The sequence below is a fragment of the Saccharopolyspora sp. NPDC000995 genome, assembly GCF_053599315.1.
Genome location: NZ_JBSFLZ010000015.1, coordinates 1 through 57,002, shown reverse-complemented (window position 1 = coordinate 57,002; position 57,002 = coordinate 1). Strand labels below are relative to the sequence as shown.

General features: G+C 66.3%; 53 protein-coding genes, 1 tRNA gene and 1 pseudogene. 14 read left to right on the top strand and 41 right to left on the bottom strand.

What is annotated here, in order from left to right; all coding sequences use genetic code 11:
* Positions 1-410 precede the first annotated feature (410 nt).
* Together ACWDKQ_RS08195 and ACWDKQ_RS08190 are read right to left on the bottom strand one after the other, a co-directional pair.
* Positions 411-1,820, bottom strand: a complete 1,410-nt coding sequence (locus ACWDKQ_RS08195) for an MFS transporter (RefSeq protein WP_450138050.1) — start codon at positions 1,818-1,820, stop codon at positions 411-413.
* A gap of 102 nt (positions 1,821-1,922) precedes the next feature.
* Positions 1,923-2,711: a glycerophosphodiester phosphodiesterase gene (locus ACWDKQ_RS08190; protein WP_450138049.1), complete on the bottom strand. Its 789-nt coding sequence runs from the start codon at positions 2,709-2,711 to the stop codon at positions 1,923-1,925.
* A gap of 68 nt (positions 2,712-2,779) precedes the next feature.
* Here ACWDKQ_RS08190 and ACWDKQ_RS08185 point away from each other — a divergent pair, with 68 nt between their 5' ends.
* The gene (locus tag ACWDKQ_RS08185) at positions 2,780-3,133 is read left to right on the top strand and encodes a hypothetical protein (protein WP_450138048.1); all 354 of its coding nucleotides are present in this window, start codon (positions 2,780-2,782) and stop codon (positions 3,131-3,133) included.
* A gap of 76 nt (positions 3,134-3,209) precedes the next feature.
* Positions 3,210-3,848 (top strand): VOC family protein, encoded by a 639-nt coding sequence (locus ACWDKQ_RS08180; RefSeq protein WP_450138047.1) that lies wholly within the window; start codon positions 3,210-3,212, stop codon positions 3,846-3,848.
* Between the two features lie 72 nt (positions 3,849-3,920).
* Here ACWDKQ_RS08180 and ACWDKQ_RS08175 read toward each other — a convergent pair whose 3' ends face one another.
* Entirely contained in the window at positions 3,921-4,886 is a 966-nt protein-coding gene (locus ACWDKQ_RS08175; protein WP_450138046.1) for a tyrosine-type recombinase/integrase, read from the bottom strand.
* Positions 4,887-4,947: 61 nt separating this feature from the next.
* Positions 4,948-6,303, bottom strand: coding sequence for a M20/M25/M40 family metallo-hydrolase (locus tag ACWDKQ_RS08170; RefSeq protein WP_450138045.1), 1,356 nt, complete (start codon positions 6,301-6,303; stop codon positions 4,948-4,950).
* Positions 6,304-6,425: 122 nt separating this feature from the next.
* On the opposite strand from ACWDKQ_RS08170, the gene ACWDKQ_RS08165 reads away from it, so the two are divergent.
* The 4 genes from ACWDKQ_RS08165 to ACWDKQ_RS08150 all read left to right on the top strand — a co-directional run bounded on the left by ACWDKQ_RS08165 (position 6,426) and on the right by ACWDKQ_RS08150 (position 10,823).
* Positions 6,426-6,511, top strand: a tRNA-Leu gene (locus ACWDKQ_RS08165).
* Positions 6,512-6,766: 255 nt separating this feature from the next.
* The gene (locus tag ACWDKQ_RS08160; protein WP_450138044.1) at positions 6,767-7,105 is read left to right on the top strand and encodes an AbrB/MazE/SpoVT family DNA-binding domain-containing protein; all 339 of its coding nucleotides are present in this window, start codon (positions 6,767-6,769) and stop codon (positions 7,103-7,105) included.
* Positions 7,102-8,130 (top strand): tyrosine-type recombinase/integrase, encoded by a 1,029-nt coding sequence (locus ACWDKQ_RS08155; protein ID WP_450138043.1) that lies wholly within the window; start codon positions 7,102-7,104, stop codon positions 8,128-8,130. Before ACWDKQ_RS08160 ends, ACWDKQ_RS08155 begins: the two co-directional genes overlap by 4 nt.
* Before the next feature lie 446 nt (positions 8,131-8,576).
* The gene (locus ACWDKQ_RS08150; protein WP_450138042.1) at positions 8,577-10,823 is read left to right on the top strand and encodes a LuxR C-terminal-related transcriptional regulator; all 2,247 of its coding nucleotides are present in this window, start codon (positions 8,577-8,579) and stop codon (positions 10,821-10,823) included.
* Between the two features lie 5 nt (positions 10,824-10,828).
* Here the strand turns inward: ACWDKQ_RS08150 and ACWDKQ_RS08145 are convergent, their stop codons facing one another.
* From ACWDKQ_RS08145 to ACWDKQ_RS08130, 4 genes are read right to left on the bottom strand one after another with little or no spacing between them, the layout of a single operon-like run.
* Positions 10,829-12,322 (bottom strand): aldehyde dehydrogenase family protein, encoded by a 1,494-nt coding sequence (locus tag ACWDKQ_RS08145; RefSeq protein WP_450138041.1) that lies wholly within the window; start codon positions 12,320-12,322, stop codon positions 10,829-10,831.
* Positions 12,323-12,351: 29 nt separating this feature from the next.
* A complete protein-coding gene (locus tag ACWDKQ_RS08140) occupies positions 12,352-13,269 on the bottom strand; it encodes a TIGR03621 family F420-dependent LLM class oxidoreductase (protein ID WP_450138071.1) in 918 nt (305 codons plus the stop codon).
* A 52-nt stretch (positions 13,270-13,321) separates the two neighbouring features.
* Positions 13,322-14,083 carry a glucose 1-dehydrogenase gene (locus ACWDKQ_RS08135; protein ID WP_450138040.1) on the bottom strand — a complete coding sequence of 254 codons (762 nt, stop codon included), beginning with the start codon at positions 14,081-14,083 and terminating at the stop codon, positions 13,322-13,324.
* 20 nt (positions 14,084-14,103) lie between these two features.
* Positions 14,104-15,288, bottom strand: a complete 1,185-nt coding sequence (locus tag ACWDKQ_RS08130) for an LLM class flavin-dependent oxidoreductase (protein WP_450138039.1) — start codon at positions 15,286-15,288, stop codon at positions 14,104-14,106.
* 170 nt (positions 15,289-15,458) lie between these two features.
* Here ACWDKQ_RS08130 and ACWDKQ_RS08125 point away from each other — a divergent pair, with 170 nt between their 5' ends.
* Positions 15,459-16,205, top strand: coding sequence for an SDR family NAD(P)-dependent oxidoreductase (locus tag ACWDKQ_RS08125; RefSeq protein WP_450138038.1), 747 nt, complete (start codon positions 15,459-15,461; stop codon positions 16,203-16,205).
* On the opposite strand, the gene ACWDKQ_RS08120 is transcribed toward ACWDKQ_RS08125, so the two are convergent.
* The 4 genes from ACWDKQ_RS08120 to ACWDKQ_RS08105 are packed head-to-tail and all read right to left on the bottom strand — an operon-like array spanning position 16,154 to position 20,283.
* The gene (locus ACWDKQ_RS08120; protein ID WP_450138037.1) at positions 16,154-17,302 is read right to left on the bottom strand and encodes an acyl-CoA dehydrogenase family protein; all 1,149 of its coding nucleotides are present in this window, start codon (positions 17,300-17,302) and stop codon (positions 16,154-16,156) included. The two genes, ACWDKQ_RS08125 and ACWDKQ_RS08120, sit on opposite strands and share 52 nt — an antisense overlap.
* A gap of 4 nt (positions 17,303-17,306) precedes the next feature.
* On the bottom strand, positions 17,307-18,308 hold the full coding sequence (locus ACWDKQ_RS08115) for an acyl-CoA dehydrogenase family protein (RefSeq protein ID WP_450138036.1): 1,002 nt from the start codon (positions 18,306-18,308) through the stop codon (positions 17,307-17,309).
* Positions 18,305-19,441, bottom strand: a complete 1,137-nt coding sequence (locus tag ACWDKQ_RS08110; RefSeq protein ID WP_450138035.1) for an acyl-CoA dehydrogenase family protein — start codon at positions 19,439-19,441, stop codon at positions 18,305-18,307. Before ACWDKQ_RS08110 ends, ACWDKQ_RS08115 begins: the two co-directional genes overlap by 4 nt.
* A complete protein-coding gene (locus tag ACWDKQ_RS08105) occupies positions 19,441-20,283 on the bottom strand; it encodes an enoyl-CoA hydratase (protein WP_450138034.1) in 843 nt (280 codons plus the stop codon). Before ACWDKQ_RS08105 ends, ACWDKQ_RS08110 begins: the two co-directional genes overlap by 1 nt.
* An 85-nt stretch (positions 20,284-20,368) precedes the next feature.
* Here ACWDKQ_RS08105 and ACWDKQ_RS08100 point away from each other — a divergent pair, with 85 nt between their 5' ends.
* Genes ACWDKQ_RS08100 through ACWDKQ_RS08090 form a run of 3 tightly spaced genes read left to right on the top strand, consistent with a single transcriptional unit; the run spans position 20,369 to position 23,466 of the window.
* Entirely contained in the window at positions 20,369-21,535 is a 1,167-nt protein-coding gene (locus tag ACWDKQ_RS08100; protein ID WP_450138033.1) for an acyl-CoA dehydrogenase family protein, read from the top strand.
* On the top strand, positions 21,535-22,305 hold the full coding sequence (locus ACWDKQ_RS08095; RefSeq protein ID WP_450138070.1) for an SDR family oxidoreductase: 771 nt from the start codon (positions 21,535-21,537) through the stop codon (positions 22,303-22,305). Before ACWDKQ_RS08100 ends, ACWDKQ_RS08095 begins: the two co-directional genes overlap by 1 nt.
* 9 nt (positions 22,306-22,314) lie before the next feature.
* On the top strand, positions 22,315-23,466 hold the full coding sequence (locus tag ACWDKQ_RS08090; RefSeq protein WP_450138032.1) for an acetyl-CoA C-acetyltransferase: 1,152 nt from the start codon (positions 22,315-22,317) through the stop codon (positions 23,464-23,466).
* Between the two features lie 67 nt (positions 23,467-23,533).
* Here ACWDKQ_RS08090 and ACWDKQ_RS08085 read toward each other — a convergent pair whose 3' ends face one another.
* The 14 genes and pseudogenes from ACWDKQ_RS08085 to ACWDKQ_RS08020 all read right to left on the bottom strand — a co-directional run bounded on the left by ACWDKQ_RS08085 (position 23,534) and on the right by ACWDKQ_RS08020 (position 34,447).
* Positions 23,534-24,265 (bottom strand): CoA-transferase subunit beta, encoded by a 732-nt coding sequence (locus tag ACWDKQ_RS08085; protein ID WP_450138031.1) that lies wholly within the window; start codon positions 24,263-24,265, stop codon positions 23,534-23,536.
* Positions 24,266-24,401: 136 nt separating this feature from the next.
* On the bottom strand, positions 24,402-25,265 hold the full coding sequence (locus tag ACWDKQ_RS08080; protein ID WP_450138030.1) for a CoA transferase subunit A: 864 nt from the start codon (positions 25,263-25,265) through the stop codon (positions 24,402-24,404).
* Complete coding sequence (locus ACWDKQ_RS08075) at positions 25,265-26,014, bottom strand: enoyl-CoA hydratase family protein (protein WP_450138029.1); 750 nt, start codon at positions 26,012-26,014, stop codon at positions 25,265-25,267. The genes ACWDKQ_RS08080 and ACWDKQ_RS08075 overlap by 1 nt, the downstream gene beginning before the upstream one ends.
* The gene (locus ACWDKQ_RS08070; RefSeq protein WP_450138028.1) at positions 26,014-26,922 is read right to left on the bottom strand and encodes an SDR family oxidoreductase; all 909 of its coding nucleotides are present in this window, start codon (positions 26,920-26,922) and stop codon (positions 26,014-26,016) included. The genes ACWDKQ_RS08075 and ACWDKQ_RS08070 overlap by 1 nt, the downstream gene beginning before the upstream one ends.
* Positions 26,919-27,695 carry an SDR family oxidoreductase gene (locus ACWDKQ_RS08065; protein WP_450138027.1) on the bottom strand — a complete coding sequence of 259 codons (777 nt, stop codon included), beginning with the start codon at positions 27,693-27,695 and terminating at the stop codon, positions 26,919-26,921. Before ACWDKQ_RS08065 ends, ACWDKQ_RS08070 begins: the two co-directional genes overlap by 4 nt.
* A gap of 50 nt (positions 27,696-27,745) precedes the next feature.
* Complete coding sequence (locus tag ACWDKQ_RS08060; protein ID WP_450138026.1) at positions 27,746-28,669, bottom strand: cyclase family protein; 924 nt, start codon at positions 28,667-28,669, stop codon at positions 27,746-27,748.
* Positions 28,670-28,680: 11 nt separating this feature from the next.
* Entirely contained in the window at positions 28,681-29,394 is a 714-nt protein-coding gene (locus tag ACWDKQ_RS08055) for an SDR family NAD(P)-dependent oxidoreductase (RefSeq protein WP_450138025.1), read from the bottom strand.
* A 28-nt stretch (positions 29,395-29,422) separates the two neighbouring features.
* Positions 29,423-29,686 (bottom strand): Zn-ribbon domain-containing OB-fold protein, encoded by a 264-nt coding sequence (locus ACWDKQ_RS08050; protein ID WP_450138069.1) that lies wholly within the window; start codon positions 29,684-29,686, stop codon positions 29,423-29,425.
* Positions 29,687-29,725: 39 nt separating this feature from the next.
* Positions 29,726-29,869 (bottom strand): annotated as a pseudogene (locus ACWDKQ_RS08045) (zinc ribbon domain-containing protein); the annotation flags it as partial.
* Entirely contained in the window at positions 29,859-31,052 is a 1,194-nt protein-coding gene (locus ACWDKQ_RS08040; protein ID WP_450138024.1) for an ABC transporter substrate-binding protein, read from the bottom strand. The pseudogene ACWDKQ_RS08045 and the gene ACWDKQ_RS08040, both read right to left, overlap by 11 nt.
* 18 nt (positions 31,053-31,070) lie before the next feature.
* Positions 31,071-31,799 carry an ABC transporter ATP-binding protein gene (locus ACWDKQ_RS08035; RefSeq protein WP_450138023.1) on the bottom strand — a complete coding sequence of 243 codons (729 nt, stop codon included), beginning with the start codon at positions 31,797-31,799 and terminating at the stop codon, positions 31,071-31,073.
* Positions 31,800-31,815: 16 nt separating this feature from the next.
* On the bottom strand, positions 31,816-32,592 hold the full coding sequence (locus ACWDKQ_RS08030) for an ABC transporter ATP-binding protein (protein ID WP_450138022.1): 777 nt from the start codon (positions 32,590-32,592) through the stop codon (positions 31,816-31,818).
* An 11-nt stretch (positions 32,593-32,603) separates the two neighbouring features.
* Entirely contained in the window at positions 32,604-33,578 is a 975-nt protein-coding gene (locus tag ACWDKQ_RS08025; RefSeq protein ID WP_450138021.1) for a branched-chain amino acid ABC transporter permease, read from the bottom strand.
* Positions 33,575-34,447 (bottom strand): branched-chain amino acid ABC transporter permease, encoded by an 873-nt coding sequence (locus ACWDKQ_RS08020; protein ID WP_450138020.1) that lies wholly within the window; start codon positions 34,445-34,447, stop codon positions 33,575-33,577. The genes ACWDKQ_RS08025 and ACWDKQ_RS08020 overlap by 4 nt, the downstream gene beginning before the upstream one ends.
* A 212-nt stretch (positions 34,448-34,659) precedes the next feature.
* Here ACWDKQ_RS08020 and ACWDKQ_RS08015 point away from each other — a divergent pair, with 212 nt between their 5' ends.
* The gene (locus ACWDKQ_RS08015; RefSeq protein ID WP_450138019.1) at positions 34,660-36,831 is read left to right on the top strand and encodes an acetate--CoA ligase family protein; all 2,172 of its coding nucleotides are present in this window, start codon (positions 34,660-34,662) and stop codon (positions 36,829-36,831) included.
* Positions 36,828-37,985, top strand: coding sequence for a thiolase C-terminal domain-containing protein (locus tag ACWDKQ_RS08010; protein ID WP_450138018.1), 1,158 nt, complete (start codon positions 36,828-36,830; stop codon positions 37,983-37,985). Before ACWDKQ_RS08015 ends, ACWDKQ_RS08010 begins: the two co-directional genes overlap by 4 nt.
* Before the next feature lie 20 nt (positions 37,986-38,005).
* Here ACWDKQ_RS08010 and ACWDKQ_RS08005 read toward each other — a convergent pair whose 3' ends face one another.
* From ACWDKQ_RS08005 to ACWDKQ_RS07985, 5 genes are all read right to left on the bottom strand, one after another.
* Complete coding sequence (locus tag ACWDKQ_RS08005) at positions 38,006-38,980, bottom strand: ABC transporter ATP-binding protein (RefSeq protein WP_450138017.1); 975 nt, start codon at positions 38,978-38,980, stop codon at positions 38,006-38,008.
* The gene (locus ACWDKQ_RS08000; RefSeq protein WP_450138016.1) at positions 38,980-39,981 is read right to left on the bottom strand and encodes an ABC transporter ATP-binding protein; all 1,002 of its coding nucleotides are present in this window, start codon (positions 39,979-39,981) and stop codon (positions 38,980-38,982) included. Before ACWDKQ_RS08000 ends, ACWDKQ_RS08005 begins: the two co-directional genes overlap by 1 nt.
* A gap of 29 nt (positions 39,982-40,010) precedes the next feature.
* A complete protein-coding gene (locus ACWDKQ_RS07995; protein WP_450138015.1) occupies positions 40,011-40,928 on the bottom strand; it encodes an ABC transporter permease in 918 nt (305 codons plus the stop codon).
* The gene (locus ACWDKQ_RS07990) at positions 40,915-41,997 is read right to left on the bottom strand and encodes an ABC transporter permease (RefSeq protein WP_450138014.1); all 1,083 of its coding nucleotides are present in this window, start codon (positions 41,995-41,997) and stop codon (positions 40,915-40,917) included. Before ACWDKQ_RS07990 ends, ACWDKQ_RS07995 begins: the two co-directional genes overlap by 14 nt.
* A gap of 219 nt (positions 41,998-42,216) precedes the next feature.
* Positions 42,217-43,812 (bottom strand): ABC transporter substrate-binding protein, encoded by a 1,596-nt coding sequence (locus ACWDKQ_RS07985; RefSeq protein WP_450138013.1) that lies wholly within the window; start codon positions 43,810-43,812, stop codon positions 42,217-42,219.
* A 208-nt stretch (positions 43,813-44,020) separates the two neighbouring features.
* On the opposite strand from ACWDKQ_RS07985, the gene ACWDKQ_RS07980 reads away from it, so the two are divergent.
* Both ACWDKQ_RS07980 and ACWDKQ_RS07975 read left to right on the top strand, forming a co-directional pair.
* Positions 44,021-45,628: an AMP-binding protein gene (locus ACWDKQ_RS07980; protein WP_450138012.1), complete on the top strand. Its 1,608-nt coding sequence runs from the start codon at positions 44,021-44,023 to the stop codon at positions 45,626-45,628.
* Positions 45,629-45,632: 4 nt separating this feature from the next.
* The gene (locus tag ACWDKQ_RS07975) at positions 45,633-46,157 is read left to right on the top strand and encodes a flavin reductase family protein (protein ID WP_450138011.1); all 525 of its coding nucleotides are present in this window, start codon (positions 45,633-45,635) and stop codon (positions 46,155-46,157) included.
* Between the two features lie 62 nt (positions 46,158-46,219).
* On the opposite strand, the gene npdG is transcribed toward ACWDKQ_RS07975, so the two are convergent.
* From npdG to ACWDKQ_RS07925, 10 genes are all read right to left on the bottom strand, one after another.
* Positions 46,220-46,897 (bottom strand): NADPH-dependent F420 reductase, encoded by a 678-nt coding sequence (gene npdG / locus ACWDKQ_RS07970; protein ID WP_450138010.1) that lies wholly within the window; start codon positions 46,895-46,897, stop codon positions 46,220-46,222.
* A gap of 24 nt (positions 46,898-46,921) precedes the next feature.
* A complete protein-coding gene (locus ACWDKQ_RS07965) occupies positions 46,922-47,851 on the bottom strand; it encodes an LLM class F420-dependent oxidoreductase (protein ID WP_450138009.1) in 930 nt (309 codons plus the stop codon).
* Between the two features lie 21 nt (positions 47,852-47,872).
* Positions 47,873-48,964: an NAD(P)H-dependent flavin oxidoreductase gene (locus ACWDKQ_RS07960; RefSeq protein WP_450138008.1), complete on the bottom strand. Its 1,092-nt coding sequence runs from the start codon at positions 48,962-48,964 to the stop codon at positions 47,873-47,875.
* Positions 48,965-49,011: 47 nt separating this feature from the next.
* A complete protein-coding gene (locus tag ACWDKQ_RS07955; RefSeq protein ID WP_450138007.1) occupies positions 49,012-49,815 on the bottom strand; it encodes a MaoC/PaaZ C-terminal domain-containing protein in 804 nt (267 codons plus the stop codon).
* 503 nt (positions 49,816-50,318) lie between these two features.
* Positions 50,319-50,660 (bottom strand): VOC family protein, encoded by a 342-nt coding sequence (locus ACWDKQ_RS07950; RefSeq protein WP_450138006.1) that lies wholly within the window; start codon positions 50,658-50,660, stop codon positions 50,319-50,321.
* Positions 50,661-50,671: 11 nt separating this feature from the next.
* Positions 50,672-51,646 carry a phosphotriesterase family protein gene (locus tag ACWDKQ_RS07945; RefSeq protein ID WP_450138005.1) on the bottom strand — a complete coding sequence of 325 codons (975 nt, stop codon included), beginning with the start codon at positions 51,644-51,646 and terminating at the stop codon, positions 50,672-50,674.
* An 11-nt stretch (positions 51,647-51,657) separates the two neighbouring features.
* A complete protein-coding gene (locus tag ACWDKQ_RS07940) occupies positions 51,658-52,461 on the bottom strand; it encodes an SDR family NAD(P)-dependent oxidoreductase (RefSeq protein ID WP_450138004.1) in 804 nt (267 codons plus the stop codon).
* A gap of 14 nt (positions 52,462-52,475) precedes the next feature.
* Positions 52,476-54,209, bottom strand: coding sequence for a hydantoinase B/oxoprolinase family protein (locus tag ACWDKQ_RS07935; RefSeq protein ID WP_450138003.1), 1,734 nt, complete (start codon positions 54,207-54,209; stop codon positions 52,476-52,478).
* Positions 54,206-56,320, bottom strand: coding sequence for a hydantoinase/oxoprolinase family protein (locus ACWDKQ_RS07930; RefSeq protein ID WP_450138002.1), 2,115 nt, complete (start codon positions 56,318-56,320; stop codon positions 54,206-54,208). The genes ACWDKQ_RS07935 and ACWDKQ_RS07930 overlap by 4 nt, the downstream gene beginning before the upstream one ends.
* A 33-nt stretch (positions 56,321-56,353) precedes the next feature.
* Positions 56,354-56,800 carry an SDR family NAD(P)-dependent oxidoreductase gene (locus ACWDKQ_RS07925; protein WP_450138001.1) on the bottom strand — a complete coding sequence of 149 codons (447 nt, stop codon included), beginning with the start codon at positions 56,798-56,800 and terminating at the stop codon, positions 56,354-56,356.
* Positions 56,801-57,002 lie beyond the last annotated feature (202 nt).

The following is a 57,002-nucleotide window of genomic DNA, read 5'->3' as shown; positions in this document are numbered from 1 at the left end:
TGTGGTGGTTCTGGTTGCCGTCGGTGACGTTGTTCACCCATCAACGACGGCTTATCTCCCTAGAGATGCAGTCGGTCTGCGTTTGTGACGCCTTATCCCACTCGCAATCTATAGGTGCGTTCGAACGGGTGATAGTGCCAGATGTTGAGTCACTGTGGCCAAGCCAGGTCCCGAGAAAGTAGCGATAGTGGGACGTAGATCACGACGCCGGTCGGGTGAAGTAGGACGAAAATCGGTAACTGAATGTAGCACCAAGTGGTTCCCTCTTGTCACAACACTGCGTACCGGCATATTCCAATCAGGCTGACAACGCCGGCAGCTCCCGTCACCAGCATGGAGCAACACGGCCGCCTTGGCGAGACGGGCGCAGATCGTCACGCACCGCGCACGCAGCGTCGCCGCAGATCGACTCAGAGGGTCTTCGGCGCGGGGTTACCGACGGCCTCGATCGCCCGCCGCACCGGCACCAGCGAGACCAGCACCAAACCAACCGCGAAGAACACCACCAATGAGATGATGGCCAGCCGGAACGACCCCGTCGCCTGCCCGACCGCGGCGAACACCAGCGGGCCCAGCCACGAGGTGGACCGCTCCCCCACCTCGTACAACGAGAAGTACTCGGCCTCCCGGCCGGGCGGCACCATCTGGCTGAACAGCGACCGCGACAGCGCGTTGGTGCCGCCGAGCACCAGACCGATGCCCACCGCCAAGCCGTAGAACTGCATGTCCTGCCCGGCCTGCACGAAGTACGCGGCGACGAGCACCACCAGCCAGGTGGCGAGGCTGATCAGGATCGTCTTCTTCGCGCCGATGCGCCGCGCCACCACCCCGTGCAGCATCCCGCCCACGAAGGCTATGAACTGCACGATCAGCAACGTGATGATCAATGAGTCCTGCGGCAGCTTGAGCTCCAGGCTGCCGTACTGCGCCGAAACCTGGGTGACCGTGGAGATGCCGTCGGTGTAGATCCAGTACGCGCCGAGGAACGCCAGCGTCAGCGGGAAGTGTTTCGCCTCCCGGAACGTCGTGACCAACTGCTTGAAGCCGGCGGTGACGGCGGACGCGCCGCGCTCGGTCCTCTCCGGATTCCGGTGCTGCCGCAGGGCCGCCAGCGGCAGCACCGTGAACACCGCCCACCAGACGCCCGAGGACAAGAAGATCAGCCGCACCGCGGCTTCCGTGCTCAGACCTACCGAGCCGTGCCCGAGGTAGATCACCAGGTGCATGGCCAGCGCGGCGCCGCTACCCAGGTAGCCGATTGCCCAGCCGCGGGTCGAGACGTCGTCCCGCTCATCGACGTCGGCGAGCTCCGGCAGGAACGAGTAGTAGACCACAACCGACGCGCCGAAACAGATGTTGGCGATGATGAACAGCACCACGCCGAGCTGCCAGTTCTGCCCGCCGACCAGCGCCAGCAGCGCCGTCATCACAGCGCCGCCGAAGGCGAAGATCGCCAGCATCAGCCGCTTGCTATCCGTGCGGTCCGCGATCGCACCCGTGAGCGGCAGCACGACCACCTGCACGACGGTGGCCACCGACAGCAAGTAGCCCCACAGCGAACCAGCCGGGAACACCAGCCCGAACGCCGAGATGTCGCATTGCACCAGCGCGTTGTCCTGCGGGCAGGCATTCGGCCCGTTGCGCGCCACGTCAGCCTTAGCAGCCTCCGTCGCCACCGAGGTCAGGTAGAGCGAGAGGAAGACCGTTGTCACCGATGTCGGGAACACCGAGTTGGCCCAGTCATACCAACACCAACCCCGCTGTTCCCGGCGCCGCCTCCGCGCGGCATCGGGCGCCAGGTCGCTGTCCATCACGCTCATCCGTTCGGTCCTCCGGCCAAGATCACTCAATTGGGGGTAACCGGACCTTACTGGCTCAAGGAATGCGGTGGAGGTCCGTGCGGGGACAATGCGTAGTTCTGCTCATCCACCCATTTCCGGCTGCGGCTCGCCGGACCTTTCTCGCAACACCTCCTGCAGCACGTCTGGCCGATCGGTGACCAGCCCGTCAACGCCGAGATCCAGCAGTTCCCGCATCTCCGCGGCGTCGTCGACGGTCCACACGTGGACCTCGATCCCCCAGCGATGAGCCTGGCTCACGAAGCGGGAGTCGATCAAGCGCAGCGGCCCGAAGTCGCGCGGAACCTGGGCCGCGCCACCGGCGACCGACGACCGCAGCGGCCAGCCACCCCACCGCGAGCCCAGCCACAGAAACCCGGCCGACCGGCGCCCCGCCGAGGTCATCAGCCGCGGCCCGGCAGCCCGGCGCAGCCCGGCCAACCGGTGCTCGGCGAACGACGCCAGACACACCCGGTCCCAGGCGTTGTGCGCGCGCAGCGTCCGCAACACAGGTCCGATCGCCGAGTCCACCTTGATGTCGATGTTGAAGAAGGTCTCCGGCAGCTCCTCCAGCGCGGCATCCAGGCTGCACACGGGTTCCCGACCGCCGATCAACGCCGATCCGACCACGGACCAGGGCAACCGCTCGATGGCGCCACGACCGTCCGTGGTCCGGTCCAGCGTCGCGTCGTGGTTCACCACCACGACCCCGTCAGCGGTCGCGTGGACATCGGTCTCGATGTAGCGGTAGCCCTCGTCAGCGGCTCGGCGGAACGCGGCCAGCGAGTTCTCCAGATCGTGCAGTTCCCCCAGGTGCCAACCGCGGTGGGCGAACGCGCGAGGCCGGGGTCCGAGCAGAAAAGGATGCGTCACGCGAGCAACTCTGCCTGATCGGCGTGCCTTCACCGCGCAGGCGGGGCCCTTGGCTAACGTGATCGATCGTGGAAACCTCCGTCCCACCGCCCCGCCGCCAACGTCAAACCCGGCACTGCGCCTGGTGCGGACGTCGCGTTCCGGAAGCGGGCCGGCAGGGACGTCCCCGCCTGTACTGCGCGCAGTCCTGCCGCCAACGCGCCTACGAACGCCGCACCGCGGTCCAGCGCGGCGGCCTCCCAGAGGACGCGGTGGTGCTCTCAGCCGCCGAACTGGCAGACTTGCAGGACCGGCTGTTCCAGCTGCGCTGCGCGGCCGAAGACGTGGTCAGCGCCGTCGACGACGCCGCCGACCAGGCCGAACTGCTCAAGCTCGCCAACCAGGTCGTCGCCGTGGCCGAGGAGCTCGAACGGCTGCGGTGAGGACGAACGGAGCATTGTGCCCACCGGTCGGGATGACCAAGATGGGTCGGTCCCCAGCGGTGGCGAGGAATCGACGGTGCCCGCACGTCCCGTAATCCGCGGCCTACGCCGCGCCGACCTGATCAGCCAGGACCCGATAGTTTCGGCAGGCTTCTACCAGGCCCTGCTCGACTGGACCCCGGCACCGACCGGCGTCGGCTTCGACTGCTGGGTGGGCAACCGGCGCTGCGCCGCGATGCGCACTCCCCGCGGCGGCGAACGACCCGGCTGGCGGCCGATGTTCGCCGGAACGACCCAAGACGGCTCGCTGACCGGTCCCGAGGACGCGGTCGCGTTGGTCGTCAAGGGACGGGCCCAGCACGGCCCCTGGGCGCCGAGCCCGCGCCCAGGCGAGCCCTGCTGGGTCGAGCTGAGCACGCAAGCGCTGGAGCGCGCTGACGCGTTCTGGGCCGACATCCTGGGCTGGTCGGTGCTTGCCGACCGGTACCTCGTCCGCGAGCGACCGCTGGCATCCCGCACGACGCGCCGACCGGCTGGCTGGGGTTGGCTGTGCTACTTCGCGGTCGAGGATGTCGACGCGATCAGCGCCCGCGCGCCGAAGCTGGGCGGCAAGACCATTGACCACAGCGATCACCCCTTGCTGGGCACCACGGCCGTGGTAGCCGACCCCACCGGTGCGGCAATCGGCCTGGCAGCCGTCGACACTTGGGGCTGAGGAGGGTTTCTCCCCGTATGCCCATCCACCACTGCTGGGGTTATCGCTGCGGGGCCGTTCCCGATCAGGGCCCTAACCGCCGGAGAGCTCGCCAAGCACCTGCAACGTCCGGTTCGCGCGCACCGACAACCGCTGTTCGCGAGCGGTCACGTCGATGTAGGTCTGGCTGGAATTGATCGAGGAGTGCCCGAGCAGCTTGGCGATCTCGGCGGCACTTGCCCCGTCCTCAGCAAGCCGCGTCGCGAAGGTGTGCCGCAAGGCGTGCACCATCGCACCCGGCTGCACCCGATCGGAAACGCCCGCAGCCCTCAAAGACTGCCGCACGAGGTACTGCAGGCCGCCCCGCCGCAGCGCATCACCGTGGTGATCGACGAACAACGGATCGCCACCGGGGAGCCGCTCACCGAACCGCGCCCGCCGGGACTGCAGGTAGCTCTGGATCAACGAGTCCAGGGTGTCCTCGATCGGGATGGACCGGTTCTTGCCGCCCTTGCCGTGCACGTGCAGCCGCCGATCTCCAGGCCGCCCCGCCAACGACGCGATGGTGAGCTCCAACAACTCGGCCGACCGCACCCCGGTGCACAACAACGTGGCGAGCACGGCCAGGTCGCGCTCCGGCCACGGATTCCGCGTACGACGCGCCCCGGCTGCCACCGTGCGCAGCAGCCGCTCGGGCGTGTCTTCGCCCTGCAACGGCTTCGGCGTCGAGGGGGCGTTGCGCGGCTTCGGAACCACCTGCATCGGGTTTCCAGGCACCGCGCCCTCGACCACCAGGAACCCGAAGAAACCGTTCCAGGTCGACCAGGCGCGGGTCACCGACGACGCCGACCGCGAAGCGGCGAACCGTGCGAACGCCGACCGCAGCACCGAAGCGTTGACCCGGTCCACGGCCAACCGGTCGGCGCCAGCGCCGGTGAGCTCGACCAGCTCACCGGCCACCGACTCCAGGTCGCGGCGATAAGCTCGCAGCGAGTTCGCCGCGAGCTTCCTGGCCTGCAGGTGCTCCAGATAGACCTCGATCAAGCGCGCCACGTCCACGCCGCACCTCCCCGATGATCATGATCAAACTCGGGTAGATGAAACCAGACGGCACCGACAATCAGCTGTTGCGGATGAACCGGTCGAGCACGCGGGTCCCGAACTTCAGCGACTCCACCGGCACCCGCTCGTCAACGCCGTGGAACAAAGCGGCGAAATCGAGGTCCGCAGGCAGCTTCAACGGCGCGAAGCCGTAGCAGTTCATGCCCAGCCGGCTGAACGACTTCGCGTCGGTCCCACCGGACATCATGTAAGGCAGCGCCTTCGCACCCGGATCCTCGGCGAGCAGCGCAGCGGTCATCGCATCGACGATGCGCCCCTCGAACTTGGTCTCCACCGGCGGCAACCCGACCCACTCCCTCTCCACGTCCGGCCCGAGGAGCTCGGCCAGCTCGCGGTCGAAAGCTTCCTCCCGCCCGGGCAGGATCCGGCAGTCCACGGCAGCCTCCGCCACCGACGGAATTACGTTGTGCTTGTACCCGGCGGTGAGCATCGTCGGGTTCGCGGTGTCCCGCAGCGTGGCGCCGACAATCCGCGACAGATTCCCGAGCTTGGCCACAGCGCCCTCGATGTCGTTCTCCGGGAAATCCCAACCGGTGATCTCGGTAACACCATCGAGGAACTCGCGCACCGAGTCGGTCAGCACCAGAGGGAAGCGGTGGTTGCCGAGCTTGGCCACAGCCTCGGAGAGCTTGGTCACAGCATTGTCGTCGTGCACCATCGAGCCGTGCCCGGCGCGAGCCCGCACCCGCAGCTTCAACCAGCGGATACCCTTCTCGGCGGACTGGATCAGGTAGGCGCGCACGCCGTCCTTGAGCGTCACCGAGAAGCCACCGACCTCGCTAATGGCCTCGGTGCAGCCCTCGAACAGCTCGGGCCGATGATCGGCCAGCCACTGCGCCCCGTGGAAGCTGCCAGCCTCCTCGTCGGCCAGGAAAGCGAAGACGACGTCCCGCGGCGGGGTGATGCCATCGCGCTTGAGCCGTCTCGCAACGGCGAGACTCATGGCCAGCATGTCCTTCATGTCGACGGCACCCCGACCCCACACGTAGCCGTCATGCACGGCCCCGGAGAAGGGATGAACGGACCACTCGGCAGGATCCGCAGGCACGACGTCGAGGTGCCCGTGAACCAGCAGCCCACCCCGCGCCGAGTCGGCGCCAGACAACCGGGCGATGACGTTGCCCCGCCCGGGATGGTCCCCGGACTCGACATAGGTGACGTCGTAGCCGACCTCGCTGAGCTTGGCGGCCACGAACTCGGCGGCGGCCCGCTCCCCCACGAGTGTCTCAGGGTCGCCGGTGTTGGTGGTGTCGATGCGGATCAGGTCGCTGGCCAAGCCGACGACCTCGTCCTCGGCCCGCAGCAACCCAGCGTCGTGATCAGTGCCGGAGATACCCTCGTTATGTACGCTCACCAGGCATTTCTATCACCCGACCACCAAAGTGGGGGGTGCCGTTTGAGCGTGTTTGACCATGGGCTAATCTATCGACACAACACAGCGGGACGGCCCGAATGAATGAGGGCCGAACCGAAGATGTCCGAGTGGCGGAATGGCAGACGCGCTAGCTTGAGGTGCTAGTGCCCTACTAATGGGCGTGGGGGTTCAAGTCCCCCCTCGGACACAAAAATGTGGCATCCCTGCTACATCTGACGTGCCAGTGTTTGAAGGCACTCCAACACGCTGATTCAGCGTTCTCATGGCTGCCCCGCCGCGTGTGGCGGGGGTGGTCAATGTGACCGGTCCCGTGATCAAGCCGGTGGTTCCCTCTACGACACCTGTCCGACAGGACAGTGCGTCGGCGGTAGGGCATCCCCGGAGCATCGGCACGCGTCGAGCGCTTCCCCTTCCCCTTGTCCCGGCACCCCGCGAGCGTGTCGTGGTGTATGGGCTGGCGGCTGTCGATGGCCGGGGCCGGGTCGCCGATCAGGCCGTGCTCCGCGCGCTCAGCTGGGCCCCAGGCACACGACTGGCGTTCCGCGAAACCGACCACCTCCTGATCATCCGCCGTGATGCCCATGGCGTGTTCAAGATCACGAAGCAGGGGCATCTGCGGCTTCCCGCGCCGATCCGGCATTGCTGCGGCCTACTGCCCGGCGACCGTGTCCTGCTCACCGCCGAGCCCGCCCGCGGCCTCCTTGTCGTCCACCCGCCCGCTGTGCTGGACGACATGATCGCCCACTGTCACGCCACGCGGCTGGACGGTGATCTCCGATGACGACACCCCAACACCAGCTCTCGGGCGCTAATCAGGCCGATCTGGACGCCGCACGGTTGCTCCTGGCCCGCCTGGGCGTGTCGGCCGAGGACCTTCTCTCCACTCCCGCGAACCGGGCGCCGGTGCCCACGTTCACCGAATACATCCCGATCGTCTCAGCCGCGGTCACCGACGGCACCCGCCGTGTCTACAGCTCCTACTGGAACCGCATCGAGAACCACTGGGGCCACCGCCGCCTCGACGAGCCCACCCCGTCGGAGATCAAGCAACTCGTCGAACACATCAAGACCCACGTCGTCGCACGCCGCAACGCCCGCGGCGGACGCAGCGCCGGCGAGCACCTCATCGCAGCCCTGCGCTGCCTCTACCGCCACGCCGAAGACGACGAACTCATCACCCCAGCCGACAACCCCGCCAGCAAAGTCGCCAAACCCCGTCGACTGCCCTCTACCCGGAGAGCCGTCGCCGACACCCGCCTGGCCGAGATCAACCACATTGCTGCCAGCACCGGCAACGACCCGGCACTCGACACCCTCATCCTCCGGCTACACACCGAAACCGCCTGCCGCCGCGGCGGCGCACTCGCCCTACGCCCCCAAGACCTCGACCCCACCCAATGCCTCATCCTCCTCCGAGAAAAAGGCGAAACGCATCGCTGGCAGCCCATCTCCCCCACCCTTATGACCCACCTCCAGCACCACGCCGAACAACGCGGGGCCCCGCGCACTGGGCAACTGCTGCGCTACACCAACGGCAGGCCGATCACCACCCGCCGCTACGACCACCTCTGGAACCGCATCGGCACCCACCTGCCCTGGGTCGCCACCCAACAGATCTCCACCCACTGGCTCCGCCACACCACCCTCACCTGGGTCGAACGCAACTACGGCTACGCCGTAACCCGCGCCTACGCCGGACACACCGACAGCGCAGGCGACGGCACAACCACCTACACCCGCGCCACCATCCAGGAGATCGCAGCCGCACTCGCAGCCCTCACCGGCGAACCCCACCCACTCGCCTGACGACCAAGGGCCAGCACACCACATAAAATTCGATCAAAACTGAAATATCGTTCGAATTGACCTGTGGGACCGGACGCTCTGACGAACAGCGCGCGGCCCGCCCTGTCAAGCTGACGGGGGTCTTCCTTCACGAGCCCGAGGAAGGCCCGCATCACCCCAACGACCCCAACGACCCCTTGACCCCTTGACCCCTTGACCCCTTGACCCCTTGACCCCCAGTGATCAACACGGGTACTGGGGGCAAGGGCGCCGTGGCTCGACGGGGGGCATGTGCGCCGGCGTGCTGGGCATGTGGTCCCCATTTGGTCCCCGCTTCTGCGCAGCTGGCCGGGTTTTGCCTGCGGTAGCCTGTGCTTGTCATGCCTGCATCGCCGTCGCGGGCAGCGAAGGGCAACCTGCCTGCTGATCTCAGTAGCTTCGTTGGCCGTCGCCGAGAACGCACCGACGTGAAGCGCGCGTTGTCGACGTCACGGCTGGTAACCCTGACCGGCGTAGGCGGCGTAGGTAAGACTCGGCTCGCCTTACAAGTAGCGGGCGACCTTCGCCGCACATTCCCAAGTGGCGCGTGGCTGGCGGAACTGGATGGGCTGGACGCGAGCGCACTGTTACCCAACCATGTGGCGGCTGCGCTGGGTCTGCGGGAGCATTCCGTCAACTCGCGGACCTCGGCTCTGGTCAATCACATCGGCTCTCAGCGACTGCTGCTCGTCCTGGACAACTGCGAACATCTTGTTGGCGCCTGCGCACAGCTCGCAAAAAATCTGCTCCAGACCTGTCCAGAGTTGCACATCTTAGCGACGAGTCGCCAACCACTGGGCCTATACAACGAAACTGTTTTCAACATATCTCCCCTATCTTTTCCTGAATCGGATATACCACAGGAAGGAACTTACTACGAAGCCATCGACCTCTTCATCGACCGCGCGAAATCAAACCTCGGACAACCCGATTTCGCAGAACGGAACAGCCTGGACATCGCAGACATATGTCGCCAATTGGAAGGAATTCCACTAGCCATAGAAATGGCTGCCGCATGGCTCCGGGCACTGCCACCCAGGAAAATCCGCAGCCTATTGGAAGAGAAGTTTCAGATACTTACCAAAGGAAGCCGTTGCGCGACCGACCGGCAGCGAACCTTGCGGGCGTGTATCGATTGGAGTTACCATCTCTGCTCCGCCGAAGAGAGAAAGCTTTGGGCACGAATATCGGTATTTTCCGGCGGGTTCGAACTCGACGCAGCCAATGAGATCTGCATGAAATCCTTGACCCGCCATCAGACACTGGACCTGATCGCCTCACTTGTGGATCAGTCGATACTCACACGCGAGACGAACGGTGGCAGTGCTCGTTATCGACTACTGGACACCTTCCGGCAATACGGACGCGAAAAGCTTCAGGAACAGGGTGAATGGACGGCCCTCCGGAGAAGTCACCGGGACTGGTTCAGCAGACTGGTCGAGCGGGCCGATGCCGAGTGGATCAGCGACCAGCAGGTGACGTGGCTGAACCGGCTTCGACGAGAACATCACAACCTCGAAACGGCGCTAGAATTCTGCTTGACAGCGACAGGTGAGGCAGAAGCAGCCCTTCCGATCGCGGCAGATCTCCACTATTACTGGAATGCGTGCGGTCGCCTCAGCGAGGCACGTTACTGGCTGAATCGCGCGCTGAGATCCACCAACCGCCCGACCACCGATCGTGCTCGCGCGATCATCTCAGACAGTTGGCTAGCCACTCTTCAGGCTGACAAGGAGACCTCCGCAGCCCGACTCAACGAGGGGCGCGCACTCGTGCGACAACTTGATGACAGGTCGACACGTGCGCTGATCGCGCAGGCATCTGGCCTTAGGGCGATGGCCGAGGGCGAACTTGCGCGGGCGGCCATGTGGTACCGGGAGGCACTGAGTGGCTTTCGCTCGCTGAATGACCTGAATCACGAGCTTGAGACAATCCTCATGCTCGCCATTGCATGCAGCTTCGGAGGAGACTCGAATCAAGCCGCGTCTTGGCATGAGGAATGTATAGCGATCACTGAATGCCACGGGGAGTCCTGGTTCCGATCTTACGCCCTGTGGGCTTTGGGGATTTCGACATGGCGTCAAGGAGATGTTCGCCGAGCCGCCAGAATAGAAAAGAGCAGTCTTTCGCTGAAGGTCGACTTGGATGACCAGGTCGGTATTGCTTTTTGCCTCGAATCGCTGGCCTGGATCGCGGCGACGAGTGATGCGCCTCGCCGCGCCGCTACCCTGTTCGGAACGGCCGATTCACTCTGGCAAATGACGGGAGCATCGACAACGGCGTACCAGGGTATGTCTGCGTTCCATCACGAGTGCGAAGCACGAGCCCACCGCGCCCTAGGAGATGACGAGTTCAAACTCAACAGACAGATCGGGCAAGAAAAGACGTTCCAGGAAGCATTGGGCTTCGCCATGGAAACGTCCAAGAGAGCTCCGAACAAGCCAGCCGAGAAGGAAGAGCGTGAACCGGCCATACTCACCAGACGCGAGCGGGAAATCGCAACACTCGTAACCGAAGGTTTAAGCAATAACGAAATCGCTAACAGGCTTGTGATCTCCCGACGCACGACAGAAGCCCACCTTGGCCATATTTACAACAAGCTTGGTATCAGTTCCCGGATACAGCTCGTCACCTGGTTAGGAGAAACCATCCGCGGCGAGAGACATGAACAATGAGTTCTTCAACGCCCCGGCTTCGGTGCCGGATTACCGACGTTCATCCACACCGATTTGGAGTCCATCCACTCGCGGAGTGCGGTGGAGCCACCTGCAGAGCCGTTTCCGCTGTGCTTGTGTCCTCCGAAGGGCAGTGCCCAGTGCATGGCCTTGTAGGTGTTCACCCAGACGATCCCTGCTCGTAGCTGGCGCGTGAGTCGGTGCGCGCGACGGAGGTCCTCGGTCCACAGTCCCGCCGCGAGGCCGTACGGGGTGTCGTTGGCTATCTCGATGGCCTCCTGCTCGGAGTCGAACGGCAATGCTGTCGCGATCGGGCCGAAGATCTCCTCCTGGCAGATTCGCATGCGGTTGTCCTTGCTGGTGAACAGGGTCGGCTCGATGAAGTAGCCGCCGCTCAGTCGGGAGCTACTCGGCATGAGTTCACCGGTGCAGCGTCCGCCGAAAGCGAGGCCCGCGCCCTCCTCACGCCCGGTCCGCAGGTACGACCGGATGGTGTCGTACTGGGTGTCGTTGGCGATCGGCCCCATGCCCGTAGCCAGGTCCATCGGGTCGCCGACGGAGAGTTTCTCCGTCTGCTTCGCGAGCAGACCGACGAACTCGTCGTACACAGCGGACTCGATGAGAATTCGGGAGCCCGCCACGCAGGCTTGTCCCGCGTTGGGCGTGAAGATACCCGCCGCGGCTCCCGCGGCGGCGGCCTCGAGATCGGCGTCGGCGAACACGATGTTGGGCGACTTCCCACCGAGCTCAAGGAGCAGGTTCTTGATGTTCACCGTGGCCCGCTGCATGATCCGCCGCCCGGTCTCGGTGGAGCCGGTAAAACTGATCTTGCCGATGCCGGGGTGTCTCGCGATGGCGTCACCAACGGTCGACCCCTTGCCGGCGACCACGTTGACCAGCCCCGGCGGAATGTCAAGGTCGGCAAAGAGCCGGGTGGCTTCGAGGATCGATGCGGACGCCTGCTGTGCGGGTTTGACGATGACCGCGTTGCCTGCGGCAGTCGCGGCGGCGACCTTGGCGAAGAAGACCGGCAGCGGACCATTCCACGGGATGATCACTGCTGCGACGCCGACCGGCTCCCACAGGGTGTAGGCGAAGGTGTCGGGGCGGATATCGACGGTCGAGCCCTCGATGTCCTCGGCCAACCCGGCGAGATAGCGCACCTGCATCGCTGCACCGGGAAGCTGGGCGAACCGAGTCTCCCGTAGCGGCCGTCCGTTGTCCCGCGTTTCCACTTCGGACAAACGCTCGGCATTCGCTTCGATGGCATCCGCCCAAGCACGCAGGCGTGCGGCGCGCTCGGCGGCGGGGACACGCCCCCAGTCGCTGTTCTCGAAAGCGTCTTGGGCCGCCGCGACCGCGTCGTCGACATCCTCGCTCGTTCCGTCGGGGATCTGCGCCCACACTTCGCCGGTCGCTGGGTCGATCGAGTCCAGCCACCGTCCAGAGCGCGCCTGCCGGTTCCGGCCGCCGATGTAGTTGAGGAACTGTGCCGTCACGATGTTCTTCCTCTCTGTCCAGCCGCAGCTCACTGGCCTGCGAGCTTGGACACGACCGGAAGGAAATCCTCTAGGTCGGTTTCGTTGTGCAGCACGAAGTAGCTGAGGCCCGTCTCAGCGCGCCATTGCTGGAGCTTCTCGACCATCTGCGCCACGTCACCGGTGAGAACCTGTGGTGTCTCATCGGCTTTCGACAGGTCGACCTCGCTCCACGAAGCGACCGCACGCGTGCCGCCGACCTTCTGGATACTCGTCCCGAGCTCGATCTGATTGAAGCGTTCACCCGCGGCATCGCGAATGATGTCGATCTTGCGCAGGAAGTTCTGCAAGCCGCCGTCGGCCGGATCGGGAGCGCTGCCGTCCGGCAAGACCCGCTGCGCCAGGTTGACGACATCTGCCTCTCGTGCGGCGAGACGCAGCATTCCCGGACCGCCACCTCCCAGGAGGATCCGCGGGAAAGGTTTTTGCACAGGCTTCGGCTCCTGCACGAGATCGTTGATCGTGTAGTGCTCGCCCTGGAAGGAAAACGAACCTTCGCTCCAGCATCCCTTCATCACCTGGAGCGACTCCTTCAGGCGAGCAAAACGCGCCTTGGGCGAATCGAACTGGATGCCGGTGGCGTCGTATTCCTTGCGCATCCACCCCGTGCCGATTCCGAGTTCGAGCCGGCCACCGGAGAGCACGTCGATCGTCGCGGCCTCCTTCGCGAGGACGACCGGGTGGCGATAGTCGTTGGAGAACACCATCGTTCCGATCCGCAGCCGGGTCGTGGCGTCCGCAGCAGCCATCATCGCGGCGACCGGAGCGAATCGCGGACCGACGAAGTGGTCTGGCACGAGAACAACGTCGAACCCGGCATCCTCCAGCCTGCGGGCTTTGTCCGCCCATTCCCTGCGGGAGGACGCGAGACGGACGACGGCACCGAAGCGGAACGAACATACGGGCATGACGATTTTCTCCCTCGCGGTGCGGATTTCTGTTGTGATGCGCGTCGTTCTCTCAGTCATAAACCGGGCCAGCCAGGGACCCGCCGTCCACGACGAACTCGGCACCGGTGCAGTACGACGACTCATTGCCGGTCAGGAACAGCACTGCGGCGGCGATCTCCTCGGGCCGACCGATCCGGCCCAGCGGCAGACGAGCGAAGGCAGCATGTGCGTCGGGGTTCATCGCCTCCACTCCCTGCGGGGCGATCATCGCGGTCGCGACACTGCCCGGCGCAACGGTGTTGACCCGGATGCCCTGACCACCCAGCTCCAGCGCCGCCGTGCGGGTCATACCGCGAACGGCCCATTTGGAACCTGAGTAGGCGATGGTCCCCGAAACCCCGACGAACCCGTTGATCGATGCGGTGTTGACGATGGTGCCGCCGCCCGCCTCGGCGATCGCTGGAGCCGCCGTCTTCATACCGAGGAAAACGCCGACCTGGTTGACCTCGACGACCTGGCGGAACCGCTCGGCCGTCGTCTCTTCGATCGGTGCGAAGTGGAGGACGCCCGCGTTGTTGACCAAAGCATCGAGTTTGCCGAACCGGCGCACGGTGAGGTCGACGGCATGCAGCCAGTCGTTCTCATCGGTCACGTCGAGGTGGACGTACTGTGCCGCGTCACCGAGGTCCGCGGCGAGATTCTCGCCCGGCTCGTCGAGCACGTCGCCGACGACCACCTGTGCGCCCTCGTTGACGAACAACCGGGCGACCGCCTCTCCTTGGCCGCGCGCACCGCCGGTGACCAGCGCGACCCTACCGTCCAACCGTCCCATGAATGCCCTCTCGTGGATCTTCAGCCCCGGGTCCGCTCGTACTTCTCGCGTGCGCGGCGAGCCGCCTCGTTCGCAACGCTGATGGCGCGCTCGGAGTTGGCTTGGAAGCTCGCCCAGTTCTCCTCGCGTCGGCCGGTCGCGTCCTGGAAGTGCGGGATGACGTACTCCGCGAACAGTTCCAGCGATCGCAGGGTGTCCGTGTGGTCGGCCCAGTCCTGCAGCATGATCAGGTAGGTGCCGAAGCCACCGGAGCTTTCTTGGAGCCCTTCGATGTGCTCGATGGCATCGGCGGGAGTGCCGATGACGCCCATCCCTGTTTGCCGAAACACGTCCACCTTGGACGCATCCGTCGGCAGTCCGGCGGATTCGATGAGGTTGCGGAGTATGCCTGCGTCGCGGAAGAAGTACGCGCCGGATTCCTCGATGCCGTAGCTGACCTGGTCTTCGGCCTTTGCTCTGGTGGTCGCGATGTGCATCGGCGTGACCAGGCGCCAGGACGAGCGGTCCGGCGCGGGTTGTCCGGCACTGGCCGATTCCTGCTCCGCGATCCGCCAGTGCTCCGCGAGCGCCTCTTTGCCCGCCGGGGTGGACACGGTCAACGCCAGCATGGGCAGGCCCATGCGACCCGCCAGGCGCGGTCCGGACGGGGATGCCACGGCGGTGACGAGGATTTCGGGTCGCGGCCGGGTGTACGGCTTCATCTGCAGCTGCGCCCGGCACAGCTCGAACCACTCGGTCTTCCGGTCAATGTGGCCTTCCTGGTCCAGCAGAGCGAGGATCGCCTCCAGGGACTCCTCCATGCGCTCGCGCGCAGAGGTGTAGTCGATACCCAGCATGGCCGCGTCCGACGGGAGGGCGCCGGGGCCCACGCCCGCGATCAACCTGCCCCGCGTGAGGTGGTCGAGGAGGACGATGCGGTCGGCGACGTTGAACGGGTGGTGGTACGGCAGGGAGATCACCCCGGTGCCGAGCTTGATCCGCTTCGTGCGCTGAGCGGCGGCGGCGATCATGATCTCGGGGCTGCCGAAGATCTCCCACCCGCTGGAGTGGTGTTCGCCGAAGTACACCTCGTCGAAGCCAAGGACGTCGAGCTTCTCGGTGACCTGGAGGCTGCGTTCGAGGTCCCAGCTCGGGTTGCCGCTCGGGCGGTACTGCGGTGGCAGGAAGACCCCGAACCGCATCCGCTTCCGACACTCGTCGACCATCGTGCCTCAGCTCCGTCCGTCCACGTTGACGCATTCGACTCACCGGAGAGCGGTGACCCACCAAACCTTGACCAAGCGCCTGCTTGGTGTCAAGCTTCTTCGCGGCGCACGCGTTTTGTCAAGCGCCCACTGGGAAACATCCCGCCTCGAACATGCGGAGGTCAGGCGCCGTGAACGATTTCGAGGGGCGCGTCGGCCTGGTCACCGGCGCGGGATCCGGCATGGGCCGCGCGGTCGCGCTGGACCTGGCGGCACGAGGCGCGCGCGTCGCTGTGCTCGAAATCCGCGAGACCGCGGCCCACGACGTGCTCGCGGATTTACCCGGTCGACCAGGACGCCACCTGGCCGCGACGGCCGACGTCACCTCGCCTGACGAGGTCGAGGAAACCGTAGGCGCTGTGATCGAGACGTTCGGCGGCGTGGACCTCCTCTGCAACACGGCAGGGATTCCCGACGATGCGACGCCGTGCCACGAGATGTCTCTTGAGCAGTGGCATCGAGTTCTGTCCGTCGACCTGACGGGCCCGTTCGTCGTGAGCCGAGCGGTGCTGCCGTCCATGCTCTCGCGTGGGAGTGGGGCGATCGTCAACGTCGCCTCGATGGCCGGCTTGGTCGCCAGCGGTGGTGGCGTCGCCTACACAGCGGCGAAACACGGACTGCTGGGCCTGACGAAGCGGCTCGCGCTGGAGTACGGACCACGCGGAATCCGCACGAACGCCGTTTGTCCCGGCTACATCGCGACGCCGATGAACCTGCCCTACCGCGACATGTTGAAAGAGACCGTGGAGGCGACTCCTGCTGGGCGTTGGGCCGAGCCAGAAGAAGTCGCCCGCCTAGTGTCATACCTGCTCGGGGACGACGCCCGCTACATCCTTGGAGCGGTTTTCACCATCGATGGCGGAGCCACTGTCGTCTGACCCACCAGACCATCTGCGATGACGTCGATGAACTCGGCGGGCTGACCGAAGAGCTGGGCACTGCCGTGTGCGCGTTTGAAGTACAGGTGAGCGTCGTGCTCCCAAGTGATGGCAACGCCGCCGTGCAGTTGAATCATCTCAGCGGTCACGTGTTGAAAGGCTTCCGAGCAAACGGCTTTGGCTACCGCGGCGTCCAGCGCCAGCTCGGCATCGGCGTCAAGTGCCGATCGCAGGGCGGCGTAGGACGCCGAACGAGCAGCCTCGGCGAACACGTAAGCGTCGGCCATCCGATGCTTGAGGGCCTGGAAACCACCGATGGGCCGGCCGAACTGCTGCCGCTGTTTGCTGTACTCGACCGTCAATTCCAGGGCTCGCTCGGTCGCGCCGACCTGCTCTGCCGTCAGCGCCACCAGGGTCAGATCGCGCACCCGCTGGAAGGCATGGGCGTATACGCCAGTGTCCAAGCGCTGCGCCGAGGCGCCAGCCAGTTCGACAATCGCGAGCCGACGGGTTTGATCCATCGTCGGCGTGTGCTCTACGCGGACACCCGCTGCACCTGGGTCGACCTCGAAGAGACCGACGCCGTCCGACGTGTGTGCAACGACGAGAAGGACGTCCGCGATGTCTCCGTCGAGCACGTAATGCGCCACACCATCCACCGAGGATTGCGAAGCCGTGACCACCGGCGAGTTCGTCGGCCAGTGACCATCCTCGCCCGCCCACGCCATCGCTGCGATGCTGCTGCCGTCGGCGATGGCTGGCAGCAGGCGCCGGCACGCCGAGTCGTTCCCCGTGGCGAGCAGGGCTTGTCCGCACAGCACGACGGACCCGAGCATCGGATTCGGCGTCAGCTTTCGGCCGAGTTCTTCCAACACCACGTGGGTTTCGGCAAAGGTCGCACCGATCCCGCCGTAGTCCTCCGGTATGGCCAGCGCTGCCACGCCGATCTGCTCGCAAAGGGTCGACCAGAGCTTGTCATCGCGGCCGCGTGGGCTGTCGATCGCGGCACGCACGGCAGCTGAATCGGAGCGCTTGGCCAGCAGCGCCCGCACTGATTCGCGCAGCGCGCGGGCTTCGTCGGTTTCTGTCGGATTCATCGTCCTATCCCCGGTTCTGAAGTTCGTCCAGCACCCGCTTGCGATGGAACGACGCACCACCCCAGGAACCAGTGAGCGCCCGGATCTTCGTCAGCCAGAGCCCGAGGTTGTGTTCTGCGGTGTAGCCGATCGCGCCATGCACCTGCAGCGCGGTTCGGGCCGCCAAATAGGCTGCCTCGCCGGCCGCGGCCTTCGCGGCCGAAACATCTCTGCTCACTGTGCCGCTGCTCGCTTGCACCGCGACCGCCGCGCCGTAGAGCAGTGGCCTGGCCAGCTCCAGTTTCGTGACGACGTCGGCGAGCAGGTGTTTGATCGCCTGGTACTGTCCGATGGGCTTGCCATATTGGAAGCGCTGCTGCGCATAGCTGTTCGCTGCGTCCAGCAGCCATCGCCCGGCACCGAGCAGTTGTGCGGCGACCGCGAGCACGCCGAGGTCGAACGCCCGTTTCGCGACCGTCACGTCCTCGGCCAGCGGCAAGGCGTCGCCGCGCGTACGGAACAGACGTCGCGCTGCGTCGACCGACCGGATCACGTCTGTTTCGACGCCAGGCGACTCCTCGATCACCGCCCCACGCAGGCAGAGGAGGAAATCGGCAACGTCAGCGTCGAGTGCCAGTGGCACGTGCGGAGGCGCCAGCACGGTGGCGAAGCTCTGCCCCGCTGCGATCCGAGGCAGCCACCGCTCGGCTGCGCCGTCATCCACGAGCGCACTCAGGACCGCCGGGACGACGACGGCCGTTTCCACGATGGGTCCAGGCACGCAGTGGTAGCCGAGCGCCTCGAAGGCAACCACCGCATCAGCGGCGTCGGCCTCAAGACCGTCGAACCGCTCGGGTACGAGTAGCCCGGCCACCCCGAGATCACTTAACCCGCGCCACAGCTTCACGCCGGGTTCGTGCCTGCCATCCGCCCACGCGCGGATGGCCGCCGGCGTATCCGCTTCGGAAAGCAGGTCGCGCAAGCTAGTGGCGAACTGTCGCTGTTCGTTCGAGACTGCGAATTTCATCGTCCCCGGTCCCTCGGCAGCTTCAACAGCCGCTCGGCGATGGTGTTGCGCTGAATCTGGTCGGTACCGCCGTAAATAGGTCCCGCCAGCGAGAACAGATATCCGTCGATCCACGACCCGCTGAGCTCGCCTGCCGGGCCGAGGATGTCGAGAGCGGTCTCGTGCAGAGAAACGTCCAAGTGCGACCAGAACAACTTGTTCACACTGGATTCCGGGCCCAGAGAACCGCCTTCCGCCAGGCGGGTCACCGTGTCGAAGGTGTAGAGCTGGTAGGCACGTGTGCCGATCCACGCGTCCGCCACGCGATCCGCGGCAGCCTCCGGCTCACCGGTTTCTCGCCACAGGTCGACAAGCCGATCAGCCGCGGCGAGAAAGCGGCCGGGACTGCGCAGCGAGAGTCCACGTTCGTTGTTGGCGGTGGTCATCGCCACCGACCAGCCGTTGCCCACCTCACCGATGACATCGGCGTCGGGCACGAACACCTCTTCGAGAAAGATTTCGGCGAATCCGGTTTCGCCGTCGAGCTGTGGGATCGGGCGCACGGTCACGCCATCGGACCGCAGGTCGAACATGAAGTACGTGAGCCCACGATGGCGCTGCGACTCGGGATCGGTGCGAAACATACCGAATGCGCGGTCGGCGAACGCCGCGCGCGAGCTCCACGTCTTCTGGCCGGACAGCAGCCAGCCGCCGTCGGTGCGCACCGCGTGGCTGCGCAACGCCGCGATGTCACTTCCGGCCTCCGGCTCCGACCAGGCCTGAGCCCAGATCTGATCACCTCGGGCCATCGGCGGAAGGATCCGGTCCCGCTGCTCTTCCGTACCGTGGGCGAACAGCGTCGGCGCGAGCATGAAGATGCCATTCTGGCTCACCCGGCCTGGGGCACCTGCCGCGTAGTACTCCTCCTCGAAGAGCACCCACTGCAGGAGAGACACGTCCCGACCGTGATAGGCCTGCGGCCAGGACACCACCGAAAGCCGAGCATCGGCGAGCTTGGCCTCCCATTCGCGGTGTGCGGCGAATCCCTCCGCGGTGTCCATTGACGGCAGTCCCGGCCGAGGCACGTTCGCTTCGAGCCAGTTCCGCACCTCGGTGCGGAAGGCGGCCGACTCGGAGGTGATGTCGAGGTCCATTAGCGTGCTCCCGAATCCCGCATGGAACGGGCGGTTTGGCCGCCGAGCGAGTCGGAAGCCGTCTCCGCGTTGTGGGCGTGGGCGAAGTGGTGCAGTCCGAACACCGAGTCCATGCCGGAGCGCATGCCCATGAGATCTTCTGCCTGGTTGACCGCCTTCTTGGCCAGGGCGAGGCCGAACGTCGGCATTTCCGAGATCCGTTCGGCCAGTTCGAGAGCGCGTTGTTCGAGCTCGTCGACGGGCACGATGCGGTTGACCATGCCCCATTCTTTGGCCTGCTGGGCGGTGAAGCGGTCCCCGGTGAAGAGGACATCCTTCGCTGCCCGAGGACCCAGTACCCAAGGATGCGCGAAGTACTCCACTCCGGGAATCCCCATCCGCACCACGGGATCGGCGAAGAACGCGTTCTCGGCGGCCACAATGAGATCGCACGTCCACGCAAGCATCAGACCGCCCGCGATGCACGCCCCCTGCACCGAGGCGATCAAGGGCTTGGGAATCTCACGCCACCTCCGGCACATGCCGAGATAGACCTCGGATTCCCGGGCGAACCGCCGATCCCCGCCGTCCTTGTCGGTGTGGTCCCACCACAGCACGGCCCTGCGATCGAAGGCCTGGTCCGCGTCCCGCCCCGGGCTGCCGATGTCATGCCCTGCCGAGAAGTGCCGGCCCTCACCGGCAAGCACGATCACCTTCACCGCGGAATCGTTCACCGCGCGAGCGAAGGCATCGTCGAGTGCGTAGGTCATCGCCGAGTTCTGCGCGTTGCGGTACTCGGGCCGGTTCATCGTGACCAGCGCGACCGGACCTCGACGTTCGTAACGGACGACGTCATCAGTCATGCGTTCTCCAGCCTTCCCGAAACAAGCAAGCGCTTGGTATGCTACCGCCTCGGCGTTGGCTCGCCAAGTAGCAACGGAGGTGCGGGTGAAAAAGGAGAGCCGCGATCTGGAGACATTCCGCAGCGCGGTCGCCGACTGGCTGGCGGACAACCTCTCCGGCGACTTCGCAGAATTGCGCGGACTCGGCGGCCCTGGTCGTGAGCACGAGGCTTTCGAACTCAGACTCGTCTGGGAAAGGCACCTGGCTTCCGCCGGCTGGACGTGCGTCGGCTGGCCCGCAGAATTCGGCGGACGGGGCCTGAGCATTGCCGAGCAAGTGGTCTTCCACGAGGAGTACGCCGCCTCCGGCGCTCCTGCGCGGGTCAACCACCTGGGCGAGCAGTTGCTGGGTCCCACCCTGATCGCATTCGGCACCCCGCAGCAGCAGGAGCGGTTCCTGCCGAAGATCGTCGCGGTGGAAGAGCTGTGGTGCCAGGGCTACTCCGAGCCCGGCGCGGGTTCGGACCTGGCCGCGGTGTCGACCTCAGCGGTGCGCGACGGGGATGACTGGGCGATCAACGGCCAGAAGGTGTGGACGTCCCTCGCCCACGTCGCCGACTGGTGCTTCGTGCTCGCTCGCACCGAACCGGGATCCCAGCGGCACCACGGGTTGTCCTACCTGCTCGTGCCCATGCACCAGGAGGGCGTGACGGTGCGCCCCATCCAACAGCTGACCGGGACGTCGGAGTTCAACGAAGTCTTCTTCGACGGCGCTCGTACCGCTGCGGACATGGTGGTCGGAAAACCCGGCCAGGGGTGGCCGGTCGCGATGGCCACCCTCGGGTTCGAGCGCGGGGTGTCGACGCTGGGCCAGCAGATCGGGTTCCGGCAAGAGCTGGAAAGCATCATCGACGACGCGAACCGGACAGGTGCCCTTGCCGACCCCGTACTGCGGGCGGATCTGGCCAGGGCATGGATCGGGCTGCGGCTGTTGCGGGCGCACGCGCTTCGCACGCTGGGCACCGAGCCGGGGCCCGAGGTGGCCGTCGGGAAGCTGCTGTGGGCGCAATGGCATCGCGGGCTGGGCGAGCTAGCCATGCGAGTGCGCGGAGCACGCTCGCTCGTCGCCGAGGCCGCGCCGTACGAACTGGACGAGTGGCAGCGGCTGTTCCTCTTCTCCCGCGCCGACACCATCTACGGCGGCTCGGACGAGATCGAACGCAACATCATCGCCGAGCGGGTGCTCGGCCTGCCGAGAGAGGCGCGACCGTGATCATTCCCGAATACCCGGCTGGACACGACCTGCTCAAAGGCAAGACCGTGGTCGTCACGGCCGCCGCGGGAACCGGGATCGGTGCTGCCGCGGCGAAACGCGCCCTCGAAGAGGGAGCGAGCGTGGTCGTCAGCGACTGGCACGAACGTCGGCTGGCCGAGAAAGCGGCGGAACTGGCCGAACTCGGCGAGGTTCATGCGATCCGTTGCGACGTCACCGACGAGGACCAGGTGCAAGCGCTGATCAACGGCGCGGCCGAGCACTTCGGCCGCATCGACGTGCTGATCAACAATGCGGGGCTCGGCGGAACCAAATCGGTGCTGGAGATGACCGACGAGGAATGGTCCCGCGTCCTCGACATCACGCTCAACGGGACGTTCCGCTGCACCCGGGCGGCGCTGCGGCAGTTCGTCGCGCAGGGTGGAGGTGGCTCGATCGTCAACAACGCCTCCGTGATCGGATGGCGTGCGCAGCCGGGCCAGGCCCACTACGCAGCGGCGAAAGCCGGCGTGATGGCGCTGACCCGCTGCTCTGCGCTGGACGCCGCCGAGCACGGCACAAGGATCAACGCGGTTGCCCCGAGCCTCGCGATGCATCCGTTCCTGGCCAAGGTCACCACCGATGACTTACTCCGCGATCTGGAGAAACGCGAGGCATTCGGCCGGTCGGCGCAGCCGTGGGAGATCGCCAACGTGATGGTGTTCCTCGCCAGTGACTACGCGAGCTACCTCACCGGGGAAGTCGTGTCCGTCAGCAGCCAACACCCCTGAGGAGAAGCAGTGCCCGAGGCATACCTGATCGACGCGGTGCGCACGCCCGTGGGCAAGCGCGGCGGCGCGCTGAGTTCGATGCACTCCGCCGACCTTGGCGCGCATGTTCTCAAGGCCATCGTCGACCGCAACGGCGTCAATCCGGCACTCGTCGAGGACGTGATCTTCGGCTGCACGGACACGCTGGGTTCGCAGGCAGGCAACATCGCGCGCACCGCGTGGCTGGTCGCAGGGTTCCCCGACCACGTACCCGGCGTAACCGTGGACCGGCAGTGCGGTTCCAGCCAGCAGGCGGTGCAATTCGCCGCGCAAGCCGTCATGTCCGGAACCGCTGATCTGGTGGTGGCCGGTGGCGTGCAGAACATGAGCCAGATCCCGATCAGTGCGGCCATGCTCGCCGGGCGGGAATTCGGCTTCGACGACCCCTTCTCCGGCTCCAAGGGCTGGCAGGAACGCTACGGCAGCGTTGAAGTGTCGCAGTTCAACAGCGCCGACATGATCGCCAGGCATTGGGATATCAGCCGGAAAGCCATGGAGGAGTTCGCCTACACCAGCCACCAGCGGGCGATCACCGCGATCGACACCGGTCGCTTCGACCGGGAGACGGTCCCGGTCGACGGCGTCCTGCATGACGAGGGGCCACGCCGGGACACCAGCCTGGAGCGGATGGCCGGGCTGCAACCGCTGAGCGAGGGCTCGCGGATCACCGCAGCAGTGGCCAGCCAGATCTCCGACGGCGCCAGCGCGGCCTTGGTGGCGTCCGAAGCGTTCGTGCGGGAACACGGGATCAAACCCCGCGCCCGCGTCCACCACCTGTCGGTGCGCGCGGCTGATCCGGTGTGGATGCTCACCGGCCCCATTCCGGCCACCGCGCACGCCTTGCGCAAGTCGGGGCTCGCAGTCGAGGACATCGATCTGTTCGAGGTCAACGAAGCGTTCGCCAGTGTCGTACTGGCTTGGCTGGCCGAAACCGGTGCCGATCCCGAGCGGGTCAACGTCAACGGCGGCGGCATCGCACTGGGCCATCCGATTGGCGCCACCGGCACGAAACTGCTCGCCACCCTGCTGCACGAACTCGAACGCCGTGGTGGCCGCTACGGCTTGCAGACGATGTGCGAAGGCGGCGGCACCGCGAACGTCACCATCATCGAGCGCCTCTGAGGCCCGCAGGACGATGGCCGCTGGAGGTGATCTCCAGCGGCCATCGGTCCCCGGCGAAGCCGGACCATCATGCCGGAACTTCCTTGTCACGCAGCGACTTAGGGTCGATGACTTCCCGGATGAGGCGCAGCTCCTCCGATGTGGGTTCCCTCGTGACGCCGGCCGAGGTGAGGTCGAGCTCGAAAGAGGTCGCCGCTTGCACCTGTGCCGGCTCGACCCCGGGGTGCAGGCTGACCGCGCGCATCGAGTGGTCGGGGCCGGCGAAGTCGAACACGCCGAGGTTGGTGACCACGCGGTGCACGTCGTGGAACCGCTGGGCTGATGGGCCGGCCTTTGCGGCGTTGTCGTACCCGACCCCGGACACGACGTCCACTGAGTTCACGAACACACGCTTGTTGTGCCTGGGCACCCAGTAGCTCGTGCGGTGGTTGACGGTGTTGCCCGGCGCACCACGGACCCCGAGCAGCTGCTTGGCCGGACGGGCATGCTTTCCAATCACGGAGATGTTCTGGTTGCCGAACCGGTCGAGCTGGCTGGCGCCCATCACCACGTGGCGCCGGCCGTGCGGGACGATCGTGTCCAGCATCTTGCGGAACGGCTGCCACCCTTCGATTCCGCCACCGCTGGTGAGCAGATACGCCTCGCCGTCGGACATCAGCAGATCCGGTTCGAAGGTCAGGCGTGCGAGTTTCGCGCCGATCGAAGGAATCAATCCCATCGGGCTGGCCAGGATTTCCCCGTCACCCCGGAACAACTCGGCGACCGCCACGACCGCGATCTCCGCCCTCGTCGCGCTCATGACTGGTCCGCCTCTCCGCGATTCACAGTGGTGGTTGCGTCCAGCCCAATCTCGCGTTTCGCGGTTTCTTGTGGCTGGCTTACGTCACGGTCCCCTGGGGTACGGTTGAGGAGGACTGGGGTTGACACAGGGCTACTCACGCCACCTCCTCGTCAAATCTGTCCACCTCAGACAGATAGGTTTCCTCATCCCCGGTCAGGAACCGATCGACGAAGGAAGGCCATCGGTCCAGGTCCTTCGCGCACTCCACGTAGTGCCGCTGGAAACTCTCATCCCGGCCGTAGTCCGGGACCGCCGTCGTGAAATGTGCACCGCGCGGTGCTTCCACCACGCCATCGACGTTGCTCCGGTTGAGCAGCAGCGACTGCACATGACCGGCGGCGGCCAGCTCCGTGGTGTCGACGACCTGCTCCGCCGATACGAACCGTTTTCTCGCCGCCATGCAGAATAGATCGTCGAAGTAGGGGTCCGGGCCGAGATACTGCGCATTCCCTCGCGCGTCTGCACGATTGAGGTGGACCAGGGCCACGTCGAGGTGCTGCGCCGGCACGGCGATCAGCTCCTCACCATCGTCATAAGGCGAACGCACGGTCTTCAGTCCGGGGTTCACGTGCACCACGTCGGAGCCCAGGCCCGCGCGGGTGGGCAGGAATGGCAACCGCTGCGCGGCGGCGGACAGCGCCGCGCAGAACATCCCCTCGTCGTACTCGGTGACCGCGACCTGTCCGGTCTCGCGTGCCCGGCCGAACCAGGGGTCCAAGGAGATCGAGTCGAGCGTCACGAAACCGAAGACGACCCGGCGGACCTTGCCCGCGGCGCACAGCAACCCCACGTCCGGGCCGCCGTAAGAAACCACCGTCAGGTCCTTCACCTGCGATCGGAGGATCGCGCGCACCAAGGCCATCGGTTTGCGCCGCGACCCCCACCCGCCGATCCCGATCGTCATCCCGTCCGAGAGCTCGGACACCACCTCATCGGCGGTCATCCTCTTGTCAGCCATCACTTCGCCTTGTCCTTGAGAAATGCGTCTCTGGCCTCATCAGCCGCGCCCAGCAGGTTGAGTTCGAAGGTGAAGCCCTGCTCGAACCGGTAGCTGCGGTGCACGTTCTGGATGTCGATGCCGTTGAGGGCTTCTTTGGCTGCTCGGATCACACGAGGATCCTTCTGCGCGATGTCCCGGGCCACGGCCATTGCCGCTTCGTCGAGCTCGTCGCGTGGAACCACTTGGTACACCGAGCCGCAGGCGTGCAGTTCGCCGGCGCTGATGGTGCGAGCGGTGAAGTACAGCGTGCGCATCAAGTGCTGCGGGACGAGACGCGCCAAGTGCGTGGCGGCACCCAGCGCGCCGCGTTCCACCTCGGGCAGGCCGAATGTCGCATCCTCGGATGCCAGAACCGCATCCGCGTTGCCCACCAGTCCGATCCCGCCGCCCATGCAGAAGCCGTGCACTGCGGCGATAACCGGCACCGCGCAGTCGTACACCGCGGCGAACGCCGCGTAGCAACCGCGGTTCGCCCCCACCAGCGCCTCGTATCCGTTGCAGCGCTGGATTTCCTTGATGTCCACGCCGGCGTTGAAACCACGGCCCTCGGCGCGTAGTACCACGGCACGCACGCTGGGATCGTCTCCCGCGCGCTTGATCGCTTCGGCCAGGTCGAACCAGCCTTGCACCGGCAACGCGTTGACGGGCGGGTAGTCGACGGCGACGACCTCGATGGATTCCTCCCGCCTGGTGGTGATAATTGGCATCAGCTCGCTCCGTAAACGGGTTCGGGTGCAGGTCCCTCGGCGAGCAGTTTCGCGACCACCGGCCCGAGTTCGGCGGGCTGCCAGCGCTCGCCCTTGTATTCGGCAGGCCCGTGCCGCCACGACTGCGCCACCGAGACCTTGCCGCCCTCGACCTCGAACACCCGGCCTGTGACCTCGTCGGACTCCTCGCTGCCCAGCCAGACGACCAACGGCGAGACGTTCTCCGGTGCCATCACGTCGAACCCGTTCTCCGGCCGGGCCATCGTGTCGGCGAAGACCTCTTCGGTCATGCGAGTGCGGGCAGCAGGCGCGATCGCGTTGACCGTTACGCCGTAGCGCGCCAACTCGGCGGCGGCGACCACTGTCAGGCCGGCGATGCCTGCTTTGGCCGCCGAGTAGTTTGCTTGTCCGACGCTGCCCAGCAGGCGCGCGCCCGAGCTGGTGTTGATCACTCTCGCCCGGCGCGCCCGCCCCGCTTTCGCCTCCGCGCGCCAGTAATCCGCAGCGTGCCGCAGCGGCGCGAAATGGCCCTTGAGATGCACGCGGATCACCGCGTCCCATTCGTCTTCGCCGAGGTTGACCAGCATTCGGTCGCGGACGAAACCCGCGTTGTTGACCAGCACGTCGAGACGGCCGAAGTGCTCCAGCGCGGTGTTGATCAACTCTCGCGCGCCCGTGAAATCCGCGACGTCGTCGTTGTTGGCGACGGCTTTGCCTCCCGCCGCTTCGATCTCCGCGACCACCTGCGCAGCGGGTCCCTCGCCGCTGTCGGATCCGTCCAGCGCGACGCCGACGTCGTTAACGACGACCAACGCGCCCTCGGCCGCGAATGCGAGGGCGTGCGCGCGACCGATCCCGCGGCCGGCTCCCGTGACGATCACGACCCTGTCTCGGCACAACTTGCTCAATGCCCCTCCTTTTGGTTGACGTCGGCGGCGGCTAGGAACGCGGGCCTCTCGCCCCCGCCGTGGACGAGCAGCGTTGCTCCGGTGACGTAGGAAGCGCTCGCCGAAGCCAGGAACACCGCGCATGCGCCCACTTCATCGGGCTCGGCGAGGCGTCCGAGCGGCACGGTCTTGCCCACGGCCTCGACTCCCTCGGCACTGCCGTAGTGCAGTTCGGCCTGCTCGGTACGGACCATGCCGACGTTCAGGGCGTTGACGCGTACTTTCGGCGCCCACTCGACCGCGAGAGTCGCCGTCAGGTTGTCGAGCCCGGCTTTCGCCGCCCCGTACGCCGCCGTGCCAGGCGACGGTCGGGTACCGCTGACACTGCTGACCATCACGATCGAGCCACCGCTGTCTTGCCGTTGCATCACGGCGTTGGCATGCCGGGCCACCAGCAGCGGGGCCAGCAGGTTCAGCTGCACGATCTTGTCGTGAAAGCGCGGCGGCGCCTCGGCGGCCAACGCGTACGGGCTTCCGCCCGCGTTGTTGACCAGCACGTCGAGGCGACCATGCAGGCTGACAATCCTGTCCACGAGTTCGCGCACCTGCTCGGGGACCCGCACGTCGCACGGCAGGAAACCCGCCCGGCGGTCACCCGAGGACACCAGCGCGTCCGGCTCGTTCCTCGCACAGGCCACCACGGTGGCGCCCGAATCGAGGAAAGCGCGGACGATTCCGGCTCCCACCCCACGCACGCCACCGGTGACCAGCACCACCTTGCCTGACCAGCTCATCAGTTCACGATACCAAGCAATCGCTTGGTTTAGGAAGGCCGATGTGCAGGCTACAGCACGGCCAAAGGGTTCAGGGGGCTGGCGGTACCACCGTCGATCGGCAGTGGGGCCGCGATGAAAAGGAACTCGCTCCGCCCGGTCGACGCCAGCTCGTCCAGGAACATCATTTCCATCAGGTAGACCCCGTGCTGCCACAGGGTGAGCAAGTGGATGTCCTCGTCCACGGTTCCCGCGAAGAGGCCGTCGTCGCCGATGGCACCGACCGCCACGTTGTCACAACCGATCGCCACGACGTCGCTCTCCACCAGCCAGCGTCCTGCCGAGTAGGCAATACCGGGCTGGGCGCCTTGGTAACACCGCGGGTCGGCCTCGAACACCCGTGGCCAACCAGTACGCACCAGCACGACATCACCGCTGCGCGGTCGCACGCCCGCCGCTTCCGCACAGGCGGCGAGCAGCTCGTCGTCGATCACAGTCGTAGGATCGACGTGGTCCACCTGCAAATAGCCCGCCACGTCGAGCAGCACGCCGCGAGTCACGATCACGCCGAGCTTGTCGATCCCGCACCGTGTCGCACCGTAGCTGCGAACGCGGTCTGCCGACTGTCCGTTGAAAAGCTGGTCGTTGCGCCACATGTGTGCCAGCGCGTCGATGTGGGTCGTCGTCCCATGTGGAGAGATGAGGAGCGCATCGTCCGCGACGGACATTTCGCCCTTGATCTTGCGTGCTCCCGCCGCATAGTCGCCACCGTCGACGGACATGTAATGCTGCGGGAGCGGACGCCCGGCCAAGTGCGGCACCCGCTGGGCCCCGCCGTTGGAAGTCGCGCCCCGAATGGGCATCGCCAGTGCCAGTACCCGGCCTTCCCGAACGACGGACGCGGCTCGAAGCACCACCTCCGGAGTCAGCAGGTTTGCCGCGCCCCGCTCGTCGTGCGTACCCCAGCGGCCCCAGTTCCCGAACGGCTCGGTCATCGCATCCTCGCTCAATTCATCGTCACCCCACCGGAAACGCTCAGCGTCTGCCCGGTGATGTAGCCCGCCCTGGGACCGGCTAGGAACCCGACGTAAGCGGCTACCTCATCCGCCGTGCCCGTTCGCCGCAGGGGAATGCTCTTCAGCAACGTGTCCATCATCTTGGGGTTGCGCTCGGCATGGTTGCGCAGCATGGGCGTGTCGACCAGGCCGGGACAGACGACATTGCTGGTGATCCCGTACCGTGCCGTTTCCCTCGCCAAGGTCTTGGCCAGCCCGAACAACCCCGCCTTGCACGCGGCATAGATGCTCTCGCCGCCGGCCCCGGCTCTGGCCCCATCGGTCGAGATGAACAGCAGCCGCCCCCATTCGTTCTCGATCATCCCGGGGATCAACGCCTGCGCGAGCCGCATGGGCGCACGCAGGTTGATCCGCCACATGCGGTCCCAGCCTCCTGGATCGCTGTCTAGGAAGCGCTCGACCAAGCTGAGCCCGGCGTTGTTCACCAGGATGTCGATGCCGGCATGGTCGGTCAGCACCGTCTGGATACAAGCCTCGATGCTGTCGGCGTCGTCGAGATTCACCCTGACAGCACTGCCCTTCGGCAATTCAGTGGCGACAGCACGGGCGCCCTCGGTATCGATGTCGGCGATCACGACCGAGGCTCCCAACACGGACAACTCCGCGGCGATCGCCGCGCCGATCCCACTCGCGCCGCCGGTCACCAGCGCCCGCTTTCCTTTGAGCACGTCCTCACTCGGCACGGCGCACCCCGAATCGTTCCTCGCGGGCAGGCCGGAAGTTGGGCACCGGCCCGAATCCCTCGATCTCCTCGAACATCACCTCTACCCGCAGGCCGATTCTCACGTCGTCGACGGGTATGTCGAGCACATTGCCGAACACCCGCAGGGCTGGCTGCTCGTCGAGAGCGATCCACGCGATCACGTACGGCACGCGCTGGGCGAAGCCCGGCGCGAACGTCCGGTGCGCGACGCTGAAGGTTTCAACCAAGCCCAAGCCTGACACCGCCTCGAACGCACGTCGTCCGCTGCCGCAGAAACGGCACTCCTCTGCCGGAAGATGCGTGAACGCGCGGCAGTCGAAGCATCGCTGCAACACCAGCTCGCCACGACGCGCCGCGGTCCAGTACGGCTCGGTCAATGCAGTTGGAACGGGGGCAACCCTGAGATCACCGCCCACCACTCGCCTCCAATGCGGGCACCTCGTAGGTCTCGACGATCGATCCGCCGCCGTTGAAGGCCTCCGCCACCATCTGGTGGCCAAGGAACTGCGCGCCGTCGGAGCGGTAGGCGGCGGCGCAGGCTCCGTCATTCCACTCCTGCTCCCGCAGCGCCTGGCCGATCTTGGCGTGGTCGCTTACCGTGCCTGCGCGCTGCATGGCGGCGGCGAGGACGCGCACTGCGTCGTACGCCTGAGTCGCCGACGCTGTAGGCGTTTTCCCGTACTTGGTCTGGTATGCGGCGGCGAAATCCCGGCCCTTTTGAGATGTCCCGACGGCCGGCGCGCATGGAGTCACGGCATACAGGTTCTGCACCGCAGGTCCGACCGCGAGGTTGTTGGCCGCTACCAGAGGTCCCGAGTTACCGCTGATGACCGGCGTGCTCAGTCCGTTCTGCATCATCTGGTTGAGCTGCAGGGCCAAGACGTTCGGGAACGTCCACGACAGAATCGCGTCCGAGTCGCGCAAATCGAGCAGCGCCCCCGTCAGGTCAGTCGCTGTCGGCGGAACGTAGCGCACGGTGCCCAATTCCAGTCCGGCGGCTTTGACGGCGGCTACGGAGTTCTCTGTGGACACTCGACCGAAGGTCTCGTCGGTGGCCAGGATTCCGATCCGCTTGGCACCCAACTTCTTCGCGAGCGCAACGGCGTTCGCGGCGCGTGCCGTGTCGTCGGGATTGACCGAGAACAACCATTCGCTGCCTGCCTCGGCGCCGCGCGCGATCTTGCCGTCGCTGCTGAGGTGCACCAGCGGTATCCCGGCGCCATCAACGTCCCGGGTCAACGCCTCCAGGGAGCCGCCACCGGGAAATCCCACGATCGCGCTGGGGCTGAGATCCGCCGCACGGAGAAACGCGGAGCGCGCAGCCTGCGGGTCGGTCACCGAGGCCGGGATGCGGGTGTACTTCAGCGGCTTGCCCAGTACCCCGCCGGCGCCGTTGATCTCGTCGACGGCAAGCTGCACCCCGTTGTTGTAGTCGTCCAGCGCAACGGGCGAGTCGCCACGAACCTCGATCAGACCGGCGATGTGCGCCTGCTCCACATCGCCCGTCTGCCCCGACTGCGCACCGCAGGCTGCGGTCAGCACCAGGCCGGCGCTGCTCACCACTGCGACGACCGCACGGCGGACACGGTATGCCACCATCGTCTGCTCCTTTGCAGGCTAGGAACTTCGCTGAGATCTGGCCGCGGCCGTGCGGACTTCGTCCGGCTGCGCGTCCCGCTGGCCGAGATAGCTGGCCAGCATCGCCTGCCGGTCGGCGAGTTGGCCGGAGTCGACCTGCATGACCTCCTGCCCCGCCACGAGCACGAGACCGCGACCGGCCAAGTCGAGGGCGTCGATCGCCTTCTGCTCCACGAGCAGAACACGGATGTCCGCAGTGATCGCCTTTAAGGCTTCGTAGACCACGCGGTTCACCGACGGTGCGAGCCCCAGCGATGGTTCGTCGAGCAGCAACAGCCGCGGTGATGCGATCAATGCTCGGCCTAGTGCGACCATCTGCTGCTCACCGCCCGAGAGAGCGAAACCGCTGCGCCGCCGCAGCGGGCGCAGGGCGGGCAACAGGTCGTAGACGTCGTCGAAGCCGTAGCGCGCGGGTCGCCCGGCCCGCGCGACCTCACCCATCTGCAGGTTCTCGTGAACGGACAGCGTCGGGAACACGTGCCGACCCTCCGGAACGTGGATCAGCCCGGCCCGCGCCAGCCGCGCCGGTCCCCACCCACGCACATCGTTGCCGTCGAACCGGATCGTGCCTTCGTAAGGCACCAGTCCCGATACGGCGCGCAGGACGGAGGTCTTGCCCGCCCCGTTCGGCCCGAGCAGGCACACGACCTCGCCGGCAGCGATGGTGAGGTCCAGGCCGCGCACGGCATGGGTGGTTCCGTAACTCACATACAGGTCCCGCAGCTCAAGCAGCACCGCGCACCCCCAGGTAGGCGTCCCGCACCCGCTTGTTGGACCAAACCTCACCCGGTGTGCCCAGTGCGATATCCTTGCCCAGTTCGAGCACCAGCACCTGGTCGCAGAGCGAGTCGATAAAGTCGATCTTGTGATCCACGACGAGCAAGGCCGTCCCGGCTTCGCGGACCTCTTCGAGCACGCTGGCCAGACGCTGCGTCTCCGCGTCGTTGAGGCCGGCGCTCGGTTCGTCGAGCATCAGTACGACCGGTTCGGCAGCCAATGCCCTGGCGAGTTCGACCAGCCGCTGATCGCCGTAAGCCAGCCCGGCGGCCATATCCAGAGCTCGGTCACCGAGCCCGACTCGGGCGAGCTGCCGCAGGGCTGCGTCGAGCCGTTCGCGTTCGTGCCGCCACATCAGTGGCCTGCCTAGCCATGCCGCAATAGGCCCGCGGGCGCGCCGGTCCGACGCCCCTAGCAGCACGTTCTCCACGCACGTGAGCTCGGCAACCAGTTGCGGCGCTTGGTAGACCCGGGCAAGGCCCGCCCGCCGAGGCGGTTCTGGGCTGCCCAGCGCCACCGCTCGGTCGCCGATCCGCACGGTCCCCCCAGCCCGCACGACGCCAGTCAGCGCGTTCAGGAGAGTGGTCTTTCCGCTGCCATTGGGGCCGACGAGCCCGAGGATTTCCCCGTAGCGCAACGTGAAAGACACGCCTTCGACCGCGTGCACCCCGCCGAAGGTGACCTTGATGCCGTCGACTTCGAGCAGGTTCCGCCCTGCAGCCACGGGCGCCACGTTCATGATCTCGCCCTCCGAAGTTCGGTCAACTGCCTTCCGATGCCGGCCAGCCCGTCGGGGAAGGCCAGGATGATCACCAGCAGCAAGGCGCCGTACACGATCGGCATGTACTGCCGCGCTCCGGCTAGCAGTTCGGGAACGACAACGTAGAAGCCCGCCCCGATCAGGACGCCCCAATGCGAGGTGACTCCGCCGAGGATGACCATCAGGAACAGTCCGATTCCCAGTTCGAGGCCGAACGAATCGACCCCGATGAAGCCCTGCCAGTGCGTAATCAGCGCACCGGATAGGCCGCCGGTCGCGGAGCCGAGCACGAACATGGCCAGCCGCAGCCGACCGACCGCGACACCTGCGCTGCGGGCGACCATCGGCAGTTCCCGCGCAGCCGCCAGGTCGCGGCTGACCGGAGAACGGTTGAGGAACACGGCCAACAAAAGCAACACCGCCAGTACCGCGGCGAGCAGCCAGAACACTTCGGCGTCGGTTCGCAGCCGAACTCCGAGGAACTCCGGGTAGCCGATCCCGGTCACGTTGCCGTTGGTTCCCGTGAAGGCGTTGGTGCGACCGAACAGGACGAGGCCGACCTCGGTGACGGCAAGCGTGCCAAGCGCGAAATACAGATGCTCGGCACGCCACAGCATGATGCCGAGCAACGCGGCGACCGCGGCCGTGGCAGCCACCGCGCCCAACACCGCGAGCGCGAAGGGAACCTCGTGGCGATCCAGCCACGCGGTGGTGTATCCGCCGAAGGCCATCATGAAGGTCTGGCAGAAGGCAAACCTGCCGCCCAGCGCGAAGATCCAGTAGAAGCCCAACGCGGCGATCGAATAGGCAATCCACAGGTTGAGCAGGTTCAGCGCACTGCTCGACGAAATGGTCAGGCAAAGCAGGACAACCACGCCCGACACGCCCAACAGCCACCAGTACTGACCGCGTCCGTACAGCAGTGCGGGCTTGATCCGCTCGGAGCTCACAGCCGAGTCACCACCCTGCCGAGCAGCCCCCGAGGCCGCAGTGCGAGGACCGCGAGCATCGCGACGTACGGCAGGGCGATGGCGTAGTCCTGCAGCACATATCCGCCGACGACGTGCTGGATCACCCCGACCAGCAGTCCGCCGAGAGCGGCTCCCCACAGGCTGCCGAAGCCGCCCAGCACCGCCGCCGCAAAGGCGGCCAGCATCACGCCGAAGCCGAAGTTGACGTCCAATGTGGACAAAGGGGCGACGAGGATTCCCGCCAACGCGGCCAGTGCCGCGGAGACCCCCCACGCGATGACGCTGATCCTGCCGGCGTTGACGCCATAGAGTTCGGCAGCCATCCGATCCGAGGCCAAGGCCCGCAATTGCCTGCCGAAGCTAGTGCGACCGAACAACAGCGCGACGCCGATGATGCACAGACCGGCTACGACGACGATGCCGATCCGCTGCACCGCGATCGGCGCACCGAAGACGGTGAGAACGGCATCACCGGCCGGAGACGGCAGCCGCTGCGGAGTACTTCCCTGCCACAGCGAGATCGCCGCGCGCAGCACGAGCGCCGCAGCGAGCGTCGCGATCAGGACGGTCAGGTGAGGTCGCCGTCGCAGCGGGGCGAAGGCCACGCGCTCCAGCACGACTCCGATGCCGAACATCAACGCGATGGCGGCCAGGTACCCCACCAGTGGCGCAGCATGCAGGTCCGCGATGAACCACAGGGCGAGGTAGCCGCCGAGCGTGATGAGGTCGCCGTGGGCGAAGTTGATGACACCGGTTGCCTTGTAGAGAACAAGGAAGCCGAGAGCCGCGAGAGCGAGCACGGCTCCGTACGCGAGCGCGCTGGCCATCAGCGCGACAAAGGTGCTCACAGTTCACTCCGGACCGAACACCCCGGTTGGGCATGCGTCATTGGCTCTCCCAATCCGACCATTATCAAGCAAGTGCTTGGTTGCATCGGCAAGCTAGCATCACAGGAAGAGCCGGTCAAGACCGCCTACAGCCCCTGCAACCGACCACTTGATGCCCGGCCTCCGGTGGGCGTAGCTTTCAAGCAATCGCTTGGTTCAGAACGGAGTGGTTCATGCCTGCCGACCAACGGACAGCCGCCCTGCTCGAGGAGCACGGCATCGAGCTCGACGCGCAAGGCACCAGGCGGTTCGCCCTACCCGAGCACGTCGTCAAGAGCCTGCTGGCCGAGTACGCCGTCGACACCCCCACCCGGCGGACCTTCACCGGGCCGGCGGACGCCGAGCGAGCCGCCGCCGAGCTACAGAACCGGTTGGTCCTCAAGGCTTGGGGCCCCGGCCTGCTGCACAAGAGCGACGTGGGTGCGGTCGAACTCGGGGTGCTACCCAGCGAACTCAGGAGAGCCGTCACGAACATGGCGGCTAGGCTCGACGATCAAGGCATCAACCCTCGCGGGTACCTCGCCGAGGAGCAGCACCCGGGCGGCGTGGAATTGATCGTGGGCGTCGTTCGCGACGCCACCTTCGGACATGTTGTGCTGCTGGGCCTGGGCGGAATCGCGACCGAGCTGCTCGACCTGACCGCGCTGCTCCCCTGCCCACTCAGTCGAGCCGATGCCGAGGAACTCGTCGAGCGATTTCCCGGTGCGGCACTTCTCGACGGCGCGCGGGGCAACGCACCGGCCGACCGTACCGCCCTGGTGAACCTGCTACTCGCAGTCGCCGGCGAGGGTGGCCTGGGGAGCAGATTCGGGGATTCCTTGGCCGAATTCGAGTGCAACCCCGTGGTGGCGACCGCCGACGGCGCCGTAGCGCTCGATGCCCGGCTCATCCTCGAACCGGAGGCAACGCAGCAAGCATCGCCAACATCGAGTACCGACTTCACCCCCCTGTTCGCGCCGCGACAGATCGCAGTGGCCGGGGCGTCGGCAGGAAAATCAGGATTCGGCAATCGTTTCCTCGCCGCCTACCGGGCGGCCGGGTGGACCGACGGACTGTACGCCATCCACCCTGCGGCATCCGAAGTGGACGGTGTACCCGCGGTTCCCGCAGTGGGCCAGGTACCCGGCGACGTCGACTACCTGCTGGTCGCGCTACCCGCCGAACGCGCTGTGCGTGTGGTCGCCGAGGCCGCCGGACGCGTCCCGTTCATCCAGGTGATCAGCGGTGGATTCCGGGAGGCGAGCGCAGCCGGTGCGGCATTGGAGGACGATCTCGTCGCAGCCGTGGCCGACACGAAGACCCGCCTGCTCGGACCGAACTGCCTCGGCGTGTTCAGCCCAGCCGGCCGGCAGACGTTCACGCTCGAGTCGCCGACGGTGTCCGGTGGGGTCTCGGTGGTGTCCCAGAGCGGCGGCCTGTCCGGGGACATCGTCGCCGTTGGCGACCGACGCGGCCTGAAGTTCGCCAAGGTGGCCAGCATCGGCAACGCGATCGACGTGACCCATGGTGATCTGCTGGAGTGGCTGGTGGACGATCCGGAGACGACCGTGATCGGCGTCTACCTCGAGGGAACCCGTGACGGCGCGGGCTTGCTGCGGGCGCTCCGCCGTGCCGACGGCCGCAAGCCGGTAGTTCTGCTGCGCGGTGGATCGAGCGTCCAGGGGGCACGCGCCGTCAGCTCGCACACCGGTTCGCTCGCGGGCGAGGCGAAGGTCTGGCGAGCGGTCGCCGCCGCTACAGGCGTTTCCCCGGTGTCCACGTTGGAGGACTTCGTCGGATCCCTTGCCTACCTTCAGCGTTATCCCGAGCCAACCATCGCCGAATCGCCGGGCGTGCTGTTGATCGGGCTCGGCGGCGGGGCGTCGGTGCTCGCGACCGACGCCTGTGATCGCGCCGGCCTCGCCCTCACGCCGCTCGACGATGCACTGCGCGAGCGACTCCGAAGCATGGGGCATGGTGCGGGAACCAGCGTCGCAAACCCGCTGGAGATACCGGTCGGGCCGGTGTCGCCCAGAGGCTTGCTCGGCGACGCACTGGCTCCCGTGTTCGATTCCGCCGACCAGTCCTACGCTGATGTCCTGGTGCACGTGAATGTGGCGGCGTACTACAACTACGGCACCGCGGGTTTGGAACCACTGATCGAAGCTCTCAGTGATCTTGTCTCACGGGCTTTCCCGACCCGGATCGCGGTGGTGACCCGAAACTCCGAGATCGCAGCACCTGGCGACGCAGCGACCCTCGCCGACTTCGTGGCGACCACGGGTCTGCCGGTGTTCCGTTCATTCGACGAAGCCGCCACGGCTATCGCGGCTGCCCAAGGGTTCGACGCACGGAGAAAGTCGTGAGCGGTCTCCAGTCATTCTCCGGGAAAGCAGCTATCGCAGGCATCGGCATGACCGACCTCTCGCGCAAGTCGGGGCGCACGGAACTCAGTCTTGCGGTGAGCGCCTGCCGTGCCGCGCTGGCCGACGCCGGGCTCAGCGCCCGGGACGTCGGCGCGGTGCTGTGCTACCACTTGGGAGACTCGGCAGCGGTCAACCAAGTGGCAACAGCGCTCGGCACGCCTGATGGAATCTGGACGAACGAGATCTACGGAGGCGGCACGCAGTCCGCGTCGATCCTCGGCGATGCCGCCATGCTGATCGATGCGGGTATCGCCTCCAGCGTACTGGTATTCCGTGCACTCAATGGCCGCTCCGGCAAGCGAATGGGGCAAGCCGCACTCAGCCTCGGTGCCGGCGCGGAGGGCCAGTTCACGGTGCCGTACGGCATGCTCGGACCGGTGCATCTGTTCGCGCTCGCGGCGCAGCGCTGGATGTACGAATCCGCGGCGTCCGAAGAGGATCTCGCTGTCGTGGTCCTGCAGTCCAGAAAACTCGCCGCGGATAACCCTAGTGCCGTGCTGAGCGAGCCGCTCGACATGGACGGCTACCGGTCCAGCCCGATCGTGGCGACTCCGTTGCGACGGGCAGACTGCTGCCTTGAGACGGATGGCGCGGCAGCACTGGTCGTCACCAGCTCCGCGATTGCGGATTCTTCCCGCCCCGGAAGTCCACGTATCCACGCCGTGGTTCGCGGCGGCGGCCCTGGGGCAAGCACTATGGACACGGCAGAGAACGTCAGCACGTTGTTTTCGGCCTATGTAGCGCCGACGATCTACACGGCCAGCGGCATGGCACCGTCCGATGTGGACCTCGCACTGATCTACGATGCCTACTCCCCCATCGTCCTCCAGCAATTGGAAGACTTCGGCCTTGCGCCGCGCGGCGAATCCGGCGCCTTCGTCCGTGCGGGCGAAACACTGCCCAGTGGATCACTGCCGGTGAATCCGCACGGCGGTCTGCTGTCCGAGGGGTACGTGCACGGACTCAACAACATCGTCGAAGCGGTCCGCCAACTCCGCGGTGACGGCACCCACCAGGTCGCCTCACCCGGCGCTGCCCTGTGCACCGGATTCGGCGGCAGCCACGGCAGCGCTGCGGTCCTCACCTCGGCGTGACGCCGCCGGGCTCACTGGCATTACGCGTGATGACAAGCCACGACGTGGTCCGTAGCGACTTGGCGTAACTTCGGCTCCTCAACTGCACAACGCTCGGTGGCCAGCGGACAGCGGGTGCGAAACCGGCAGCCGGTCGGCGGATCCAGCACCGACGGCAGCTCACCGACCGGTGGCGCCTCGGTCGGCACGGCATCCGGGTCGGGAACCGGCAAAGACGCCAACAACACTTCTGTGTAGGGATGGCGCGGCCGGGAATACAACGACTCGGTAGAGCCGATCTCGCAGACCTTGCCGAGGTAGAGGACCATGACCCGGTCGCTCACCAGCTTGATGACTGCCAGGTCGTGCGAGACGAACAGCAGTGTGATGCCGTACCGCTGCTTGAGGTCCTCCAACAGGTTCAGGATCTGGGCCTGCACCGAAACGTCCAACGCAGACACCGGTTCGTCGCAGATGACCAGCTTCGGCTCCAGGATCAGCGCGCGGGCGATGCTGATTCGCTGGCACTGACCACCGGAGAATTCGCCCGGCCTGCGATCCCCGACTGTCGCGCTGTCCAGGCCGACGGCATCCAGCATCTCGGCGACCGATTCATCTCTCCCGCGCTGGTGTCCCCAGACACGCAATCCTTCGGCCACGATGTCGCGCACTTTGCGCCGAGGATTCAACGCCGAGATGGGATCTTGCTGGATCAACTGCAGTTGTCGGCGGAGCAGCCGCACGTTGCGGTCCGATAGCTGGGTGAGGTCGCTCCCTTCGAACCGCACCGTGCCGCGCGTAGGGCGTGGTAGCTGCAGCACCGCTCGCGCGATCGACGACTTCCCGCAGCCCGACTCGCCGACGATGCCCAGGGTTTCGCCTTCACGTACGTCGAAGCTGACACCCGACACCGCATGCGCGACGCTGTTGCGGGCGACCGGGTACTCGACGAAGAGATCCTCGACCAGCAGCAGTGCCTCGCCGTCGCGCAGCGCCGCCTTACCGGAACCAGCCATCACGCACCTCCTGGTTGCACCGGGTTGTGGCAAGCGACGCGGTGACCCCCACCAACGTCGACCAACTCCGGTATCCGTTCGTCGCAGACGCCTTTCGAATCAGCGCAGCGGGGCGCGAACCGGCAGCCCGTCGCGACGGTGGTCGGATCCGGTGGACGGCCGGGGATGACACGGAGCCGGGTGTGCGGTGCCAGCTCAACCCGCGGCGACGAGCTCAACAGCGCGGCTGCGTATCGATGCCGCGTGTCTCGGAAGAACGCCGGCGTATCCGCGGACTCGACCATCCGTCCCGCGTACATCACCGCGATCCGGTCGGTGTGGGCGGCCACCACTCCGAGATCGTGGCTGATCAGGATCATGGCCATCCCGCGTTCCTGCTGCAGTTCCCGCAGCAGCTCGAGGATCTGCCGCTGCACTGTCACGTCGAGCGCCGTTGTCGGTTCGTCTGCTATGAGCAACCGCGGCTCGCAGGACAGCGCGATCGCGATCATCACGCGCTGCCGCATCCCACCGGAGAGTTCGTGCGGATACTGGTCGAGTCGCCTGCGTGGATCGGCGATCCCGACCGCGGCCAGCAGGTCGGCAGCCGCCTCGCGGGCGGCGCGCTTGCTGCGTCCCAGGTGGTAGCGTAGTGGGTCGGCGATCTGTGCCCCGATTCGCCGAACCGGGTTCAACGAAGTCATCGGGTCCTGGAAGATCATCGCCACTTCAGGGCCCCACAACCGCCGGGCCTCGTCGGCCGGCATCGACAGGAGGTCTCGACCGTCGAGCTCAACCCGGGACCTAATGGCAACAACCACCTTAGGCGGCAACAGGTTCATGATCGCCCGAACCAGGACGGACTTGCCCGATCCGGACTCGCCGACGATTCCCAGACACCCGCCCTGGTCGAGCGTGAACGAGACACCGTCCACCGCACGAACCGCACCCCGCGATGTTCGGAACGCGATCTCCAGATCACGCACGGAGAGCAACGGCGGCGTTAACTCCGATCCGCTCATTAATCCTCCACTATGGACGCTCATGGGGACTAGATCTTGCGGTCCCGCGGATCCCAGTGCCTGCGGGCCCAGTCGCCGAGCCGGTTGAGCGCGAGCACGGTCAAGAACAGCACCGCGCCAGGGCCGAACACCAGATGCGGGTGGTCCCGGAAATCCTGTTGTCCGGCGGCGATCATGTTTCCCCAGGTCGGCTCGGGACGCTGGATGCTCAACCCGAGGAAACTCAGCGAGGCTTCGGCGACGATCAACACCGCCACGACGATGAAGGCGTAGGACAGCACCGACATCGCCACGCTCGGCACGAGCTCCCGGAACAGGATCCGGGTACCGCGCGCGCCGAGCGCCTTGGCCACGAACACGAATGGCCGCTGCGCGTACACCATCGTGTTCGCCCTGGCGATACGGAAGAACGTCGGCACCGCCAGCACCCCGAGAACCAGGGTGATGCTTTGCACCTCGGGATGCACGACCGACGCGAGCGCAAGAAGGAGGATCAGTGGCGGAAAGGCGAGCAAGGCGTCGTTGCCGAGGTTGAGCACCGCATCGAGCTTGCCGCGGTAATAACCGGCCACGACACCGAGCAGGCCTCCGACGAACAGTCCGAGAGCCGCCGCGCCGAGCCCGATCACGAGCGAAACCCGCGCGCCGTACACGACACCGCTTAGCACGTCGAGCCCCTGCCGATCGGTGCCGAGCGGGTGCGCGGAGAACAGGTCGATTCCCTGCAGGATCGGTTCCTCCAGCGTCCGCGCAGGTTCCCTGCCTTCCCTCATCGGCAGGACATCGGCCAGCAGCGCGGCAAGCACAACCATTGCCAGCCAGCAGATGGCCGGCAACACACTTGGCTCGATCCCGCTACGAAATCGTGCCAGCGACGGCTCGATGCCGTCCGGCCGTCGACCACGGTATTCCGCCGTGGACGTCTGGGAAAGCTCAAGCTCGGCCATGGCGGGTCCTCGGATCCAGTGCGAGGTAGGAGATGTCGACCAACGCGTTCACCACGACGTAGAGCGCGGCGATCAGCAGCACCGCGGCCTGCAGCACGAGAAACTCCTTCTTCGCGACACTGTCGACGATCAACGTCCCCATACCGGGGAGACGGAAGATCGTCTCCACGATCACCGTCCCGCCGAGCAGGCGACCGAAACTGATTCCGGCCACGGTGATCAGCGAGAACGACGAAGGTCGCAGCGCCTCCTTCACGAGGATGTGCCGCACCGGCATTCCCTTGGCCCTGGCCGCTAGCACGAAATCCTCGCCGAGCGTCGTCGCCATGTCGTTGCGCAGCAACCGGGTCAGCTGTGCGCTCTCAACCAGCGCGAGCGTGAGCACCGGGAGGAACACGCGGCGCAAGTTCTCGCCGAGCCCTTCCGTGCCGATTCGGGCGAAGCCCTGCCGCGGGAATTCCGGTAGTGCGAGCGACAGCAACAGGCCCAGAACGAGCATCACCCCAGCGGCCACGAAGCGATTTCGTCGTTGACTTGCCGTCAGCATCGCGCCCCGGTCCCCGATGGCACCGTAACCAAGCGAGAAGGCGATGACCGCCGCGAGGCCGAAAATCAAGCCCTTGACCGCATCCGGCCGGAACACGGCGAAGAAGATGAGCACCAACGCGAGCAGGAAGCTCGGCACCGAGATCAGGCCGAACGCCGTGGTGGTCGCCACCCGGTCGAAACCTCGGCCGAACCGGTAGGCCGACCAGGAACCGACCGGGATGCTGATCGCCAGTGCGAGCAGCGTGGCCAGCACTGCGACCTCCAGCGTGACGGGCAACCGGGCGGCGATCAGCTCGCCGATGTCCTGAACCGGTGGGGTGAACGTGCGCCCAAGCTGACCGGTGACCAGGCCGCCTAGCCAGTTCAGGTAGCGGACTGCGGCCGGCTGGTCGATGCCGAGTTCCGCACGAACCTGGGCGTACTGCTGCGGGGTTCCTTCCGGGCCCACGATCGCGACAGCTGGATCGCCTGGGAGCAGATCGATCAGGAACGCGGTAGCGAGGCTGACCAGAACGAGCACGGGAACGATCCGGAAAAGGATTCTCGCGGCATTGAGAACCATCAGGGTCCCTCTCGTGATCTGGGCGGCGCTGCCCGACAGCCACGATTACCAAGCAACTGCTTGTTCTCAGCCTTGCAGCAGGCTCGGTGTGATGTCAAGACTCCCCGGCTTCGCCTGCGAAACCCGCCCGGCCGACCGACTCCTGTTCAAGTCGGCCGGCGCACGGATCGGCACCCGTCAAGAACCGCTTGAGACGAAAGCCTTGTCGAACCGGATGATGCTGCCGCGACTCAGCCGGAGCCCGCCCACCCGGTCGCTGAAGACGTTCGCCTCCTCGAATGCCGCCAAATTGGCCGCGAACGGATCACCGGTGAGCAGCACCTGCAGACGGCCCAGTGCCGCCTTCTTCTCTTCCACCGTCGCCGCGGCGCGCAACTCACCGAGAACCCGATCGACTTGCGGGTCGTGATAACCGTAGTAGTTCGACTCGGCCGCACCCGTCAGCTGCCGACTCAACGTGGCCCACGTCCCTTCCGAAAAGACCTGCGGCCCCCACAGGGCCAGGTCGTAGTTCCGGTCCACGACCACCCGCTTGATCACGTCCTGCAGGGGCAGCGAGTTCTCCAGCCGGACGTTGAAACCGACGGATTCCAGTTGGGCTTTGACGGCGATGGCTTCGTTGATGCGAGTGGGGGTGCTGTCCGCGACCAAGCCGATCGTCCCGTCCCATCCACCGGCCTTCGCCTGCTCGACCAGGCGGCGAGCGGTGGCCGCGTCGTGTTCGGGCCCCTGCTCGCCGCCGTAGAGGCCGGGTGTTTGCGGATGCACGAGCGCCGACGTGGCAAGCGCCGAGCCGTTGAAGACTCGCTGATTGATCGCCTGCGGATCGATCGACGCCACCACCGCTCGGCGAATCGCCTGATCCGAAGTCACCCGCCCCGGAGCAGCGTTCATGATCACGCTCTCGCCATAGTTGATCAGGGTCGACAGATCGCGGTAACCGGCCTGCCTGGCCTCGGCGATGACTTGAGGTTCACGCAGGAAGGCGACGTCTAGTTCACCGTTGGCCAGCGCTTCGTAGGTCGCACTGGCTCCGCTGAGCCGCACGAACCGCAGGGCCTGGACGCAGACCGGTCCACCCCAGTAGTTCGGTTTCGCCTTCAGCACGATCTCCTCCCCCGGCGCGTAGCGTTCGAGCTCGTACGGGCCGACCCCACCCCCGGTGGGATTCCTGGCGAAGCCGTCCGCGCCACGTTGCTCGACCAGGCGGGGATTGGTGATCATGCCTACATCGGTTGCAAGCACGTGCGGAAAGTCCGGGTAAGGGCCGTCGAGAGTGAACCGAACGGTCTTCGCATCGACGACGTCCACCGCCGAGATGAGCGCCGCCTCGCCGCGCGACGCTTGGGTGTTCTCCCGCGACTGGTGCCTGGCGATGCTCGCTTTCACGTCGTTAGCGGTCAATGGGTCACCGTTGCCGAAAGTCACACCGTCCCGAAGCTTGAGAGTCCACTGGATGTGCTGCGGGTCCGGCAGCAGGGACTCTGCCACGCGCGGCTCGTAAGTCTGCTTCTCGGCATTCCAGTCGATCAGCGTGTCGAAAAGGGCAGATACCTCGGTGCCACCCGTGGCCGCGTTCCCAGGCTGTCCAACCGGGTCGAGGCCGCGTGGTTCGGAGTAGGTTCCGACAGTGACCGTGCCACCGATACGGTCCGGCGTGCACGTTGCGTCTGCCGCAGTTGCCGAATCGGTTTTCGCCGAACCGCCGCACGCTGACACCAGCATGACGAGCATCGCCCCGGAGAGCGCCGCGACTTTGCGTGTCCCGCTCATGGATTTCTCCCGTCTACCCAAGCGCTCGCTTGGCTGACTCCGCAGACTCCGCCATGACCGCGGTCGGCGTCAATGATCGCGACCAACTTTGACGACGGGAAAGCCTTCGCCTACGCTAACCAAGCGGGCGCTTGGTTAAGATCCCGTGTCAGCTCCCGACGGGAGGAACAGCGTGAAACCGATACCGGCTTGGGGCACGGTGCCGCGAATGTTGCGCGCCACTGCCGAAGACCGGCCTGACACTGCCGTATGTCTCGACGGGGACACCCAGCTAACGCAGCACGGGCTGCGGGAATTCGCCTCCAAAGTGGCGCGAGCGCTTATCGCGCACGGGGTGAGCAAGGGCGATCGGGTGGCCGTCTGGGCTCCCAACACCTGGGAATGGGTCGTCATCGCCTTCGGCATCTGGGACGTCGGTGCGATCATCGTGCCGTTGTCGACCCGAGGCAAAGGAATCGAGACGACCGATCTGCTGAGGCGGACTGGCAGTTCTTTCCTTTTCACCGCAGAAAGTTTCCTCGGCCGTTCCAATGTGGACATGCTGCGCCAGGCGGCCGGCCCCGCAGGAGGTGAGCGTCCCTTCAGTGCGCTCCCCGACTTGCGCAAGGTGGTCCTCCTCGGCGAGCACCGCACCGCCACCGGGCTGCAGGGCTGGCCGGACTTCCTGGCGGCGGCCGAGGACATCGATCCCGGCTCGGCCGAGCAGATTGCGCTTGCGGTGCAGCCCGGCGACCCGTTCGAGATCCTGTGCACGTCCGGAACGACCGGTACCCCGAAGGGTGTGGTTCTGGACGGAACGCAGATCATGCGGGCCTACTGGGACTGGGCCGAGGTGATCGGGTTGAGACCTGGCGACCGCTACCCGATCGTCAGCCCGTTCGCCCACGGCTTCGGCATCAACGCCGGCCTGCTGGTGTGCGTCGAACGCGGCGCAACCATGGTGCCGGTTCCGGTTTTCAACCCGGACACCGCCTTCGACCTGATCGAGCAGCAGCAGGTGAGCGTGCTGGCCGGCCCGCCGAGCCTGTTCGCCCGGATGATGAGTCGCCCGGATTTCCCACAGCGGGACCTGTCCTCGCTGCGCGTCGCTGTGGTGGGCGCGGCGACAGTGCCGACCGACCTGGTTCGCGCGATGCAGACACAGATGGGGTTCGAGCAAGTCGTCAACGCCTACGGGCTGATCGAAGGTTCGTGCGTATCGATGACGCGCGCCGAGGACCCGCCCGAGGTCATCGCAGCCACGACTGGGAGCCCCATGCCGGGTGTCGAGGTCCGGATCGTGGACGACGGCGAGAAGCCGCTGCCACCCGGCTTGCGCGGCGAGATCCTGATTGGCGGATACGGCGTCATGAACGGGTACTGGAACGCGCCGGAACTGACGGAAGCGGCGGTGACCGAAGACGGTTTCCTACGCACCGGCGACATCGGAGTCCTGGACGAATCCGGAAACCTGTCCATCGTGGACCGTAAGAAGGAGATGTTCATCTGCAACGGGTTCAACGCCTATCCAGCTGAGATCGAGAACCTGTTGCTGCACAACGAATCGATAAGCCAAGTCGCTGTCATCGCGATGGACGACGAGGTCCAGGGCGAGGTGGCCTGGGCATACGCAGTACCCGCCGAGGGCTCCGACACCGACGAGCAAGCGGTGGTGGCCTGGGCGAAACGGGCGATGTCCAACTACAAGGTGCCGCGGCGGGTGGTTTTCATGCCGGAGCTTCCGACCACCGCCAATGGCAAGATCGACAAAGCAGGCTTGCGGAAGACCGCGCGGTCGAGCCGCGAACAACCAACTGCTCCCGGGGAAAGGGCGTGAAACCATGACCGCAGGCTCCACTCCTATCGACGCCACGGCGGCGGAGCAGATCGATGCAGCACGTTACCGCCGGGTGCTCGGCCATTTCGCGACGGGGGTTGTCGCGATCACCGCCATCGATCCCGGTACCGGCCTCCCCACCGGACTAGCCGCGAACTCCTTCACCTCGGTGTCCATCGACCCGCCACTGGTCGCGTTCTGCGTGGCGCACACCAGCTCTTCCTGGCCGCGGGTTCGCTCGGCCGGCCGCTACTGCATCAATGTGCTTGCGCAGAACCAGGAAGGCGTCTCCCGGCAATTCGCAGTCAAGGGCGGCGACAAGTTCGCCGGCCTGTCCTGGCACCCGTCCCCCCACAGCGCTCCGGTGCTCGCCGACGCTGCGGCCTGGCTCGACGCACGCCCCGTCGCCGAACACCACGCGGGAGACCACCTCATCGTCGTCTCCGCGATAGATCACCTCGAAGCGCCCGCAGCAGACGCGGCTCCCCTGCTCTTCTACAAGGGGCAGTACGGTCGCTTCCAAGCCTGAATATGGCCTTTCTCATGAAACCGCCACGCCTGACAAGGCGTGGCGGTTTCATAATGTTCGCGTCAAAGGTCGGTGATCCGCAGTCCTGCGTGCGCCTTGTACCTGCGGTTGATCGCGATCAGATTGGCGGTGAAGGCCTCGACCTGATGAGCGTTGCGGAGTCGGCCGCCATAGACACCTCTGAAGCCGGGGATGGTGTCCGCCAGTGTGCGGACGAGATCGGTTGCCTCTCGGTCATCGCCGAGGACGAGCACATCGGTGTGCACTTCGGACACGCTCAGATCGGCCAGCAGTACCGCGGACACATGGTGGAAAGCGGCGGTCACTCGCGAGTCGGGTAGCAGCTCCGCTGCCTGCAGCGCCGCACTTCCCTCAGGCACGGGCAGCGCGAAAGGCCCCTGCTTGTCGAAACCGAGCGGGTTCACGCAGTCGATTACGATCTTGTTCGCAAGCGGTTCGCGCAGCGATTCCAGCAGATCCGCATGGCCATCCCAAGGCACCGCGACCAGAACGATGTCCGCTTCTTGGGCACATCCCCGGTTGTCCGCGCCGCTGACGTGTCCGACGTCGGCGGCTGCCCGGATCTCCTCGGCGGCGGCCTCGGCGCGGTCCGCACCGCGCGATCCGATCACCACTTTGAGGCCGGCTTTCGACCAACGTAACGCGAGCCCTTTGCCCTGCGCCCCGGTCCCGCCAAGAACCCCGATCGTGAAGTCCCCAATGCCGGCCAACCCGGCCACCACCTCTCCTTGTTTGAACGCGGCTCACGACCCGTTCGCCGGGTCGATCACCAGCTTCCCGAACGCCTCGACCGAGGCCAGTAATTCATCCCTTGTGGCACCCGAGAACGGCACCGAAAGCCAGGTAACGCCGGCGTCGGCGTAGGCGGGCACGACTTCCCCGAGCCCCGCGAAATCATCGAGATCGGGATGCTCGGTCATCCGCATGCCAAACGGCACGAAGCACACATCGGGCATGTCCGTCCGACCGGATTGCGCCGCGGTTTCCCGCAGCAGAGCGATCCGCTCTGCCAGGTCGTCCATCGTCTCCAGCGGCGGGGTGCGCGTGAGTTTGACCGCCGAAGCGGGCTGGGGGATCGGCATCCAGCCCTGCGCGTGTTCTACGGTCCGACGAATCGCTCGCTTGCTGTTGCCACCGATCCAGATCGGCGGGTGTGGCCGCTGCGCGGGCGCCGGGCGCATGGTGTGGCCCGCGACGATGTAAGGCGGTGCCTCCAGCGTCACCGACTCTCCCGTCCAGGCCATCTTGACCAACTCCAGCGCCTGGTCGGTCCGCGCCGCGCGGTCCTCGTAGTCCAGGCCCAGTGCGGCGAATTCGGACCGCAAATAACCGACGGCCGTCCCGAAGATCACCCGGCCGCCGGAAAGCACGTCCAGGCTGGCGATGGCACGCGCGGTGAGGAAAGGATTGCGGTACGGCAGCACGTAGATGTTGGTCAGCAGTCGGATGCGCTGGGTGCGCGCTGCCGCGAACGACAGCGCGACCATCGGATCCAACGCCTGATGTCCCCCACGCGCCAACCACTTGTCCTGGGGAAACGGATGGTCTGTCACGCTGACGGCGTCAAACCCGGCCTTCTCGGCGGCCTGCGCGACCTCCGCGACCGCGTCGGCCGTCAGGAACTCTTCCTCGCGCTCGACCTGGTCGGTGGGCAGACCCAACACGAAACGCACAGCGACACCTTCTTTCTCTGCTCAGGCGCGCTCCCGCGCGGACGTGGTGAATCTGTCGAGAACGGTGCAGGCCTGCGCGACGGTGCGGTCGATGATCTCCGCGACGCTCGGCAGGTCGTCGATCAGTCCCACGACCTGACCGGACGCCATGACACCGAACTGGGCGTCGCCGTCAACCATCGCGGCGCGGTAGAGCATCGGAGCGTTCGCGGCCATGGCGATCTGGGCGAAGGGCAGCTTCTGGTTCCGCCGCATCGACAGACCTTCCCGCAGCAGCGTGACCCAGGAGTTGCCCGAGAACTTCTTCCAATCCCGCGCGCTGTGCACCGACCGGGCCAGCCGCGAGAGGGGCCCGGTGGCATCCAGCCTGTCCGCCTGCTCGGTCCGCAGTACCCGGCTCGGTGCGCCGTCCACCGCCGAGGTTACGAACGTGTCGGTCACCGACTTGCCGAGGTAGATCTCCTTGATGCGGTCGCGGACCTGCGAGTCGGTCGAAAGCAGGAAGCGCGTGCCCATCGCGATGCCTGCGGCGCCGTAGGAAAGCGCGGCCACCAGGCCGCGGCCGTCGAAGAAGCCGCCCGCGGCGACCACCGGGATGTCGACGGCGTCGACGACCTGTGGCAGCAGCAGCGTGGTGGGAACCGCGCCGGTGTGCCCGCCACCCTCGCCACCCTGGACGATCACGGCATCCACACCCCACTCGGCGACTTTTTCCGCGTGCCGTTTGGCTCCGACCGACGGAATGCACACCACGCCGGCGTCCCGCAGACGCGCGATCACGTCCCGTTTGGGGGCTAGCGCGAACGACGCGACGCGCACACCCTCGCGGATCACGAGATCGACCCTCTCCATGACGTCTGCGGAGTCGGAGCGCATGTTCACCGCGAACGGCGCATCGGTGGCCGCTTTGACCTCGCGGATCGCGGTTGCCAGCTCCGGCACGCTCATCGTCGCGCTCGCGATGACGCCGAGTCCGCCGGCCTTCGACGTGGCCGCGGCCAGGTGTGCTCCCGCAACGAATCCCATCCCCGTCTGCACGATCGGATACCGGATGCCGGTGATCCTGCACAGCTCCGTGTCAAGCACATGCGCCATAGGCGCGGTGTCCGCCATCGGCCACCACCTTCGCGTTTCTAACAATGATCAGCACCTCGCTTCGGTCATGCGAAGCGCGCTTCACCTGCCGAGAGCACCGTGGTCCCCGCCGCTTCCGCCGTGAACGCGACCGCCTGGTGCTCGCCCCGTGCCCGCAGCCGGACTGTGTCACCTGGCAGCACTGGGGCGGAGAACCGTGCCGCAAGCTCAGTCAGCTGCCAAGGCGCCGCGTCGACGGCTGCCGCGACCGCTCGGGCTGCCATGCCCAACGTGCACAGTCCGTGCAGGATGGGCCGAGTGAATCCGGCCTCCCGTGCCGCCTGCGGGTCGATGTGGATCAGGTGACGGTCACCGGTGAGCCGGTAGAGCGCTGCTTGGCCACGGGCCGTAACAACGTTCCCGGTCCACTCCGGTGCATCCGCCGATACCGAGCAGCTCTGCTCGCCGCGTGGGCCGCGTTCGCCGCCGAAGCCTCCCTGTCCGGGCAGGAAGATCGAATACGCGGCACTGAAGAACTCGGACTCGGCGACCACGTCCACCACCGCGGACTTGCCCTTGTCCCAAACCGCTTCCAACCGTCCCCGCACCTCGAATTCCCCGTCAACGGGAAGTTCCTTGTGGACGGTCAGCCGCTGCGCGCCGTGCAGCGAACCTTCCGGGGTGAAAGCCCCCGCCGCCGACGCCGCGTCGGCAACCCACAGGCCAAGTGTCAAGGCGAACGTCGGCAGCACACGCAGCCTGCGCTCGTACACGAGCTCAAGGTCCTCCGGGCCGGCGCCAACCGCCAATGCGTAGAGGATCGCGTCGCGGTCGTCGTACACGACCTTCCTGGTGCCGAGATCGGACCCGGCGAACGCGGCCAGCGTCATGCGGCTTTCCTTCCCAATGGCGCAACTGCGCGTCCGGGTGGCGTCGTTACGCCGTAAACATACCAAACGATTGCTTGGTAAGCCAGGAGGATGCGTCCCCCGTGCTCTCGGTCGCCAGCCCGTGACGCACGGAAGGCCTGACTGCCATCTCGCAGGTCGGGCTACCCGTGCGACCCGTCCGTCAAGGGGATTCGCTTCGGCCATCTCGGTTCGCGCCAAAACTCATCTGAGTCGGAACTGGGCATGTGCGCCGCGTTTGAGGAGGCGGCGCCGTGTGATCGACTGCATTTGAAAAGCGGTAGGATGTACATCGGGGACACCGGTTTGCGGGAAGATGGGGCGAATGCGTCGAGGGTTGCGGGAGATCGCCGCGTCGTTCACCGTGGCCGCACCCGCCGGTTCCCGTATCGGTTGCGGCTTTCCGTTCGACCGTTCGACCTCGATCCCTGCCTTGATCGTGTGACCGAGCCCTGTTGATCAGCTCAAGCGCCACCGTCTGACGCCTACCGCGGCGAGTAAAGCACCAGAGGGTTGCCCCACGGGTCGGCGACCACCGCTCTGGTCTCATGTGGACCTTCGGTGGGGGAGGAAAGCACCGTTGCACCGGCCTTTTCCAGGTTCGCCACCGCTTGAGCCACGTCGGCGACCTTCACCGAGGCGGCCGGTTTTCCACCGGTCACGTCCTCCTCCGGACCTGCGATCGCGAAGGTGACACGACCCCCGTCCAGCGCCGCGTAGCGAGTACCGTCCTGGAACTTCACCGAAAGCCCGAGCGCCTCGCTGTAGAAGGCAATCGCCTTGCCCACGTCCGGCACCGGGTAGAGCACGTTGCCGATCTCGCTCATTCTCAACTCCTCTAATAGCCGCCGCTGTGCGAGAAGATGTCCCGCGGGTTGTGGACGAGCATCAGATCCACTTCCTCCTTGGTAACACCGCGCTGCAGCAAAGCGGGCACCACGTCCAGCGGAATGTGCAGCCAATGCCAGTTGGGGTGCTGCTTAGCACGCTGCACAGGATCGGACATGTCCGACCAACATGACGTGTCGTGCGAGAGCACGAGCCTTCCCGCGTGGCCGCGGCGGCACATCTCGACGACGATCTCCACCCGCTTGTCGAACGGCACGGTTTCCAGGCCGAACCGGTCCATGCCGAGGTACGAACCCGCGGATACGAGCTCTTCGAGGTAGTCGTAGTCGTCGGAGTCTCCACAGTGGCCGATTACCACCCTGGACAGTTCGACCCCTTCGTCCGCGAACACCTGTTGCTGGTCCAGCCCGCGACGCGACCCCGCATGGGTGTGCGTCGTGATGGGAGCCCCCGTCTTGCGATGCGCCCGGGCGACCGAACGCAGCGTTCGCTCGACATCGGTGGTCAGCCCGCTGACATCGGTGACGCACTTGAGCATCGCGGCCCGCACACCGGTGTCGCCGATTCCCTCCTCGATATCGCGAACGAAGTACTCGTACATCAGATCCGGACCGCCGAGCGGGGCACCGGGACCGCGGTAGTGGAAGTACACCGGCAGGTCATTCAGGACGTACGCGCCGGTGGCCACCAAGATGTTCACGTTGCTGCGACGTGCCACTTCGAGGACTCGCGGCACGTAACGCCCCAGACCCAACACGGTGAGGTCGACGATCGTGTCCACACCCGCGGCCTTGGCCGAGGCCAGCCGGCTGACCGCGTCCTCAATCTGCGCTTGCTCGTCCCAACCGGACACCTGCCAGTTCTCTCGAACCTCCGGGCTGGTGACGAAGATGTGTTCGTGCATGAGGGTGGTGCCGAGGGACTCCACCGGAATCGGGCCGGTCGCGGTCGGCACTGTCTGCATTGTCGATCCCGTCATAGCTCCGCCTCCGGGTGCACGATGTGGTTTTGCGCGTGCCAGGGCTGGTGCGCCTGGAACCCGCCGTCGGCGATGATGGTCTGGCCGGTGATGTAGTGGGAGGCCGGAGAAGCCAAAAATGCGATGATCTCGGCCAGTTCCCTGGGTTCGGCGAAATCGCGGACCAGGAGGTTCGCGTCGTAGGCCGAAAGCTTGTCCGGCGACAGGTTGCGCCGTGCCGTGGGGCTGAGCACGAGGCCCGTCGCTACGGCATTGCACCTGATTCCGCGTTTACCGTGGCTGGTGGAGATCGACCGGGTCAGCGAGTACTTGGCGGCCATCGATGCGGCGTAGGCGACGTGCACGGTGTCGCCGCTGAACCCCGATGTCGAGCCGACGTTGACGATCGACCCTCCGCCTCCGCTCAACATGACCGGAATCGCGTGCCGGGCTGCGTAGACGGCCCCGTAGAAGTTGACCGCGAAGGTGCGGGCCCAGTTCCACTGTGGTGTGTTCTCGATGTTGATGTCGGTGACGTGGATGTCGTGGTCGTAGACCACCGCATTGTTTACCAAGACGTCGATTCGCCCGAAGGTCTCAGCGGTCTGGGTGACGATCCGGCGCACCTCGTCCTCGATGCCGACATCGGCCACGACGGTGTGTGCGGTTCCCCGGCGCTCCTCGATCTCCGCCGCCGTTTGCTTCGCCCCGTCGCCGTTGATGTCGTTGACCGTGACGGCGTAGCCACGAGAGGCGAGCAGGAGGGCGGTCTCCCGCCCGATGCCCTGCGCGGCGCCAGTCACGATGGCCACCTTGCCCATGCTCTTCCCTCCCGTCAGCGCGACATCGCCGCGCGTAGCTGCTCGGTGGCGGTCATGTCGATTTCCAGGTCGTCGCCGAGCACGACGCCGTACACCTGTCGCGCCGCTTCGGCGGTGACCCTCCCGTCGGCCACGTCGCCCCGGACCTCGGCAACCGGCCTGTCCTGGGGAAGTCCCATACCCCCGCCTCCGGTGGTTTCGACCACGAACGCCTCGCCGGCGCGGAACGGTTCGTTGTTCACCTTGGACTCCAGCCGGATCTTCCGGCCGTCCGCGATGATCCGGTAAAAACCGCCGGGCACGCCGGGCGACCCGCCGTCTCGGCCGGGTGGGCCGGTGCGCAGGCGGTCGCCGCGCGTGGTGACGTAGGCGTCTCCGAGGAGCCGGAAGGTGGTACGGGTGCCGAGGCCGCCGCGCCACCGGCCCGCGCCACCCGAGTCAGGCAGGTGCTCGACCGCCTCGACGATGAACGGGCATCGGGCCTCGACCGGCTCCACCTGTGGCACGGAGTTTCGTCCGAGCCCGAAGTGGACACCCGTGGCGTCCGGGCCGTCCTTGCCGCGGCGCGCACCCACTCCCCCGTAGTCATAGGCCAGATGCACCCAGTAAGGCGCGTGCTGTGCCGCGATGGAAAACGGCTGCAGGATGCCGGACGCGGCGATCGCCCGATCGTCGAACGCATCGGACATCGCCTGGAACACCGCCTCCATGGCGGCATAGGCGGGCAGGAAACGGCCACCGCACGGATATGGCGATGTCGCGTTGAGCAGACTGCCTTCGGGCAGCCGAACGTCCAGAACACGGAGGCAGCCGTCGTTCATCGGGATCGTGGGGTCGATGAAGCAACGGAAGGCGAATACGGCAGCTGCCAGGGACTGCGACAAACTGGCGTTGACCGCAGCCGCGACCTGACCGTCGGTGTCCGCGAAATCCAGCACCGCTGTCTCGCGATCGAGCGATACCTTGACCCGGACGGTGTAGGAGCGGCCGGGATGAATCCCGTCATCGTCGATCACGTAGGACGCCTCGTACTCGCCCTCGGGCAGTTCCGCGATCGCCGCTCGGGTTCTCGTCTCCGTGTAGCCGAGGTATGCCTCGACCCGGGCGGCGAATCTGTCGGCACCGTGTTGCTCGATGAGCTCCTCCACCCGGCGCGCCGCAGTGGCGGCGCCGGCGATGAGCGCTCGGACATCGCCCAGCACCTTCTCCGGCGTACGACTGTTCAGGGCCAGGATTCCGGTGATGGACGACTCCAGGCCGTCGGCGGTGGCGATTCGCACCGGCGGCAGTTGGAGCCCTTCGAGGAAGATCTCGGTCGCCAGCGACGCCATGCCGCCTGCCGACGCTCCGCCGATGTCGGAAACGTGGATCAGCGTCGCGGTGAAGTACTCGACCGCGTCACCGACGAACACGGGACGGAAGATCAGCAGGTCGTTGGTGTGGATGCCGCCCTTGTACGCGTCGTTGGTGACGAACACGTCGCCGGGACGCATGGTCTCAATCGGGATATCGGCCAGCAGATAGGGCACTGCCACCGACAACGCCATGCTGTTCATGAGCGTCGTGGCCATCGAATGAGCGATGAGCCTCCCGCGCTTGTCGAGGATGGCGGCGGAGGCGTCCGAACCTTCGACGATGAAGGTCGAGTAGGCCGATTTCACCACCACTATGCTCGCTTCCTCGGCGGCCACCACCAGCGCGTTGCGCAACACCTCGGCCGTCAGGTCGTCGGACAGCACGCCCGTCATCGGCTCTCCTCCCTGCTCAGCACGACGTTGAAGGACGTGTCGATCTCGGCCGACCAGTTCGGCGCAACGACGATCGTCGACTCGTGGTCGCCGATGATCGCGGGCCCGGCCACGCTGGTGCCGGGAGCGATCGCGTCCCGGTCGAAGATCGGTGTCTCCCGGTAGTCCCCGAACTCGGCGAACCAGACCCGGCGGCTGCTCGCGCTGCCGCCCGTACCCGTTGGTCGTCTGCCGAGCGGTACCTTCGGCACCTTCCTGGTCACGCGAACCCGGAAGCTCACCAGCTCGATAGGACCGCGCATCGCGATCCCGTACGCCAGCCGGTACTGCTCGTAGAACCGCTCTTTCAGCTCGGCGAAAGCCTTACTTTCCAAGAGAATTTCGGGAAGCTCGATCCCGATCTCGTGCGCCTGTCCGGCGAAACGCACGTCGACAGAACGCCTCACCTCGACGTCCGCGGCGTCGAGCCGGACACCCAGATCCTTCGCGGATTCTTCCGCCAGACCGATGAAAATCCCTTCCAGTTCGGAAAAGTCATCGGCCGGTTCGGGAAGTACGCGTGTCAGCACTCCGTCAGTGCTCAAGTCGGTCGCCAGCAGGCCAACGGCCGAGCCCACGCCGCACGAAGGCGGGACGATCACCGTCGAGATGTCGAAACGCTCGGCCACCCGGGCGGCATGCATCGGTCCGGCGCCGCCCGAGGCGACCACCGCGAAACCACGTGGATCGACCCCACGCTGCACGGTCACCACGTGCACTGCCGAACCCATCGTGGCGTTGGCGATCTCGTGGACCGCGTTGGCCGCTTCGGCAGACGACACGCCGAGTGGCCGCGCCAGCCGGTCCGCCACTGCCTTCTCCGCCAATTCCGGAGCCAAGCGCATCGTGCCGCCGGCGAACGTGGCCGGATCGAGGTAGCCGAGCACCAGGTTCGCATCGGTGACCGTCGGTTCGGAACCACCGAGCCCGTAGCATGCCGGCCCCGGAGAGGAGCCTGCCGACCTCGGCCCGACACGCAACGCGCCGCCCTCATCGACCCAGGCGATGCTTCCGCCCCCCGCACCCACTTCGGCCAGGTCGATGGCCGGCACTTTGATCGGCACGCCCGTGCCGGCGCGTCGGCCGCCGAAGCTTCCCTTGCCACCCACATAGAACTCGTGTGTGATATCCGGTCTTCCATCGCGGACAACGCATGCTTTCGCAGTGGTTCCCCCCATGTCGAAAGAGATCACGTCGGAATGCCCGGCCCCGAGCCCGGTGAACCGAGCCGCGACCACACCGGCCGCTGGGCCGGACTCGATCGTGGCGACCGCGCGTCGCCCGGCGAGTTCGGCCGACATCACGCCACCGCCGGACTCCATGACCTGCACCCGGCATCGCACGCCCAGTTCGGCCAGGCGTGACTCAAGCACTGCCAGGTATCGGACCATCAACGGCCCGATGTAGGCGGACATCAGCGTGGTCGTCGAACGCTCGTACTCGCGCATCTCGGGCCACACGTCCGCCGAGGCGACAACCGTCGCCCCCGCGGGCAGCTCCGCCCGGAGAATCTCGGCGACCCTGCGTTCATGCGCGGGATTGGCGTAGGCGTGCAGCAACGCCACCGACACCGAGCCGATGCCACGATCGGCAATTCGACGGGCGACGGCACGCACCGCATCCTCGTCGAGTTCACGCAGCACTTGCCCGTTCGGCCCTATTCGCTCGGGCACCTCGAAGCAGTCCTCGGCCGGGACCGGGGAGGCAGGCGGATCGAACCCGAGGTCGAACCGATCCTCTTCCACCCTCGCGTAGCGGCCGAGCGGCAGCAGGCCGCGGAACCCGAGCGTTGTCACATGAGCTACCCGAACCCCGTTGCCTTCAAGGATCGCGTTGGTCGCCAACGTCGTCGCGTGCACAACGCGAACCACCTGATCGGGTCGCACGTCAGCGGTAGCGAGGGCCGTCCGGACGCCGGTCAGGATGCCCTCGGTGGGATCGTCGTGCGTACTCAGGGTCTTGGCCACCGAGGCCTGGCCAAGTGGCCCGGCGAGAACAACGTCGGTGAACGTGCCACCGACGTCAACGCCTAGCGCATAGCCATCTTCCTGACGAACAGCGTTGGCGGTCATGCTGCCCAAACTAGGACTTGAGCAAGCGCTTGTCTAGGTTTCACTTTTCGGCCGCAGGCCGGTGATCCACTCGACAGCGCGCCTACGAGCGCCGTACGGAGCGATCCGAGCCAGCCAGCCGGCCACGACGTCACCGGCACCCAGCCGCGTCCGCAACGGCGGTCGCGCACGATCGAGCACCTGGCACATCCGCAGCGATGCCTTGTAACTGGGCCTGCTGCACCGGGCGAGACCGGACAGACGCAGCAGTGCACGCTGGGCAAGTTCGGCATAGGCACTGTCCGGAGGCAGGACGGGCAGCGCGTGCGCACCGAAGCCGGTGTCATGATTGCCAGGCTGGAAGATGACAACGTCCACCCCGACCGGTCGCAGCTCGACGGCCAGCGCCTCGCACCAGCCCTCAAGCGCCCATTTGGCGGCGGCGTAGACGGAGAACATCGGGTGCGCAACGTTAACGGCATTGCTCGATATCACCGCCACTTTTCGGCTCGTCTGCTGCTTCCGCGGGTGTCAGGATCGTCCGGGGTGGGTGGGTGAGTGGGCGGCTGTCGAGGCGGCGAAGCCTCGTGGACGGCGCAATTTCGCGCTGGGGGGTCGTGAGTGTGAAACCGGGCTCCATGGGAAGGCGGTGGGGCACCGTGCCGTACCTGTATATGACAGCGACGACGAGCTCGCGTGCCTC

Excerpts from the sequence above, each read along its gene's own strand:
- ACWDKQ_RS08155 (WP_450138043.1), top strand. The coding sequence starts at position 7,102 with ATGACGACACCCCAACACCAGCTCTCGGGCGCTAATCAGGCCGATCTG.
- ACWDKQ_RS07940 (WP_450138004.1), bottom strand. The coding sequence starts at position 52,461 with ATGGGCAAGGTGGCCATCGTGACTGGCGCCGCGCAGGGCATCGGGCGG.
- ACWDKQ_RS08015 (WP_450138019.1), top strand. The coding sequence starts at position 34,660 with ATGCCTGCCGACCAACGGACAGCCGCCCTGCTCGAGGAGCACGGCATC.
- ACWDKQ_RS07960 (WP_450138008.1), bottom strand. The coding sequence starts at position 48,964 with ATGGCGGACACCGCGCCTATGGCGCATGTGCTTGACACGGAGCTGTGC.
- ACWDKQ_RS07975 (WP_450138011.1), top strand. The coding sequence starts at position 45,633 with ATGACCGCAGGCTCCACTCCTATCGACGCCACGGCGGCGGAGCAGATC.
- ACWDKQ_RS08140 (WP_450138071.1), bottom strand. The coding sequence starts at position 13,269 with ATGCCCGTATGTTCGTTCCGCTTCGGTGCCGTCGTCCGTCTCGCGTCC.
- ACWDKQ_RS08120 (WP_450138037.1), bottom strand. The coding sequence starts at position 17,302 with ATGAATCCGACAGAAACCGACGAAGCCCGCGCGCTGCGCGAATCAGTG.
- ACWDKQ_RS08085 (WP_450138031.1), bottom strand. The coding sequence starts at position 24,265 with ATGAGCGCGACGAGGGCGGAGATCGCGGTCGTGGCGGTCGCCGAGTTG.
- ACWDKQ_RS07995 (WP_450138015.1), bottom strand. The coding sequence starts at position 40,928 with ATGGCCGAGCTTGAGCTTTCCCAGACGTCCACGGCGGAATACCGTGGT.
- ACWDKQ_RS07935 (WP_450138003.1), bottom strand. The coding sequence starts at position 54,209 with ATGACGGGCGTGCTGTCCGACGACCTGACGGCCGAGGTGTTGCGCAAC.
- ACWDKQ_RS08135 (WP_450138040.1), bottom strand. The coding sequence starts at position 14,083 with ATGGGACGGTTGGACGGTAGGGTCGCGCTGGTCACCGGCGGTGCGCGC.
- ACWDKQ_RS07980 (WP_450138012.1), top strand. The coding sequence starts at position 44,021 with ATGTTGCGCGCCACTGCCGAAGACCGGCCTGACACTGCCGTATGTCTC.
- ACWDKQ_RS08130 (WP_450138039.1), bottom strand. The coding sequence starts at position 15,288 with ATGGTCGACGAGTGTCGGAAGCGGATGCGGTTCGGGGTCTTCCTGCCA.
- ACWDKQ_RS07950 (WP_450138006.1), bottom strand. The coding sequence starts at position 50,660 with ATGAGCGAGATCGGCAACGTGCTCTACCCGGTGCCGGACGTGGGCAAG.
- ACWDKQ_RS08080 (WP_450138030.1), bottom strand. The coding sequence starts at position 25,265 with ATGGCTGACAAGAGGATGACCGCCGATGAGGTGGTGTCCGAGCTCTCG.
- ACWDKQ_RS08195 (WP_450138050.1), bottom strand. The coding sequence starts at position 1,820 with ATGAGCGTGATGGACAGCGACCTGGCGCCCGATGCCGCGCGGAGGCGG.
- ACWDKQ_RS07985 (WP_450138013.1), bottom strand. The coding sequence starts at position 43,812 with ATGAGCGGGACACGCAAAGTCGCGGCGCTCTCCGGGGCGATGCTCGTC.
- ACWDKQ_RS08105 (WP_450138034.1), bottom strand. The coding sequence starts at position 20,283 with ATGACTGATGACGTCGTCCGTTACGAACGTCGAGGTCCGGTCGCGCTG.
- ACWDKQ_RS07955 (WP_450138007.1), bottom strand. The coding sequence starts at position 49,815 with ATGACGCTGGCCGCGTTCGCCGGGTCCGATCTCGGCACCAGGAAGGTC.
- ACWDKQ_RS08040 (WP_450138024.1), bottom strand. The coding sequence starts at position 31,052 with ATGGTGGCATACCGTGTCCGCCGTGCGGTCGTCGCAGTGGTGAGCAGC.
- ACWDKQ_RS08060 (WP_450138026.1), bottom strand. The coding sequence starts at position 28,669 with ATGACCGAGCCGTTCGGGAACTGGGGCCGCTGGGGTACGCACGACGAG.
- ACWDKQ_RS07930 (WP_450138002.1), bottom strand. The coding sequence starts at position 56,320 with ATGACCGCCAACGCTGTTCGTCAGGAAGATGGCTATGCGCTAGGCGTT.
- ACWDKQ_RS08075 (WP_450138029.1), bottom strand. The coding sequence starts at position 26,014 with ATGCCAATTATCACCACCAGGCGGGAGGAATCCATCGAGGTCGTCGCC.
- ACWDKQ_RS08110 (WP_450138035.1), bottom strand. The coding sequence starts at position 19,441 with ATGGACCTCGACATCACCTCCGAGTCGGCCGCCTTCCGCACCGAGGTG.
- ACWDKQ_RS07945 (WP_450138005.1), bottom strand. The coding sequence starts at position 51,646 with ATGCAGACAGTGCCGACCGCGACCGGCCCGATTCCGGTGGAGTCCCTC.
- ACWDKQ_RS08005 (WP_450138017.1), bottom strand. The coding sequence starts at position 38,980 with ATGGCTGGTTCCGGTAAGGCGGCGCTGCGCGACGGCGAGGCACTGCTG.
- ACWDKQ_RS08000 (WP_450138016.1), bottom strand. The coding sequence starts at position 39,981 with ATGAGCGGATCGGAGTTAACGCCGCCGTTGCTCTCCGTGCGTGATCTG.
- ACWDKQ_RS08115 (WP_450138036.1), bottom strand. The coding sequence starts at position 18,308 with ATGAAATTCGCAGTCTCGAACGAACAGCGACAGTTCGCCACTAGCTTG.
- ACWDKQ_RS08065 (WP_450138027.1), bottom strand. The coding sequence starts at position 27,695 with ATGAGCTGGTCAGGCAAGGTGGTGCTGGTCACCGGTGGCGTGCGTGGG.